Genomic DNA, 54,702 nt, shown 5'->3' on the forward strand with positions numbered 1-54,702 from the left:
CGGTCGCCGCCGCGGCGCTCGCCGCCGCCGGGGCGCAGGAGCAGCAGCAGCAGGGTCAGGTGGACGAGGTGCAGATCACCAAGGACAACGCCCGCCGCTCGGACCAGGATTTCGAGAACGCGATCATCCAGGGCCTGAACGGCGACCAACAGCGCGAGGACCAGCGCAGCGAGGCCCGGCGCGACGATGATGACGACGACGACAACCTCAAGGACATCGGCAAGCTGCTGCTGGCCGGCGCCGCCGGCTTCGCGGTCGGCAAGATGCTGTCGAACGACCGCCAGGTGGCGCTGAACACCGGCGACCGCGTCGTCGTGACCCTGCCCGACGGCAGTCAGCAGGTGATCAAGGACGACAATGCGCTGCTCTACCAGCCCGGCTCGAACGTGCGGACCGAGACCTTCGACGACGGCTCGACCCGGACCACGGTCGTGCGCGAGGACGGCAGCCGCGTCGTCACCATCCGCGATGCGAACATGAACATCCTGCGCCGCACGCTGGTGCGCGCCGACGGCAGCGAGACCCGGCTGATCGACGATACCGCGGCGGAACCGGTGCGGATCTCGACCCTGCCGGCGCCGCCGCCGGTCGAGATCAGCCGCGGCCCGCTGGACGAGGCCGCGCTGCGCGAGGCGCTGCGCCGCGAGGCCAATGTCGACCGCCGCTTCACCCTGGGCCAGATCCGCGACATCCCCGAGGTGCGCGCGCTGGTCGCCCCGGTGAACGTGCCCGAGATCACCTTCGAGACCGGCTCCTCTGCGATCACGCCCGACCAGGCGCAGCAGCTGGCCACCTTGGGCAAGGTGATCCGCGACAGCGTCGACCAGAACCCGGCCGAGATCTACATGATCGAAGGCTATACCGACGCCGTCGGCTCGGACGCCGCCAACCTGGCGTTGTCGGACCGGCGCGCGGAATCGGTGGCGCTGGCGCTGACGGAATATTTCCAGGTGCCGCCCGAGAACATGGTGGTCCAGGGCTATGGCGAGCAGTTCCTGCTGGTGCCCAGCGAAGGCGCCGAGCGCGACAACCGCCGCGTGGCCGTGCGCCGGATCACCGATCTGATGGAGCAGAACTGAGGCTTACGGTCAAAACAGGGCTGAACAGGCGCGGGAAACCGCGCCTGTTTTCTTTGGGTTGCCAAGGCCATGGGTCGACGGCCTCGGTGAACAGCGCAGGACGCAACCGCCCCGTCTTTCGGCCGGGGCTGCTGTGGCGTTGGGCGCAGGCTAGTCGATCAGGTCCAGCCGGCGCTCGATTCACTCGACCCGCTGGGCGAGTCAGGCAGGCTGTCGTCATAGCGCCCCAGCATGGCCGCGCTATGGGCGTTGTGCTCCCGCGTCATAGCCGCGAGATCGTCCAGCCGGGTGCGCGTGAGTTGGGCAGGTTGTCGGGCATCACAGCGCCCCACCAGCCGCCGCACCAGCAGAGTCTGGTGCCAGATGCCGGCCCTCGGCTTCGAGCTTCATGCGCTCGGCGTCCAGCGCTGAGCTTGCGGGACAGTTTCTCCATGGCCTCGACGAGAGCCGAGGCCGGGCGGGCTGCTGGCGAGTTGTCGCAGCCGGCCTTTCAGCTTGGACGGCACGCGCCGCGGTCTCCGGCGTCGGGCCAGGCTCATCTGCGGGCCTCAGGTCAGCTTGGAGCCAAGGCTTGCATTGGACCCCGATCCCGCAGATGTGCGCCGCTGGCGAAACCGGGGGTTGGGAAGGCGTGCCTCACCGCGGCGCAGGACAGGTCCGCGTTTTCACGCCCGCAAATATCCGGGGACCGGCGCGGCGGCCGATCACGCCGCGCCCGGGGTCCTATCCCTCGGCCAGGGCCGCGCGCAGCGAGTACAGATGCGCCGCCGGTGGCTGCGTCGGGCGATACTCCAGCCCGACCGCCGGGCAGCCGGCATCGCGGAACCGGCGCAGGATCTCGGGCGCCGGCTCGGCGCGGGCGGGGACCGAGGCGGCCTGGACATGGCCGATCAGCGGCCTGTGGCGCAGCAGCGCCTTGGCCGCAGCGGGGGCGCCAAGCTCGGTCGCGACGTGGAACCAGTCGAACATCACCCGCAGGCGCGGGCCGATCGCCTCGGCCAGCTCCAGTGCGTCGGCGAGCCGCGACAGGTGATAGCCCGGCATCGCCTGCGGGCAGAGCGGCTCGATCAGGATCAGCCGGTCGGTGGCGTCGATGGCCCGGCGCAGGTTGGCGCGATAGGTCGCGGCATCGGTCGCGCCCTTGCCCGCCAGCACATGGATCGCCGGCGCGCCGACGCATGCGGCGGCGGCATGGGCGGCGGCGAGATCGGCCATGAAGCCGGCCTCTTGCCCCGGCAGCGCGGCGCGGCCGGCCGTCTCGCCCATATGCGCGTTGATCCCGCCCATGCGCAACCCCAGGCGGGCCAGCAGCGCGGCGACGGCGGGCGCGTCCTCGCGCTGCAATTCGTCGTGGAACTCGACCCCGTCGAAGCCGGCGGCGGCGGCGGCCTCGATGCGCTGCGCGAAGGGCAGGTCGGTGAACAGAAAGCCGGTATTGGCGAAGAGCGCCATGCCCCCGCCGCTCCGGTCAGGCACGTCTGCGGACATGTCGCGCTCCTCGGGAAACCTGCCGCGGGCTTACAGGCGCCGCAGCGGGCCGGCAAGGTCAGGCCGCGGCGCTCACGCGGACGAAGGCCGCGGCCTCGCGCACGATGGGATCGGCCTCGGCGCCCTGGTTGATCAGCGCCACGAAGTCCTGGCGCAGCTGCGGCGACCAGTTGTCGTTGATATGGGCGGCGACCGCCTCGGCCGGCGGCCGGCCAGGCTGGCTGCGGAAGAAATCCGCCATCTGCTTGGCCATGTGGATCAGCTTCATCGTGTCGTAGTGCAAGGCTCAGGCTCCGGCAATGCGGTCGGGGTGGGTGTAAAGGTCGAAGCTCGCGCCGCGGGCGCGGGCGATCAGGGTGATGCCGGCGCTTGCGGCCCAGTCCAGTGCCAGCCCGGTCGGGGCCGAGGCGCCGATCAGCACCGGGGCGCCCAGCCGCGCGGCCTTTTGCACCAGATCCACCGACAGGCGCGAGGACATGACGATGGCGCCCTGCCCGGCGTCGGTTCCGGCCCGCGCCAGCGCGCCGGCCAGCTTGTCCAGCGCATTGTGCCGGCCGACGTCCTCGCGCACCAGGGCGGTGCGGCCGTTCCAGAAGGCGGCGCCATGGATCGCCGGCGTGTCGCGGCGCAGGACCTGCCCCGCATCCAGCGCCGCCATGGCGCGGGCCACGTCCTGCGGCGGCATGCGCCAGGCCGAGGCGACCGGCACCATCTTCGGCAGCGCCGCGGCAATGCTGTCGACGCCGCACAGCCCGCAGCCGACCGGCCCGACCATGCTGCGCCGGCGCTCGGCCAGACCCGCCGCCAGGCCGGGGCGCAGCCACAGCCGCGCCTCGCGGGCGGGGAAGCCGCCGGCCTCGACCTCGGCCTCTTCGAAATCCTGCACATCGGCGGGGCTGGCGATCAGCCCCTCGGTCAGCGCGAAGCCCACGGCAAAATCGCGCAGGTCGCGCGGCGTCGCCATCAGCACCGCCTGGCTCATGCCGTCGATGACCAGGGCCACCGGCACCTCTTGCGGCGCGGGCGGCGGGGCGGCGTGGCGCCAGCCCGTGCCGTCCCAGCGCATGACGCCCGTCACGTCGCGCATGTCACTCGGCTGCGGTGGGCAGGATGCGGCGCGACAGTTCGGAATGGGCCTGATACTCCTCTTGCCAATCCGACGGGCCGTTCGAGGGGCTGACCTGCACCGCCGTCACCTTGAACTCGGGGCAGTTGGTGGCCCAGTCGGAATTGTCCGTCGTGACCACGTTCGCCTGGGTCGTCGGGTGGTGGAAGGTGGTATAGACCACCCCCGGCGCCACGCGATCGGTGATATGCGCGCGCAGCGTCGTGTCGCCCGAGCGCGAGGCTACCCGCACCCAGTCGCCCTCGCGCACGCCCCGGTTCTCGGCGTCCGAGGGATGGATCTCCAGGATATCCTCGGGGTGCCAGGCGACGTTGTCGGTGCGCCGGGTCTGGGCGCCGACGTTGTATTGCGACAGGATCCGCCCGGTGGTCAGCAGCAGCGGGAAGCGGGCGCCGGTGCGTTCCTCGGTCGCGACATATTCGGTGTGGATGAACTTGCCCTTGCCGCGCACGAAGCCGTCGATATGCATGACCGGCGTGCCCAGCGGCGCGGCCTCGTTGCAGGGCCATTGCACCGAGCCCTCGCGTTCCAGCAGCTCGAACGAGACGCCGGCGAAGCTGGGCGTGGTCAGGGCGATTTCCGCCATGATCTCGCGCGGGTGGGTATAGGTCCAGTTGCCGCCCATCCGGTTCGCCAGCATCTGGGTGATTTCCCAGTCCTCATAGCCGTTCTTCGGCGTCATCGCCCGGTTCACCAGGTTGATGCGGCGTTCCGCATTGGTGAAGGTGCCGTCCTTTTCCAGGAAGGACGAGCCCGGCAGGAAGACATGGGCATAGTTCGAGGTCTCGTTCAGGAACAGGTCGTGGACGATGACGATGTCCATCGCGGACAGCGCGCTGGTGACATGGCGGGTGTCGGGGTCCGACTGCACAATGTCCTCGCCCTGGCAGTAGAGACCACGGAAGCGGCCGGCCAGCGCCTCGTCGAACATGTTCGGGATGCGCAGGCCCGGTTCCGGCGACAGCTCGACGCCCCAGGCGCGTTCATAGATCGCCCTGGTCTCGGGGTCCGAGACATGGCGGTAGCCCGGGTATTCGTTCGGGAACGAGCCCATGTCGCAGGAGCCCTGCACGTTGTTCTGGCCGCGCAGCGGGTTCACGCCGGTGCCGGGCTTGCCGATATTGCCGCACATCATCGCCAGGTTGGCGATGGCCATGACCGTGGTCGAGCCCTGCGAATGCTCGGTCACGCCCAGGCCGTAATAGATGCTGGCGCGCGGCGCCCTGGCATAGGCGCGGGCGGCCTGGCGGATCAGCTCGGCCGGAACCTTGCTGAGCTTCTCGACCTCTTCCGGGGCGTGCTTGGGGTCCAGCACGAATTCGGCATAGTCCAGGAATTCGTCCCAGTCGCAGCGCTCGCGGATGAAGGCCTCGTCATAAAGCCGCTCGGCCACGATCACATGCGCCAGCGCGGTGACCACGGCGACGTTGGTGCCCGGGCGCAGCGGCAGGTGCAGCCCCTGGCCCATATGCGGGGTCTTCAGCAGGTCGATCTCGCGCGGGTCGATGACGATCAGCGAGGCGCCCTCGCGCAGCCGCTTGCGCATGCGCGAGCCAAAGACCGGATGCGCGTCGGTCGGGTTGCAGCCGATGACCAGCGCCAGGTCGGTTTCATCGACCGAATCGAAGTCATGCGTGCCGGCCGAGGTGCCGAAGGCGGTCTTCAGCCCATAGCCGGTCGGCGAATGGCAGACCCGGGCGCAGGTGTCGGTGTTGTTGTTGCGGAAGACGGCGCGCGCCAGCTTCTGCACCAGATAGGTTTCCTCGTTGGTGCAGCGCGACGAGGTGATGACGCCGATGGAATTGACGCCGTGATCGGCCTGCGCCGCGCGCAGCCGGCCGGTCGCGAAATCCAGCGCCTCGTCCCAGCTCACCACCCGCCAGGGATCGGTGATCTTCTCGCGGATCATCGGCTCCAGCTTGCGTTCCTTATGCGTGGCATAGCCCCAGGCAAAGCGGCCCTTGACGCAGCTGTGGCCGTGGTTCGCCTTGCCCTCCTTGGAGGGCACCATGCGCACCACCTCCTCGCCGCGCATATGCACGTCGAAGGAACAGCCGACGCCGCAATAGGCGCAGGTGGTCTTGACGACATGCTCGGGCGTGCCGATCTCGATCACCTTGTTCTCGATCAGCGTCGCGGTCGGGCAGACCTGCACGCAGGCGCCGCAGCTGACGCAATCCGACGACAGGAAGCTGTCCGAGGCCATCCCGGCCGAGACGCGGCTGTCGAAGCCGCGGCTTTCGATGGTCAGCGCGAAGGTGCCCTGCACTTCCTCGCAGGCGCGGACGCAGCGGTTGCAGACGATGCATTTCGCCGGGTCGAAGGTGAAATAGGGGTTCGACTGGTCCTTGGGCCGCCATTCCGGGTTCGGCCCCTCGGCGTCGCGCCTGGCGAAATGGTTCTGCCCCGGCTCATAGCGCACCTCGCGCAGCCCGACGGCGCCGGCCATGTCCTGCAATTCGCAGTCGCCGTTGGCGGCGCAGGTCAGGCAGTCGAGCGGGTGGTCGGAGATGTAGAGCTCCATCACCCCCTTGCGGATCTGCGCGATCTCGTCGGTCTGGGTATGGACGACCATGCCTTCGCCCACCGGCGTCGTGCAGGAGGCGGGCGTGCCGCGCATGCCGTCGATCTGCACCACGCAGAGCCGGCACGAGCCGAAGGCGGTCAGGTGGTCGGTGGCGCAGAGCTTCGGCACCGAGATCCCCGCCACGGCGGCGGCGCGCATGACGCTGGTGCCGGCGGGAACGCTGACGGGAATGCCGTCGACGGTCAGGTTGACGATGACATCCGACTTGACCGCCGGCGTGCCCATGTCGCGGTCGGGAATGATGAAGTCTTTCATTCTGCGGCCTCCCGGTAGGTGTTGGCGGGTCGGGGTGCGCCCCGTCCGCTGAAATCGTCAGGGAAATGGGTCAGGGCCGACATCACCGGGAAGGGCGCAAAGCCCCCCAGCGCGCAGAGCGAGCCCCATTTCATCGTGTTGCACAGGTCCTTCAGGATCGGAATGCCGTCCTGGTCGCCCTGGGCGATGCGGTCGATGGTTTCGACGCCGCGGATCGAACCGATGCGGCAGGGCGTGCACTTGCCGCAGCTTTCGACGGCGCAGAACTCCATGGCGAAGCGCGCCAGCTTGAGCATGTCGGCGGTATCGTCAAAGACGCTGATGCCGGCATGGCCCAGCAGCGCATCCTTGGCGCCCAGTTCCTCATAGCCGAAGGGCACGTCGAAATTCCAGTGCGGCACATAGGCGCCCAGCGGCCCGCCGACCTGCGCCGCCTTGACCGGCCGGCCCGAGGCGGTGCCGCCGCCGATCTCGTTGATGATATGGCCCAGCGTCATGCCGAAGGCGGCCTCGAACAGCCCGCCGTATTTCACGTTGCCGGCGATCTGGATCGGGATCGTGCCCTTGGACCGCCCGATGCCCAGCTTGGCGTATTCCGCGCCGCCATGCGCCAGGATCCACGGCACCGAGGCCAGCGAGATGACGTTGTTGACCACCGTCGGCCGGCCCAGGAAACCCTCCAGCGCCGGGATCGGCGGCTTGGCCCGCACCACGCCGCGCTTGCCTTCCAGGCTGTTCAGCAGGCTGGTCTCCTCGCCGCAGACATAGGCGCCGGCACCGGTGCGCACTTCCATGTCATAGACGTGGCCCGACCCCAGCACCGACTGGCCCAGGATGCCGGCCTGGCGGGCCTTGCCGATCGCGGCCTCCATGTTGCGGATCGCGTCGGGATATTCGCTGCGGATATAGACATAGCCCTGGACGGCGCCGACGGCGATGCCGGCGATGGCCATGCCCTCGATCAGCACCAGCGGATCGCCCTCCATCAGCATGCGGTCGGCGAAACTGCCCGAGTCGCCCTCGTCCGCGTTGCAGACGATGTATTTGCGCGGCGCCTGCGCGCCGGCCACGGTCTTCCACTTGATGCCGGTCGGGAAACCGGCGCCGCCGCGGCCGCGCAGACCGGATTCGGTCACGTCGGCGACAATGGCCTCGGGCCCGATCTCGACGGCGCGGCGCAGGCCCTCCAGCCCGCCATGCGCCTGATATTCCTCGACCGAGAACGGATCGATGACGCCGACGCGGGCAAAGACCAGTCGCTGCTGCGCCTTCATCCAGGGCAGTTCCTCGACCGGCCCCAGGGCCAGCGGATGCGCGGCGCCGCTGCGCAGCGCCTCGACCAGCCCGGGCACGTCGCCCGCCTCGACCGGGCCATAGCCGTAGCGCACGCCGTCGCGCTCGACCTCGACCAGCGGCTCCAGCCAGATCATGCCCCGGGTGCCGTTGCGGGTGACGGTGAAATCCGCGGCCAGCGCGGCGGCCACCTCATCGGCGCCCAAGGCCTTGGCGGCCGCGTCCAAAGGAACCCAGATCCTCATGCGCCCGCTCCCATTCCCGCTTCGGCAACCAGTCGCTGCACCTTCTCGACCGTGGCCCGGCCCAGCAGCCGCTCGCCCATCTGCGCCGAGGGCCCGCAGGCGCAAAGCCCCAGGCAGAACACCGGCTCCAGCGTCAGCCGGCCGTCCGGCGTGGTCTGGTGAAAGTCGATGCCCAGTGCGGCGCGCACCCGGTCGGCCAACTCGTCCGCGCCCATGGACTGGCAGGCCTCGGCCCGGCACAGCCGCAGCACATGCCGCCCCGAGGGATGATCGCGGAAATCGTGGTAGAAGCTGACGACGCCATAGACCTCGGCCCGGGTCATGCCCAGCGCCCCGGCGATCACCGGCTGCGCCTCTTCGGGCACATAGCCCCATTCCGCCTGGATATCGTGCAGAATGGGCAGCAGGGGCCCCTCGCGGCCGGCATGGGCGGCGATGATGGCGTCAAGGCGCAAAAGGAAGTCAGCGTCACTGGCTGGCGAGGTCATGGCTAGGTCGATCCGGGCTCATACATTTAGCCCAGATTAGGCGTCCACGATAGGCATAACAATCGTGATGTGCCGTTTATTGATTGAAAACTTCAATCGACAGGCAGGATATCCGCCCCGCCCTGCTGGCGCCCGACCAGCCGCAGCAAGGCTTCGACCAAGGGCGGATGCGGTTCGCGCCGGGCAACGACCAGCCCGACCATATGGCCCTGGCCGTCAAGGTCGCGCGCCACCACCCCCTCGGGCAGCGGCAGGCCGCGCGCCAGCGCCCGCGGCAGGATCGCCGCCCAGTCGCCGGTCGCGACATGCGCGAGAATCGCCAGCATCGAGGTCGATTCGACCCGCGGCATGGCATCCGCCCCCGCCTCCAGCAGGTGCCGGGTGACGATGCGACGGTTCTGCATGTCCGGGGTCAGCAGGCACAAGGGCCGGGTCGCGGCCTCGGACCATTCGGCGGGGCCGGCGGCGGTGCTGCGGTCGATCAGGCAATAGGTCTCGCGATACAGGGGTAGGCTCTGCACCCGGCCCAGCGGCTCGCTGTCCAGATAGGTCACGCCCGCGTCCAGCTCCAGCGACTCGATCTGGTCGCGGATCTCGTCCGAGCTGCGCGACAGGATCGAGACCCCGGCGCTGGGATGGCGCTTCAGGAACGGCCCGGTCAACTCGGCGATGCGCGGCATGGCGGTCGGGATCACCCCGATGCGCAGCCGCCCAGAGACGCCCTTGCGGCTGGCCTGCATCTCGGCCTGCATGGCACGGGCATCGCCGACGATGCGCCGCGCCCAGCCCAGCACCCGCTCGCCCTCGGGCGTCAGCCCCTGGAAACGCGAGCCGCGCCGCACCAGCTGCACGCCCAGCTGCTCTTCCAGCGCCCGCATGGCCGAGGACAGCGTCGGCTGGGTGATGCCCAGCGATTCGGCGGCGCGGCCGAAATGCTTCTCGCGCGCCAGCGCCATGAACATGGAAAGCTTGTCGATCACCGAACCGCCCTCCTGTTCTCTTTTGTGGAAAAATATCCCGGGGGTCCGGGGGCAGCGCCCCCGGCGCCGAAGGGATCAGACGATCTCGACCGCGTATTTCTCGATCACGGTATTGGCGAGCAGCCCCTCGCACATGCGCGCGACCTCGGCGCGGGCAGCCTCGGCATCGCCCCCCGAAAGTTCCGGGGCCAGGTCGAGCTCGATCACCTTGCCCTGCCGCACGCCCGAGACGCCGGCAAAGCCCAGGCCGCCCAGCGCGTGCCGGATCGCCTCGCCCTGCGGGTCCAGAACGCCGTCCTTCAGCATGATGGTCACACGGGCTTTCAGCGGGGCGGTCATGGTGGCGGTCCTTCAGTTGATGAGCGTGGGCTTGGTCAGCGAGGTGGTGTTGGCGGGCATCAGGCCCAGCCGGCGCGCCACCTCGGTATAGGCGTCGGTCAGGTTGCCCAGATCGCGGCGGAACACGTCCTTGTCCAGCTTCTGGCCAGTCTTGACGTCCCACAGCCGGCAGCTGTCCGGGCTGATCTCGTCGGCGACGATCAGGCGCATGAAATCGCCGTCCCAGATCCGGCCGATCTCGATCTTGAAGTCGATCAGCTTGATCCCGGCGCCGAAGAACACGCCCGACAGGAAATCGTTCACCCGCAGCGCCAGGCTGACGATGTCGTCCAGGTCCTGCTGGCTGGCCCAGCCGAAGGCGATGATATATTCCTCGGAGACGAAGGGGTCGCCCAGCTCGTCGTTCTTGAAGCTGTATTCGACGATCGGGCGCGGCAGGGGCGTGCCCTCCTCCATGCCCAGGCGCTTGGCGATGGAACCGGCGGCGAAGTTCCGCACGATCACTTCCAGCGGGATGATCTCGACCTGGCGCACCAGCTGCTCGCGCATGTTGATGCGGCGGATGAAGTGGTTCGGCACGCCGATATTGGTCAGCCCGGTCATGAAGAATTCGGACAGGCGATTGTTCAGCACGCCCTTGCCTTCGATGGTCGCCTTCTTCTGGGCGTTGAAGGCGGTGGCGTCATCCTTGAAATACTGGATCAGGGTGCCCGGCTCGGTGCCTTCGTAAAGGATCTTGGCCTTGCCTTCGTAGATTTTCTTGCGCCTTGGTGCCATGCTGCGCTTCTCCCGTCCGCAAGGTGACATTCTTTAATGGCGCTATAGGCCAGAAACGGGGTCAGGGGCAATACGGGCTTGCGATGCGCGGGCTTTAGGGCTCATATCTGGATCAATATTCAACCAGAGGCCGCCATGACCACCTTTGACGACCGCGAACGCGCGCAAGAGGCGAAATTCGCCCGCGACGAGGAACTGAACTTCAAGGCCGAGGCGCGCCGCAACCGCCTGCTCGGCGAATGGGCGGCGGGCCTCCTGGGCAAGACCGGCGACGACGCCCGCGCCTATGCGCTGACCATCGTCAGTTCCGATTTCGACGAGCCGGGCGACGAGGACGTCTATCGCAAGCTCAGCGCCGACCTGGCCGGCAAGGTGGACGAGCAGACCATCCGCAGCCAGATGGTCGCGCTGCGCGCCACCGCGCGCAACCAGATCGTCGACGAGAGCTGATCCGCCGCAAGCCGGACGCGCCATGAAAAACTCCCCGCCACGGCGGGGAGTTTTGCGTTTCAGGCCCGGGATCTCAGGCCACCGACCCGCCATGCGGCGTCACGCCGCCAATCCGCCATGCGGGTCCAGCACGTATTTCCTGGCCACGCCGGCATCGAAGCTTTCATAGCCCGCCACCGCCTGGTCCAGCGGGATGATCGTCGCATTGACGATATCGGCGATGGGCAGGCGGTCGTGCAGGATCGCCTGCATCAGTTGCCGGTTGTATTTCAGCACCGGGGTCTGGCCGGTGTGCAGCGACTGCGCCTTGGCCCAGCCCAGGCCGAAGCGCATCGACAGGCTGCCATGCTTGGCGGCATTGTCGACCGCGCCCGGATCCTCGGTCACGTAAAGCCCGGGGATGCCGATCTGGCCGGCGGCGCGGGTGATCTCCATCATCTGGTTCAGCACGATGGCCGGCTGCTCGCCGCCGGAATGGCCGCGCGCCTCGAACCCCACGGCGTCGATGGCCGAATCGACCTCGGGCGTGCCGGTGATCTCGGCGATCATGTCGCCCAGGCGATCGGATTTCGACAGGTCCACCGGCTCGAAGCCGACCTTGCGGGCGTGCTCCAGCCGCTCCTTGTTGAAGTCGCCGATCATCACCACCGCGGCGCCGAGGATGCGGGCCGAGGCCGCCGCGGCAAGGCCCACGGGACCGGCGCCCGCGACATAGACCACCGAGCCCACGCCGACGCCGGCCTTGACCGCGCCGTGAAAGCCGGTGGGCAGGATGTCCGACAGCATGGTCAGGTCGCGGATCTTCGACATCGCCCGGTCGCGATCCGGGAATTTCAGCAGGTTGAAATCGGCATAGGGCACCATGACATAGCGCGCCTGCCCGCCGATCCAGCCGCCCATGTCGACATAGCCATAGGCACCGCCGGCGCGCGACGGGTTCACCGTCAGGCAGACGCCGGTGTCGCCCTCGCGGCAGCAGCGGCAGCGGCCGCAGGCGACGTTGAACGGCACCGAGACGATGTCGCCGATCTCCAGCATCTCGACATCGGCGCCCTTCTCGATCACCTCGCCGGTGATCTCATGGCCCAGCACCAGGCCGGGCTCGGCGGTGGTGCGGCCGCGCACCATATGCTGGTCCGAGCCGCAGATATTGGTCGAGACCACCTTCAGGATCACGCCATGCTCGATCTTGCGCCCGTCGGGGGATTGCAGTTTCGGGTCGGCGATATCTTGCACCTCGACCTTGCCGGGGCCGATATAGACCACGCCTCTGTTGCTGCTCATGCGATCTCTCCTCCATGATCGTCTGCGGCGCGTGGCCTGCCCGGCCGCGCGCGTCAGCCCCTCGCCGCGCAAAGCGCGGGTCTCCTGCCGATCCTAATCCAGGAAACGGCGCAAAATGCGCCGATTGCGACATGCGGGGCGACGATTAAGACATGCGCGGCCTGCGCCGCCGCCGTCCTAGCCGCCCTGCGGCATCAGGAAATGCCCGGTCGCCTGGGCGAAAAGCTTCTGGCGATGGTCCTGCCAGCCCTCGACATGCACGCTGGCATAGCGCCGTCCGGACCGCACCACCCGCGCCCGGGCATAGGCGTCGCGCGGCAGGCCCGAGCGCAGGTAATCCACGGTGAAGTCGATGGTCTTGGGCAGGCGCGGCAGGCTTTCGGGCACGGCGGCATCGGGGGCGATGCGGCCCTGCTCCATGTCCTCCCAGATCTGGGTCCAGGTCAGCTCGACGATGGCCGCCACCTCCAGGAAGGCGGCCGTCACCCCGCCGTGGATCGCCGGCAGCATCGGGTTGCCGATCAGCTTCTCGTCAAAGGGCAAGACGGCGGTCAGCTCGTCGCCGCGCCGGTCGAAGCTGATGCCCAGCCAGCGGATATAGGGCACGCTGCCCACCAGGGCGTTCAGCGCATTGTTGCGGCGCGACTTGATCGCCGACAGCGGCTCGTTGCGATCCGCCATTTCAGCGCTCCACCGTGAAGGCGCCGGTGGCCGAGGCGACCGGGCGGCTGTCGTCGTCATCCATCGCCACCGCGCGCACGAAGGCGACCGAGCGGGTGATGTGATAGCAGCTCGCCTTGGCGCGGATCGCCTGGCCGGGCACGGCGGGGCGCATGTAGTCGATGCGCAGGTCGATGGTCGCGGTCGAGCGGGCGCCGGTCGGATGCGCCATCACCGCCGCCCCGCAGCAGGTGTCCATCAGCGCCGAGATCACCCCGCCATGGATCACGCCGCTGCGCGGATCGCCGACCAGATCCTCGCGCCAGGGCAGCGAAATCTCGGCCCCCTCATCCGAGAGCATGTCGAAGCGCATCCCCAGCGCACGCGCATGCGGGATCACCTCGATGAACTGGCGCGCGATGCGGCGGCGCTGTTCGGACAGGTCGGACGGGGCTTCCTCGGTCATGCGGCTGGGCTCTCCTGGCTGGTTGGCAGAATGGTAACAGCCCCTGTCCGGCTGGCAAGCCCGCCCGCCAAACCGGCACGACCGACCAAAGGTTGAGTTTGCGTCCGGCCCGCGATAGGCTCGCCCCCGATGCGCGCCCGCGGCGAGGTTCACGCGATGACCGGTAACGAATACATTGGCTTCAAGGAAATGTGTGCGCGTTTCGACGTGACGCCGCGCACGCTGCGGTATTACGAATACATCGAATTGCTCAGCCCCCGAAAAGAGGGCCGCTCGCGCTTCTACGGCCCGCGCGAGATCGCGCGGATGAAGCTGATCCTGCGCGGCCGCCGCTTCGGCTTCTCGCTCGAGGACATCCGGCAATGGCTGCTGATCTATGGCGAAAAGGGCACGCACGAACAGTATCGGGTCTGGATCGAACTGGCCGACCGCCAGCTCGACGTGCTGGCCCAGCAGCGCCAGGAACTGGAAGCCGCCATCGCCGACCTGCGCGACCTGCGCGACGAGACCGAGGCGCTGCTGTCGCGGATGGAGGCCGATCCCCGCGACGCCTGAGGGATGGCCTGACGCCACGTCGGGGCTTACGTGAACGTAAACCTCGCCTATATTCCATCCCGAGAGCAACGGCTGGGGAAAAGGAGGCATCGGCATGGGCGACACGTTGATGACCATCCGGCAGATGTGCGACGCCTTCGAGGTGACGCCGCGCACGCTGCGCTTCTATGAGGCGCGCGAGCTGCTGTTTCCGCAACGCAACGGCCAGCACCGGCTTTACGGCCGCACCGACCGGGCGCGGCTGAAGCTGATCCTGCGCGGCAAGCGCTTCGGCTTCTCGCTGGAACAGATCCGGCAGCTGCTGGAGCTCTATGACCCGGCCGAGCGCAATATCACCCAGACCGAGGCCACCCTGGCCACCGCGCGCGAGCGGCTGGCCGACATGGAACGCCAGCACCAGGAACTGGGCATCGCGCTTTCCGAGCTGCGCGACCAGATCGCCCAGGGCGAGACCTGGCTGCAAAACCTGAAATCCGGCGCCTGACCCGGCGCCAACCCTTTGGGAGGACCGATGACCACCTATGCCGCCCCCATCCGCGACATGCAATTCGTGCTGCACGACGTGCTGCGGATCTCGCAGCAGGACTTGCCCGGTCATGGCGATCTGGACCGCGAATTCACCGAAGCCGTGCTGGACGCCGCCGGCAAGCTGGCCGCCGAGGTGCTGGCGCCGCTGAACGCGGTGGGCGACCGCCAGGGCTGCCGGCTGGAAAACGGCGTAGTGCGCACCCCCGAAGGCTTCAAGGCAGGGTTCGAGCGCATGCGCGAAGGCGGCTGGACCGCGCTGGACTGCGACCCCGAATTCGGCGGCCAGGGCATGCCCTATGTGATCGGCCTGGCGGCGGGCGAGATGTTCTCGGCCGCGAACATGGCCTTCACCATGTATCAGGGCCTGACCCATGGCGCCTATTCCGCCATCCACGCCCATGGCAGCGACGAACAGAAGGCGACCTACCTGCCGAAGATGGTCAGCTGCGAATGGACCGGCACCATGAACCTGACCGAGCCGCATGCCGGCACGGATCTGGGCCTGCTCCGCACCAAGGCCGAACCGCAAGAGGATGGCAGCTACCGCATCACCGGGCAGAAGATCTTCATCTCGGCCGGCGACCACGACATGTCGGAAAATGTCATCCACCTGGTCCTCGCCAAGGCACCCGGCGGCGGCGAGGGCACCAGGGGCATCTCGCTGTTCATCGTGCCGAAATTCCTGGTGAACGAGGACGGGACCTTGGGCGAACGCAACGCCGTCTCGGTCGGGAACCTTGAAGAAAAGATGGGCATCCACGGCAACGCGACCTGCGTGATGAACTACGACGGCGCAAAGGGCTGGCTGCTGGGCGAACTGCACAAGGGCATGCGCGCCATGTTCACCATGATGAACGAGGCCCGCGTCGGCGTCGGGTTGCAAGGCTATGCCGTGGCCGAGGCCGCCTATCAGAACGCCGCTGCCTATGCCCGCGACCGGCTGCAGGGCCGCGCGGTGACCGGCGATGCCAATCCCTCCGGCCCGGCCGATCCGCTGATCGTGCATCCCGACATCCGCCGCAACCTGATGGACCAGAAAAGCTTCCTGGAGGGCGCCCGCGCGCTGGCCTTCTGGGGCGCGCATCTGATCGACCGCGCGCATCTGGCGCAGGACAGGCAGGCGGACGACCTGGTGTCGCTGCTGACGCCGGTCATCAAGGGCTTCCTGACCGACAAGGGCTTCGATTGCGCGGTGCAGGCGCAGCAGGTCTTCGGCGGCCACGGCTACATCGAGGAACAGGGCATGTCGCAATTCGTCCGCGACGCCCGCATCGCCATGATCTACGAGGGCGCGAACGGCGTGCAGGCGCTGGACCTCGTCGGCCGCAAGCTCGCGGCCGAGGGCGGCAAGCCGATCATGGCCTTCTTCGAGATGGTGAAATCCGAGATCAAGGCGCAGGAAACCGACGAGGTGCTGCAGGCCCAGTTCTGCGAGCCGCTGAAGGCGGCCTCGAAGGACCTGCAAGCAGCGGCGATGTTCTTCATGGAGCAGGGCATGAAGAACCCGAACGCAGCCTTGGCCGGGTCCTATGACTTCATGCATCTCTTCGGCCATGTGGCGCTGGGGCTGATGTGGCTGCGCATGGCCGCCGCGTCGCGCAAGGCGCTGGAGGAAGGCACGCAGGACGCCACGTTCCACGAAACCAAGCTGGCGACGGGGCGCTATTACATGGCCCGGCAATTGCCGGCGACCGCGATGCATCTCGCCCGCATCCGCTCGGGTGCCGAGCCGGTGATGGCGCTGGATGCGGCGCGGTTCTAAAGATCGAGATTGTCGCCAGACTGAAATGTCGCATGGGTATTTGTGCAACAAAGAAGCTGACAGGGTTGCGCCCCGGCCACCCCCGCTGTTCAGGCGGGACAGGTTTTCGCCAGATGACCGGGGCGGCTTCTTCGTTGGCGGTCATCGGCTCCCCAGCCTGTACCGCAGATGCGATCCTAACCCTTGGCCGTTAACAACAGGTTAAAGCGTTTCTTCGTTGTAAAAATACCCATTGCGACGACAAAGCCTGGTGCTACCCGGAAGAAAGGATGAACAGCATGACCGCCCAGCTTCATTGTTTCGGAGAATCCGGTCACTCCTACAAGGTGGCGCTGATGATGCAGCTGACCGGCTATCCTTGGCAGCCGGTCTTCGTGGATTTCTTCGGCGGCGCCACGCGCAGCCCGGAATACCAGGCGCTGAACGAGATGGCCGAGGCACCCGTCTTCATCGAGGACGGGCGCAGCCTGACGCAATCCGGCGTCATCCTGTTGCACTTGGCCGAGCAGACCGGCCGCTTCGCGGAGGGGGACAGGGACGAAATCCTGCGCTGGCTGTTCTGGGACAATCACAAGGGCTCGGCGCAATTCGGCGCCTTGCGTTTCCTGATGAACTTCCTGCCGCCCGAGAAACGCCCGGCCGAGGTGATCGGCTGGATGCAGGGACGCTGCAAGGCGGCGCTCAAGACCCTGAACCAGCATCTGCAGGGCCGCGACTGGCTGGTGGGCGACAGGCCCAGCATCGCCGATCTGTCCTGTTGCAGCTACCTGTTTTACCCCGAGCCCTTCGGCTTCGACCGCGCCGACTGGCCGCATATCGACGCCTGGCTCGGCCGCATCCAGGCCCTGCCTGGCTGGAAACACCCCTATGACCTGATGCCCGGCAGCCCCGCCGACCGGGCCGCGAAGGAGGACGCATGACCGACGCCTATATCTACGATGCCGCACGCACGCCGCGCGGCAAGGGCCGCGCCGATGGCAGCCTGCATGAAGTCACCTCGGTCGCGCTCTCGGCCCGGTTGCTCGATGCGGTCAGGGAGCGCAACGGGCTCGAAGGACCTGCGGTCGAGGACGTGATCTGGGGCAATGTCACCCAGGTCAAGGAACAGGGCGGCTGCCTTGCCCGCTCGGCCGTGCTGGAAAGCGGGCTGGACGAGAGCATCCCGGGCCTTTCGGTCAACCGCTTCTGCGCCTCGGGCATGGAGGCGGTGAACCTGGCCGCGAACCAGGTCAAGGCCGGCGCCGGCCAGGCCTATATCGCCGGCGGGGTCGAGATGATGGGCCGCGTGCCGATGGGCAGCGACGGCGCCGCCATCGCCGTCGACCCCAGCCTGACCTTCAAGACCTATTTCGTGCCGCAGGGTATCTCGGCCGATATCATCGCCACCGAATACGGCTTTTCGCGCGACGACGCCGACCGGCTGGCGGTTGAATCGCAGCGCCGCGCCGCCCAGGCCTGGCAGGAAAACCGCTTCGCCAGGTCCATCGTCCCGGTCAAGGACCAGAACGGGCTGGTGATCCTCGATCGCGACGAATACCTGCGCCCCGGCACCACGATGGAGGACCTGGCCAAGCTCCGGCCCGCCTTCAAGGAGATGGGCGAGACGATGCCCGGCTTCGACAAGGTGGCGATGCTGAAATACCCGCATCTGGACCAGATCGACCACATCCACCATGCCGGCAACAGCTCGGGCATCGTCGATGGCGCCGCCGCGGTGCTGATCGGCAATGCCGAATTCGGCAAGGCCCATGGGCTGAAACCCCGCGCCCGCATCCGCGCCACCGCCAAGATCGGCACCGATCCGACCATCATGCTGACCGGCCCGGTGCCGGTGACGGAAAAGATCCTGCGCGAATCCGGCCTTTCCATCGGCGACATCGACCTGTTCGAGGTGAACGAGGCCTTCGCCTCGGTCGTGCTGCGCTTCATGCAGGCCTTCCAGGTCGATCCCGGCCTGGTCAACGTCAACGGCGGCGCCATCGCGCTGGGGCATCCGCTGGGCGCGACCGGCGCCATCATCATCGGCACGCTGCTCGACGAGCTCGAGCGGCAGGACAAGACCATGGGCCTTGCCACGCTTTGCATCGCGTCTGGCATGGGCGCCGCCACCATCATCGAGCGCGTCTGAGGGAGGGCGAGATGACCGATTTCACCATGGATAAAGGCGCCGACGGCGTCGCCATCATCACTTGGAACGTGCCGGGCAAGTCGATGAACGTGCTGTCGCTGGACGGCGCGGCCGAGCTGAACGCGCTGATCGACGACGCGCTGGCCGATACGGCCGTCAAGGGCGTGGTCATCACCTCGGGCAAGGCGGATTTCGCCGCCGGGATGGACCTGAATGTCATCGCCGCGATGAAGGACGGCGGCGCGCAGGCGGTGTTCGACGGCGTGATGACGCTGCACCGCCTGCTGCGCAAGATCGAACTGGCCGGGATGGACCCCAAGACGAAAAAGGGCGGCAAGCCCATCGCAGCCGCCCTGCCCGGCACCGCGCTGGGGATCGGTCTGGAACTGCCGCTGGCCACGCATCGCATCTTTGCCGCCGAGAACCCGAAGGCCAAGATCGGCCTGCCCGAGATCATGGTCGGCATCTTTCCCGGCGCCGGCGGCACCACCCGCCTGGTGCGCAAGCTGGGCGCCATGGGCGCCGCGCCCTTCCTGCTGGAAGGCAAGCTCAGCGACCCGGCCAAGGCCAGATCCGCCGGGCTGATCGACGAGGTGGCGGCCGATCCGCTGGCCGCCGCCCGCGACTGGGTGCTGAAGGCCTCGGATGCCGATCTGGTGAAGCCCTGGGATGCCAAGGGCTACAAGATGCCGGGCGGCGAACCCTACCATCCGGCCGGCTTCATGACCTTCGTCGGCGCCAGCGCCATGGTGCATGGCAAGACGCTGGGCGTCTATCCGGCGGCGAAGGCGCTGCTGAGCGCCGTCTATGAAGGCGCCATGGTGCCCTTCGACACGGCGCTGAAGATCGAGGCGCGCTGGTTCACCAACGTGCTGATGAATCCCTCCTCGACCGCGATGATCCGCAGCCTGTTCATCAACAAGGAGGCGCTGGAGAAGGGCGCGAACCGCCCCGAGGCGCCGGACCAGAGCGTGAAGAAACTGGGCATCCTCGGCGCCGGCATGATGGGCGCCGGCATCGCCTATGTCTCGGCCATGGCGGGAATCGAGGTGGTGCTGATCGACGCCGCCCAGGACGCCGCCGACCGCGGCAAGGCGCATTCGGCCGACCTGCTCGACAAGGCGATTTCGCGGCGCAAGGCGACCGAGGCGAAGAAGGCCCAGGTGCTGGCCCGCATCACCGCGACGACCGATTACGCCGCGCTGGCCGGCTGCGACCTGATCGTGGAAGCCGTGTTCGAGGATCCCAAGGTCAAGGCCGAGGTCACCGCCAGGGCCGAGGCGGTGATCCCCGCTGACGCGATCTTTGCCACCAATACTTCGACCCTGCCGATCAGCGACCTCGCCAATGCCAGCGCCCGGCCGGAACAGTTCATCGGCATCCACTTCTTCTCGCCCGTCGACAAGATGCTGCTGGTCGAGATCATCAAGGGCAAGGAGACCGGCCCGCGCGCCGTCGCCAAGGCGCTGGATTTCGTGCGCCAGATCCGCAAGACGCCGATCGTGGTGAACGACGCGCGCTTCTTCTACGCCAACCGCTGCATCATCCCCTATATCAACGAAGGCATCCGCATGGTGGCCGAAGGCGTCAGCCCGGTGCTGATCGAGAATGCCGCCAAGATGATGGGCATGCCGCTGGGGCCGCTGCAACTGGTGGACGAGACCTCGATCGACCTCGGCGTCAAGATCGCCAAGGCGACGCGGGCGGCGATGGGCGACGCCTATCCCGACGATGCGGTGGATGCGGTGATCTTCAAGCTGGCCGAGCAGGGCCGGCTGGGCCGCAAGGCCAAGGCGGGCTTCTACGACTATGACGAGGGGGCCAAGCGCCAGGGCTTCTGGTCCGGCCTCGCCGCCGAATGGCCCGAAACCCCCGAGCAGCCCGAGCTGACCGAGATCCAGCATCGCCTGATGTTCGCGCAGGCCCTGGAAGCCGTGCGCGCCCTGCAGGACGGCGTGCTGGAGGACATCCGCGAAGGCGACGTGGGCGCCATCCTGGGCTGGGGCTTCGCGCCCTGGTCGGGCGGTCCCTTCGGCTGGCTCGACATGCTGGGCGCGCCGCGCGCGGTCGAAATCGCCGAAAACCTCACCGGGAAGTTCGGCCCGCGTTTCACCCCGCCACAGCTTCTGAAGGACATGGCGGCAAAAGGCGAAAGCTTCTACGGCAAGACCGCCCGCAAGGCGGCCTGACCCGGAACCACCGGACAAGGCCGCCAGCCTCGGCCTTGTCCGAAACGTCGCATGGGTATTTGAACAACAAAGAAGGCGCATGAGACGCGCGCCTCCTCCGCTTCAGGCTTTCTTCGTTGTCCAAATACCCATGCTGCCCGCGCCACGGGCGGCTAGATCAGCCCTTCGCTCCGAAAGGCCGCCAGCAGATCGCTTTCCGGCCGGGCGCCGACATGCGAGATCACCTCGGCCGCCGCGATGCAGCCCATGCGGCCGGCGACCGCCAGCGGCACGCCGCGCGCCAGACCGTGGATCAGCCCGGCGGCGAACTGGTCCCCGGCGCCGGTGGCATCGACCGGCACCACGCGATGCACCGGCGCCGTCACCCGTTCCTCGCCGCGGATCAGGATGGCGTCCTCGCCCGAGCGGGTGCAGATCACCGTGCCGCAATCGGCCTGCGCAAGGGCCAGCGCCTGTTCCAGATCCTCGACCTGATAGAGCGACTGCCATTCGTGGACATTGCCGATGACATAGTCCATCGGCCCGGCGACCAGCCGGCGGAAACCCTCGCGGTGGCGGTCGACGCAGAACGGATCCGACAGAGCGATGCCGCCCTGGCCGCCCGCGGCGTGGCAGGCCTCGGCCGCCTTCAGGAACGCGGCCTTGCCCTCGGGCTTGTCGAAGAGATAGCCTTCGAGGAACAGCCAGTCGCAGCCGCTGAAGGTGGCAGGATTGACGTCCTCGGGGCCGATCTCGCCGGAAATCCCCAGATAGGTGTTCATCGAGCGCTCGCCGTCCGGCGTCACGAAGATGATCGAGCGCGAGGTCGGCGCCACCTGCCCCGCCACCGGCGGATTGACGAAGACCGTGCCGGCCGCCTCGGTCTGCTCGGCATAGCTGAGGCCCAGCGGATCGCCCGCCACCTTGCCGATGAAGGCGGTGCGCAGCCCCATCATCCCCAGTCCCGCCAACGTGTTCGCCACCGAGCCGCCCGGTACCAACCGGGCCTTGCCGGCCTGCGGATCGGCCGATTGCGCCGCCATCAGGAACTCGGACCGCTCGCGGTCGATCAGCTGCATGATGCCGCGCTGCACCCCCAGCCGCGCCAGCGTCGCGTCGCGGGTCGGCGCGATCACGTCCATCACGGCATTGCCGATGCCGATCACATAGGGGGTGGTCATTCGGTCTTCTCCTCATAGGGGCAGAGGTCTTCGATCGGGCAGATCTTGCAGCGCGGGCGGCGCGCCTGGCAGATATAGCGGCCGTGCAGGATCAGCCAGTGATGCGCATTCTGCTGGAAGGGGACGGGGACATTGTCCTCGATGGCGCGCTCGACCGCCTCGACGTCGCGGCCCGGCGCGATGCGGGTGCGGTTGCCGACGCGAAAGATATGGGTGTCGACCGCCTGGGCCGGGAAGTCGAAGACGCTGTTCAGCACCACGTTCGCGGTCTTGCGGCCGACGCCCGGCAGGGTCATCAGCGCGGCGCGCGACTGCGGCACCTCGCCGCCGTAAACCTCGACCAGGATGCGCGACAGCGCGATGACGTTCTTGGCCTTCTGGCGGTAAAGGCCGATGGTCTTGATCTGCTCGGTCAGCGCATCGACGCCCAGCTCCAGCATCTGTTGCGGCGTCGAGATCCGGGCGAACAGCGCCTTGGTCGACTTGTTCACACCCACGTCGGTCGCCTGCGCCGACAGCGCCACCGCGACCAGCAGGGTGAAGGCATTGCTGTATTCCAGCTCGGTCACCGGATTCGGGTTCGCCTCGCGGAAGCGCGAAAAGACCGCCACCTGCGCCGCATAGGGCAAGGCCGGGGGGGTGCGAAGGGATGCGCTGCGTGCCATGGCCTCCAGATGCCCCGCCCCGCCGTGAAGCGCAAGCATTCCGGCATGGATTCCCGGCGCGCCCGCGCTAGTCTGGCCGCACGGACAGAAGCGAGGTTGCCATGAACCGGACGTTGTTTTCTCCTGCCACCCCCGCCGACGGGCTGCGTATCGTCCTAGCCACCCGATCCGCCAGCGATGCCAAGGTGCTGTGCCTGGGCCGGTTCGAGACGCCGCTCGGCACCGTGGTGGCGCTGGGTGCCGGCGGCGCGCTCTGGGGCCTGGGCTTTGCCGGCGAGATGGCGCCCGACGCGGTGCTGGCCGACCTGATGGCGCGCTGGCCCGGTGCCCGTGCGGTCGAGGCGCCCGAGGCGCTGGCCCCCGCCATCACCGCCTTGCTGACCGGCAGCGGCGAGATCACCGTCGCGCTGTCCGGCACCGACTTCCAGCTGGCCGTCTGGCGCGCGCTGGCCGAGGTGCCGGCCGGCCAGGTCATCAGCTATGCCATGCTGGCCGAGCGCATCGGCCGGCCGCGGGCGCTGCGGGCGGTCGGCACGGCGGTGGGGCAGAACCCGGTCAGCTGGGCCATTCCCTGCCACCGCGTTACCCGGACCGACGGCAGCATCGGCGGCTATCACTGGGGCGCCGCGGTCAAGCGCGCCCTGCTGGCCCGCGAAGGCGCGAGCATCGCGCCGCGCGCCATCGCCGCATTGTGACGCCGAACCGCCGGATTTCTTCGCCTTTCTGTAGCCTTGGCCGGGAACTCATGCCATGGTCGCGGTGTTTGGGCTCCCAGAGCCGGAGGCCATGCTCCGGACCAGTCGCAAGGACAGGCGGCGGTGGATCGCCCCGAAAAGAAAGGTAAAAGAATGAAAACCCGTATTCCGCTGCTTCTCGCCTCGGCCGGCGCGATCGCCCTGACGGCCTGCGCGCCGACCGACCAATATGGCAGCACCGGCAGCACCACCGGCCAGGGCATGAATCGTGCCCAGCAAGGCGCCATCGCCGGCGCGGTGGTCGGCGGCATCCTGGGCGCGACCCGCGACAGTGACAAGAACGGCCAGGGCAAGGACGCCATCAAGGGCGCCATCGTCGGCGCGGCGGTCGGCGGCGTCGGCGGCGCGATCCTCGACCAGCAGCAGAAGGCGCTGCAGCAGTCGCTGAACAACCCGAACATCCGCGTGGTGAACAACGGCAATCACCTGTCGGTGATCATGCCGGAATCGACGCTGTTCGCGACCGATTCGGCGGCAGTGGGCGCGCAGGGGCAGAACGACCTCTACACCATCGCGCGCAACCTGAACCAATACCCGAACAGCACGATCCAGGTCGTCGGCCATACCGACAGCACCGGCTCGGCCGCCTACAACCAGGACCTGTCCGAGCGCCGGGCGCGTTCGGTCGCCGGTATCCTGACCGCCGGCGGCGTGGCCTCGAACCGCGTCGCAACCGCGGGCCGCGGCGCGAGCCAGCCCATCGCCTCGAACGACACCGCCGCGGGCCGGGCGCAGAACCGTCGCGTCGAAATCCTGATCTTCCCCTCGCGCTGATCCGCGAGACTGCAGCCGCAGGGCGCGGGCCGGCAGCCATGCTGCCGGCCCTTTGCCTTTGCGCCCTCGATGGGCGGAAAGGCAAAGATCCGGGCATGAAAAAACCCCGCGACGTTGCCGCCGCGGGGTTCAAGATCACTGTCCGGCGGGAACGCTTGGGCGCGTCCCTCGTTCGTTTCAGTTCAGGCGACGCGCCACGTCGTCGATGGCCTTGTCGATGCCGGCCGCGCGCTGTTCGGCGGTGGCCTGCTTGCCCAGAATCTCGGTCGCGGCCGAGATCGCGGTCTGGATCGCCCGGTCGCGCACGGCGCGGACCGCATCGCCCTCGGCGCTGGCGATCTGCTCCTCGGCAGCCTTCAGCCGGCGCTCGATCGACAGTTGCAGCGCCTTCTTGGCCTTCTCGGCCTCCAGCACCGCCTCGCGCTTGGCATTGGCGACGATCTCGTCGGCCTGGGTCTTGACCTCGCGCTGGCGCCGTTCGTAGCTCGCATAGATCTCCTGCGCTTCCTCGCGCAGGCGGCGGGCTTCGGCCAGGTCGTTGCGGATGCCCTCGGCGCGCTTGTCCAGCAGGCCGCCGACGATCTGCGGCACCCGGAAATACACCAGGATGCCGACGAACAGCAGGAAGGCCAGCGTGACGATGAAGTCGGTGTTGCGCAGCGAGAAGAACGGGCCGGTGGCCGCCAGGGCCGGGCTCGCCATCAGAGCAAAGAGAACGCTCAGACGTTTCATTGCAGCGCCCCCTTCAGCCGCTGATCGACCGCCTCGCCGACCAGGTTCTGGTCCGCGGCGCCGCCGAAATTCTCAACCAGAGCGGCCGTCACCTCGCGGGCGACCGAGCGCGCATCCTCGACGGCCGAGGCACGGATCTCGCCGATGCGCTTCTCGGATTCGGCCGAGCGGGCACCGATTTCCGCATCCGCATGCGCGATGGCGGCGTCGAGTTCCTTCTGCATCTCGGCCTTGTTGGCGGCGATGATCTTCTGCGCCTCGGAGCGGGCGTCGGCCAGCGCCTTGTCATAGGCGGCCTCGGCCTCCTTGGCCTTCTGCTTGAATTCCTCGGCCGCCATCAGGTCGCCGGTGATCGCGCCCTGCCGGTCCGAGATGACCCCGCCGATGCGCGGCAGCGCGATGCGCGACAGCACCCAATAGATCACGGCCAAGACGACCAGCAGCCAGAAGATCTGGTTGCCGAAAGTGCTGAAATCCAGTTGCGGCATGCCGGGGGCGCTGGCGGCGTGGCCGGCCGCACCATGGGCAGCATCCGCAGCACCGGCAACGGCATGGGCCGCATCGGCGCCATGGCCCGCCGCTTCGGCGGATTCGGTGATGACCACCGTTTCGGTTTCTTCGACCACGACGGGCGCGGTCTGTTGCAACAGGCTGAACATATCCTACCCCATGCCGGTCGTTTCACAATCGGGTGGGCGCGTCACGCCCCCACCCAACCGCAAGGATGGCAAAGGATCAGACTGCGAACAGCAGCAGCAGCGCGACCAGGAACGAGAAGATCCCCAGGGCTTCGGCGAAGGCCATGCCGATAAACAGCGTGGCGGTCTGCGAAGCGGCGGCCGACGGGTTGCGAAGGGCGCCCGCCAGGTAGTTGCCGGCGACATTGCCCACCCCCATGGCCGCACCAGCCATGCCGACGCAAGCCAAGCCGGCGCCGAGGTACTGTCCCAGTTGACCCAGATTTTCCATATTCATGCTCCTTGAGGCTTTGGAAAGGGTTTTCGATATGGTCCCGACAGCGGCCGCTCAGTGCGACGGATGCAGCGCGTCCTTCAGGTAGACGCAGGTCAGGATGGCGAAGACATAGGCCTGGATCAGCGCGACGAGCACCTCGAGGCCATACATGGCGGTGATGGCGACGACCGAGATCGGCGCGATGGCGGCAATGGCGGCGAAGGCGGCAAAGACCTTGATCACCGCGTGGCCGGCCATGATGTTGCCCGCAAGTCGGATGGAATGGCTGACCGGGCGCACGAAATACGAGATCAGTTCGATCACCGCCAGAATCGGCCGCAGCGCCAGCGGCGCCGAGCTGACCCAGAACAGGCCCAGGAAATGCGCGCCGTTCTTGACGAAGCCCAGGATGGTGACGCCCAGGAAGACCATGACCGCCAGCACCGCCGTCACCGCGATATGCGAGGTCGGCGAGAAGGATTTCGGCAGCAGGGCCAAGAAGTTCGCGAACAGGATGAAGCAGAACAGCGTCATCACATAGGGGAAGTATTTCAGCCCGTCCTTGCCGGCCACGTCCTCGACCATCTTGCGGACCATGCCGTAAAGCAGCTCGGCGATGGATTGCAGGCGGTTCGGCACGATGGCGCGGCCGCGGGTGCCGAAGACCAGAAGCGCGGTGATCGCCAGGGCGGCCAGCGCCATCCACAGCGTCGCGTTGGTGGGCGTGTACCAGTTCAGCTCGCCGCCGAACAACGGCTTGACGACGAATTGATCCATCGGATGGAAGGTCAGGCCACCGGTTTCTTCTGCCATTTGTCACTCACCCTTGTCGTCGCCGGGCTGACCCGGTGTCTTGCCTATCTCATTGGCGGTCCGCATCATGGTCTTGATGCCGGCCGCAAGGCCCAGCAACACGAAGACCACCATGAAGACCGGCCGCAAGCCGGTCACATAGTCCAGCCCGAACCCGATCAGAAAGCCGATCCCCAGACCGGCCACCAGTTCCGTCACCATGCGCCAGGCCATGTTGGCCTGGCTGAAATGCTCTTCCCCGCGCGAAGGCGGCTCTTCCTTCGCCTTCTCACCCAGCCGGGTCTCCAGCGCGCGCAGCCGCTCCGCGTCCCGGGCCCGCGCGGCGTCATGGTCGTGCTCGGCCACGGCTCACACCCCCGTTATCGGTTGCGGCGGTGATAGGGGCTGATGCCCCCCGAGTCAAGCAACGCGGGTCGCGATGCAACCCATTGAAATTGCTTGGTTATGGAAATCGCGCCGGCGCGAAGAATCCCGGGCTTGCGGCGGGTGGCGCTTCCGGACCATATTCAACCGGATAGTTAAGCAAAGCCCGATGTCCGCGCCGCACCCCAGCCTCGACGCCATCTTCTCGGCCCTTGCCGACCCGACGCGGCGGGCGATCCTTGCCATGCTGCTGGAGGACGACATGGCGGTGACCGATGTCGCAGCGCCCTTCCAGGTCAGCCTGGCGGCGATTTCCAAGCATCTGGCGGTGCTCGCGGCGGCGGGGCTGATCCGGCAGGAGCGGCGCGGCCGCATCATCTGGTGCAAGCTGGAGCCCGACGGGCTGCGCAACGCCTCGGTCTGGATGCAGGGTTTCGGCCAGTTCGAGCCGGTGGATCTCGACGATTTCGAGCGTTTCCTGCGTCACGCCCTGCCGCTGGGTGACGAGCCGGAGACCTAATCAACTCGCGCAAAAGTTGCAAGATCGCCACATGCCCACCTTGCCGTGCGGCGACAAATTAACCTTTTATTGATAAATGGCGCATCGGATCCGTATCAAGCCTGACAACCTGTGATTGTTTCCGAGGCTGCCATGGAATACCGTATCGCGATGGCGACGTTCCCGAGCCAGGTTTACAACGACCCCGGCGCGACGGGGTCGGACAAATATCTGCCCTTCCTCTACCGCCGCGAGATCAGCTTTGCCGAGGCCCGGATGGGCGAGATCCGCATCGAGGACGACGACCCACGCTTCGGCTATCTCTCGCGTGGCGGTTCGGGCAGCTTCTACGACGATCCCGGCAGCGACGACGGCCAGGCGCTGCTGGAGCCCGCCAGCTTCGGCCCCGACAGCGCGGCCGAGGCGCTGGCGACAGGCCAGCGGATCTCGTTCCAGGATGCCGCGATCCTGCGGGACGCGGCGGGGAACGAATTCTATGTCTGCTTTCCGACCTATGTGGATTATGATATCTCGGGCTATCCGCTCGAGCTTGGCGGCCGCCACAGCGTCCTGATCCTGCCGAAGATGCGGCTGGATTCGGGTGGTCAACCCACTTGGCCGCAGTTCGATCCCGCGGCGGAATTCACCTATGTCGGCAGCTACAAGATCGGTGTCGGCCAGACCTCGGTCGCCTATGATCCGACGGTGCCGGCGGCGCCCTGCTTCACCCCCGGCACCCTGATCGAGACCCCCACTGGCGCGAGACCCGTCGAGGAGTTGCAGCCCGGAGATGCCGTCCTGACCCGCGATCACGGCATGCAGGCGCTGCGCTGGATCGGCGGGACGGCGCTGGACGGCCGACAACTGGACCTGCAGCCGAACCTGTGTCCCATCCTGATCCCGCGCGACGCGCTTGGCCCGAGCCTGCCGGCGCGCGACCTGCTGGTCTCGCCGCAGCATCGCGTCCTGCTGCGCTCGGCCATCGCGGCGCGGATGTTCGGTGCCGACCAGGTGCTGGTCGCGGCCAAGCACCTGACCGCGCTGCCCGGTGTCCGCGTCCTGCGACCGGCTGCGGGCGTGCGCTACCTGCATCTGCTCTTCGACCGGCACGAGCTGGTGCGCTCGAACGGCATCTGGACGGAATCGCTGCTGACCGGGCCGCAGGCACTGCTCGCGCTTTCGGCCGCCGCGCGGCGCGAGATTCGCGCCCTGCTGCCTACTCTGCCGCAGGACCCGGCGCGGCGCCTGACCACCGGCCGCCAAGGCCGCAAGCTGGTCGAGCGCCACCTGCGCCACGACCGTGCTTTCCTGCCGGCCTGAGCCGGACGCCAGAACGCAAAAAAGCCGGGCAAAAGCCCGGCCCGTTCTCATTTCACGGTGATGCGCCCGTCCAGCTTCGGCGTGAAGCCCGGCCCCTGCCGGGCCAGGTAGTCCGCCAGCACTTCCGCCAGGTCGGGCCCGAAGTCATAGGCATTGATCGCCTTCTCGGCAAAGACCTTGTAGCCGTCGCCGCCGCCGCGCATGTAGTTCTGCGACACCACGCCATAGGTCGCGTTCGGGTCGATCGGCACCCAGTTCGTGCCATCGCGGACCTGCACCTCGCTGATCCGGTGCCCGACCTCGGCCGCCGGATCGACGGTGTATTTCAGCCCCGCGACCTGCGCGAAGCGACCGGCGCCCTGCTCGATCTGGCTCGCACCGTTCTCCAGCGCCGCAACCACGTCCGCGCCTTTCAGCTGGAAGGTCGAGAGTGTGTTCTGGAACGGCAGCACCGACAGCACGTCGCCCATGGCAACCGGCCCAGCCTGGATCGAGGCCCGCAACCCGCCGCCGTTCTGGATCGCGATGGTGATGCCCTGGTCCTTGACCCGCGCCAGCATCGCCTCGGCCACCACGTTGCCCATCTCGCATTCCCTGGCGCGGCAGGTCTCGCGGCTGCCGTCGATGGGCGCGGCGATCTCGGCCACGCGCTTGGCCTTCAGCTCCTCGATGGGCGCCGCCATCTCCTTGACCCGCGCCGCCAGCTTGGGATCCGGCGCGACCGAGGCATCCAGCAGGATCGGCTCGCCCTCGACCTTGACCAGCTTGCCGGCGTCGTCCCAGGTCAGCACCAGATGGCCCAGGTATTTGCCATAGGCATAGGCAGTCGCGACCGGCACCTCGACGCCGTCCGCGCCCTTGACCATGGTGGGATAAGGCCCTTCGGCGCCCTCCATGTCACCCAGCAGCGTATGGCTATGCCCGCCGATCAGGGCGTCAATGCCCCCGACCTCGGCCGCGAACTGCTGGTCGCGCTGATAGCCGGAATGGGTCAGCGCGATGATCTTGGTGACGCCGGCGTCGGTCAGCTCCTGCACCTCGGCCTTCAGGCTGTCCATGTCGTCCTTGAAGATGACCTTGTCGCCCGGCGCCGCGGTCTCGGGTGTGTCCATCGCCAGGGCCGAGACGACGCCGACCTTCTCACCACCCACCTCCAGCGTCAGCGCGGCCCCGACCTTGCCCTTCAACTCGGGCGATTGCGACAGGTCCAGGTTGCCCGAGAGGACGGGGAACTTCACCCCTTCGGCCAGGATCTGCAGCCCGCCCGGGCCGTCGTCGAACTCGTGATTGCCGACCGCCATGGCGTCATAGCCGATGGCGTTCATGAACTCGACCGTGTCCTTGCCCTTGTAGGTCGTATAAAACAGGCTGCCCTGATACTGGTCGCCGGCGTCCAGCACGACGACATTCTGCCCGTCAGCCTTCAGCTGGTCGCGCAGTTCGGTGATCTTGGCGCCCAGCCGAGCGACGCCGCCGAAACATTCGTTCTTGGCCTCGGCCTCGGCATCGCAGGTGTTGTCGTATTTGGTGATCGGCTCGATCCGGCTGTGAAAATCGTTGGTATGCAGAACGTGCAGCGTAAAATCCGCCTGCGCCGCACCCGAGGACAGCACCACTGCCGCCACTGACACCAGGAGCCAACGTTTCATCTTAACCCTCTCGTCACGAAATGTCTGGACATGGGAAAGATTGGTCGAAGCCCTAGCAGGCGTCAACCAACGAAGCCGTATGTCGCCAAAGGTTCACGCTTGACGGCGCAGCACCCGCGACGCATGAACCGGCCATGCTGGCCTACAAGATTTTCCGCGATCCCGAATACCAGGCATTCCTGCGCGATGGCCGCAGCGCCGGCGCACCGGTGGACTTGGCCGATGGCTATATCCACCTGTCGACAGCAGCACAGCTGCCCGGCACGCTTGCCAGGCATTTCGCCGGCGAACTGGGCCTGCACCTGCTCGCCGTCGAGACCGAAGGTCTGGAGCCCCTCCGCTGGGAGCCATCGCGCGGCGGCGACCTCTTCCCGCATCTCTACCGCGACTTGCGGGCCGAGGACGTGCTCTGGTCCCGCGCCCTGCCCCTCGGCCCCGACGGCCACGACATCGGAGACCTGGCATGACCCCCATCGAACGGCTGGGCCTTGCCGCGCTGCACCGGCTGGACCCCGAGCGTGCGCATGACCTTTCGATCCTCGCGCTGCAACGCGGGCTGGTTCCCCTGCCCGGCGCGCCCGTCACCTCGCCGCGCCTGCGGCTTCAGCTGGCCGGCCTCGATCTGCCGAACCCGGTTGGCCTGGCCGCCGGCTACGACAAGAACGCCCGCGCGCTGCCCGCGCTGATGCGTGCAGGCTTCGGCTTCATCGAGATCGGCGCCGCCACCCCGCGCCCGCAGCCAGGCAACCCCAAGCCGCGCCTGTTCCGCCTGACCCAGGACCGCGCCATCATCAACCGCTTCGGCTTCAACAACGAAGGCGCGCAAGCCATCGCCCAACGCTTGGCCCGGCGCCCCGCCGGCATCCCTGTCGGGCTGAACATCGGCGCGAACAAGGACAGCACCGACCGCAGCGCCGATTTCGCCGAAGTCGTGCGCATCGCCGGCGCCCATGCCGATTTCCTGACCGTCAATGTCTCGTCCCCGAACACCGAAAAGCTGCGCGACCTGCAAGGCCCGCAGGCTCTGGCCGCGCTTCTGCAAGGCGTGCTGGCCGCGCGCGATGGCCTGCCGAACCGCCCGCCTGTCTTCATCAAGATCGCCCCGGACCTCGACGACGCAGGGCTGGCCGACATCGCCGCCGTGGCGCTGGCCGCGCCGGTCGATGCGATCATCGCGACCAATACGACGCTGTCGCGCGCCGGCCTCACCGCGCCCCACGCAAGCGAGGCCGGCGGCCTTTCCGGCGCGCCGATCTTCGACCGCGCGACCCGCGTGCTCGCCCGTCTCTACCGCGAAACGCAGGGCCGCGTGCCGCTGATCGGCGTCGGCGGCATCGGCTCGTCCGAGCAGGCCTGGCAAAAGCTCCGCGCCGGTGCCTCGGCTGTGCAGGTCTATTCCGCGCTGATCTACCAAGGGTTTTCGCTGGCCGCAGAAATCGCACGCGACATCGACGCCCGGCTCGCGCGCGAAAAGCTCACGCTGGCCGAACTGACCGGCAGCGGCAACGCCGACTGGCTCTAGAACAGGTCCTCGTGGCCCAGCAGCTGGTTCATGCTGCTGGAAGGCTCGGAACAGCCCGCATCGCCCACGATCCGCGCCGGCACGCCGGCCACGGTCTTGCAGGGCGGCACCTCGCTCAGCACCACCGAGCCGGCGGCGATGCGCGAATGATGCCCGACGCGGATATTGCCCAGCACCTTGGCGCCCGCCCCGATCATCACGCCATTGCCGATCTTGGGATGGCGGTCGCCGTCTTCCTTGCCGGTGCCGCCCAGCGTCACCGAATGCAGCATGGACACGTCGTTGCCGACCACGGCCGTCTCGCCGATGACGATGGAATGGGCATGGTCGATCATCACCCCGGTGCCGATCCGGGCAGCCGGGTGGATATCGACGCCAAAAACCTCGGAACAACGCATCTGCACGAAATAGGCCATGTCGCGCCGGCCCTGCTCCCACAGCCAATGGCCGATGCGATAGGCTTGCAGCGCCTGATAGCCCTTGAAGAACAGGATGGGCTGCATCAGCCGATGCGTGGCCGGGTCGCGCTCATAGACCGCCAGCAGGTCGCCCTGCGCCGCGGCCGACAGCTCCGGCGACCGCGCAAAGGCGTCGTCCGCGATCTCGCGCAGGATCTGCTCGCTCATCTCGCGCGAGGCCAGCTTCAGCGAAAAGCGATAGGCCAGCGCCGCCTCGAAGGTCGCGTGATGCAGCAGCCCGGCATGGATCAGCGCGCCCAGCAGCGGCTCGTCGCGCACGGCGATGCGCGCCTCGCGCTGGATGCGCCCCCAGACCGAATCGCGCGGAGCGTCGCGCATGTCGGAAAGCGGCTCGATCATGTCTTTTTGCAGGTTCATTCGGGGCCCGCCCGTCAGTTTCATCCTTCATTCTTAACTGAAACCGACGGGCGCGAAAAGCCGTCAGTCGGGCAGCCGCAACTCCCACCAATGCAGGACCAGCCGCACCCGGCCGCCGGCGAATTGACCGCCGGTCGCGGTCAGGCGCAGGGCGGCCGGCTGCCAGAATACGACCGGAGGCGACAGAAGCCCGCGCGCCCAAGACCCCTGCGCCTTGCCCAGGCCCTGCCCGAACTGGCGCAAGCTGTCGGCGGTGCCCTCGGTTCCCAGCGTCCACGAAGTCGCGCTGCCGGTGATCGCCTGCTGCACCCGTCCGGTGACGCCGATGACCAGCGCCCCCGCCGGAATCATCATCGAGCTCTCGGACCAGGCGCCCGCGCCCAGCGTCACGTCCTCGGACATCTGCCGTGCGATCATGCCCGAGCCATGCTGGCCCAGCGTCACCGCCCCCGGCACCCAGGCGGCACCGTCATGGATCGCCGCCACCCCCTGATCGGCGATCACCGCGCGCCGGCCATAGCCGGGCTGGACGAAGATCCAGCCGCCATTGGCGCCGATGGCGACCTTGCCGCTCTGCCCTTCCCAGGCGTTGACGGCACCCTGCGGCACGCCCCAGCACAGCCCGTCCACCACCGTTTCGGGCGGCGTGGTGCGGGTCAGGCTCTGCAGCACCAGGTCCAGCTGCCCGTCCAGGCGCATCAGCGCGTCATTCACCGTGACATGCTTCTGCGCCTGGGCCGGCAGCAGCAGCGGCAGGTCGCAATTCGCGGTCGTGTTCTCAGGCATCGATCATCCTCCTAGCAAACGGCCCAGCCCCGAACGTGTCGGAAAGCTGCGCCACCTCGACGGCGAAATCGCCCCCGGCCATGGCCTGCGTCCAGGCGTTCTCCGGAACCGCCCAGCGCGGCTCTGAAACCACCGCCTGCGCCAGCACCTGCCCGTCCCTGACCAGCCGGGCCGAGTAACGCTCCTGCGCCTCGCCCAGCGGCACATCGGGCCCGTCCCAGCCGTCGCCCTGCACCCGGGTGCGCCGGATCCAGGTCACGACCCGGCCGGAAATCTCCAGGTGACAGGGCGACAGCGGCCGCAGCCCCGCGCCGCGGAAGGCGGCGGCGATATGGCGATAGCTCGCGTCGTCCGGGCTGCGCGCCGCCGGCCCGATCCGCCAATGCCGCAGCTGGTTGCGGGCCGAGGGTGGCAGGTCCACCTGCTGCGCCGTCCCGTCCAGCAGCACCACGGTGCTGCCGGCGGGCCAGACCTCGGGCATGAAGGCATCCGTGCCCGCCTGCCCGCGCAGCCGGATCGCGATCTCCCACACCCCGGCCGAGACCAGACGCGCCTCGGCGAATTGCAGCAGCTCCCAACCCTCGGCCGAGCCATCACCGATGGCCATCAGGTTGGCCCCCGACATCAACGCCTCGACGCTCGCTGCTTCCAGGTTGCCGCCCTTGACCCGGACCCGCAGCGCCGGCCCGCGGTCCCAAACCCCCGGCCGCGCCGCAGACAGCGGCCCCATGGTCACGCCCATGACCGAAGGCGCCGCCACCGTCATGTTCAGCCCATAGCCGCCGACCTGCTCGGTCGAAACCCAGACCGCCGCCGCGCCCGGCCAGGGCGTCGCCGTCACCGCCAGATGCGGCGCATGCGGCGCCTCGTCGCCGCGCAGCAGCGGCAGGTCCAGAAACAGCGGCCAGACCGGAATCGGCGGCACGAAGGCCCGTGCCACCGCCTCGCCCTCGACCACCCGGGCCGGGCGATAGACCCCCGGCTCGACCCGCACGGCATCGACGGTGATCGCGCCGGCACGCTCGATGCGGTCGATGCGCCAGCGCCGCGCCCCGGCACGCGGCTCGGCCAGCCGCACCACGTCACCCGGGCCAAGATGGCTCAGCGAAGGCGGCAGCGCGAAACGCACCGCATCCCGCGCCACCAGCGACTCCGACAGCCAGCGCTCGGCCATGGCCTGACCCTCGCCCCGCGTCAGCGCCATCGACAGCTCGCTGTCCGAAACCGCCAGGAACTCCGCCCCCGGCATCAGCGTCTCGGCCGTGCGGGCGGCGTAATCCGCCCCCGCCTCGACATGGGTCAGCCGGATGCGCCCGACCATCTCGGCCTCCGCCGCGCGCGAGACCTCGACCGCTTCGACCTCCTCGGCCAGCGCCATGTCGTCCGGGCCAAGCTCGGCATCGACGCCCGCACCGCGCATGGCAAACACCAGCACGCCGTCGCGCTCGACCGCGTCGAAGCCATGCGCCAGCATCAGGGGCTGCAAGGCTGCACGCCCGCTTTCCGCCCCGGTCAGGGCATAGCCGCGCACCAGCCCGCGCAGGCCCTCGGTGTCGAATGCTCGCACCCCCGCCTCGCGGCAGATCTCGGCCACGACATCGGCCAAGGGCACGGCACCGGCACGACCGTTCAGCCAATGCCCCCGCTCCCACGCCGGGCCGTCCGACCACAGGTCGGTGCGCGCCGGAAATGCCGGATAGGGCCGCGCATCCCAGCACCAGACATGCGCCCGGGCCATGTCAATCATCCGCCCCGCCCCGGTCCGGCCAAAGGCCGCCCGCGGCGGATTGTTCGACGGATCGCCCCAGAACTCGGTCATGGCGCGGACATAGGCCGCCTGCATCGGATCGTCGCGCCGCCCGTCCGAGAAATACGGCAGCATCGATTCCGAGCTCATCGCATCCAGGAACTTGTTGGGCTGGTTGGTGCCCTTGTCCAGCGCCGCGCAACCCATCTCGGTGAACCAGATCGGCTTTGACCGAGGCTGCCACGCCGTCGCCTGCGCCTGCCTGGCGCCGCCGATGCGGTTGCGATGCTCGCTCAACCACCAGTTGCGGATGTCCTTGTAGCGCCAGACCCAATGCTCGCCATGCGCGCCATCGACGATCGGCGTGCGCAACTGCATGGTCCGGTCTAGGTCGCGGGCGTAATACCAGTCGTAACCCTCGCCCCCCGCGACATTGGCGCGCAGATAGTCCGGGTTGTCGATCCGCTTCCAGCCGGCGTCCAGATGGTCCTCACCCTCGCGCCAGTCGGACAGAGGCATGTAATTGTCGATGCCGATGAAGTCGATGTTCTCGTCGGCCCACAGCGGGTCCAGATGGAAATGCACGTCGCCATTGCCGGGATGATGGCCGAAATATTCCGACCAGTCGGCGGCATAGCCGATCTTGACCGCCTCGCCCAGAATGCCGCGCACATCCGCCGCCAGCCGCCGCAACTGCTGCACCGCCGGAAAGCTGTTCCCCGCCGCCATGATCGTGGTCAGCCCGATCATCTCGGAGCCGATCAGAAAGGCGTCGATCCCGCCCGCCGCGGCGCAAAGATGCGCATAATGCAGGATGAAGCGGCGATAGGACCACTCCTCCGGCCCATTGTAGCTGATGATCTCGCCATTGCGCGAGAAATGCCCGACCTCGGCCGCGCCGAAGAAGCGCGCGACCTCGGCCGCAGCCGCCGCCGTGCCGGCCGGACTGCCCTCGCGTCCCGCCGCAATGCTGGTGGTGATGCGCCCGCGCCAAGGCATGACCGGCTGATCACCCGCACCGCTCCACGGATCGGGGCGGCCATTGTTCGCCAGTTGCTCCATCAGGATGAACGGATAGAACACCGCCTTACGCCCGCCCTCGGCGATGGCCCGCAGCGCCTGGATGGCCGAGCCGTCCGCCGGCGTGCCGCCATAGATCGGCCGGTCGTTCACCCGCGCGACCTCGGCCGCGCCGCTGCGCCCGACCCCGCCCGCGCGCCAGGCCATTTCGCGCCCGTCCCGCGACAGGTCCTCGACCTTGGGCCGAACCGTGCATTCACCGACCCGCAGGTCGTCGCCGAACCAGGACACCACCAGCGAGATCGAGCCGACATTGGGCAGTTCGCGCCCCAACACCCGCATCGAGGCCTGGAAATCCGTCGGCGCCAGCGCGGTGTTGTGGTTGATGACCTGGGTCTCGCCCAGGCCCTTGTCATAGCTGACCGCCTGGGTCGCCAACGAATATTCGCCGGTGCCCGGGATCATCGCCACGGCCCGCACCTCGCGCGACAGCCCGCGGCCCTGTTTCGCCGCGCGCGTCACCTCAAAGGACAGCTGCGGCACGCGATTGCCCCATTTCTCCAGCGCCAGATCCTCGAAGACGACATAGGCGATGCCGCGATAGGCCGGCGCCGCGTCACCCTCTTGCGCGGCGATCACCGGGTCGGGCAGCTGCGCCTCGTCGCCCGGATAGACGCGCATGTTCAGATCATCGGCCGCGACCTCCTCGCCATCGGCCCAGACCCGGCCGATGCCCAGGATCGGCCCTTCGCAGATCGCCAGCGCGAAGCTCAGCCGATAGCTGATCGAGGTCACGCTGGGGCCCGTGCCCTTGCCGCCGCCCTGCTTGCGCCGCACCTCGACCAGAGGCCCGGCCCAGATCGCATGGCCCGGCACCCGCATCTGTCCCCACAGCCGCGGGATCGGCGTGCCCTCGCCTGCGGTCTGGATGCGCATGCGGTCCACGCGGCCGGTCTCGACCGCCTTCGAGCCCGAGCCCAGCAGGCGCTGGTCGATGACCCGGCCCAGGGTGGCGCCCACGGCCCGGCCGATGACGGCACCCGAAAGCCCAAGAATCGTGCCGCCGAAGCCGGCCCCCACCGATGCCCCGACCGCCGACAGCAGAATCGTCGCCATTGCGCCCTCACCTTTCCCTTACAGCGGCGGAAACCGGAACCGCCCGGCGATCCGCGCTCGCCACGGCGCCGACAGCGGGCTTTCGACCACGCCATGCCGGTCATAGGCATGGACGAAGCTCGGCGCCGCGCCGGTTTCCGCCAGAATTCCCATATGCTTGGCGACCGCCCCGACCCTCATGCGAAAGATCAGCACATCGCCCGGCTGCTCGTCCGGGGCCGGCCGCAGCAAGCGACCGGCCCCACCCAGCAGCAACTCGCTCCCGCCGGCCTCGCCCCAGTCGGGGGTATAGGCCGGCATCCTCTCGGGTTCGGGGCCATAAAGCTCGCGCCAGACGCCCCGCACCAGCCCCAGGCAATCCGTCCCGACACCCTTGACCGAGCATTGATGCACGTAAGGCGTCCCGATCCAGGCCCGGGCGGCATCGACCACCACGCTCATCGGTTCACCTTGGGCGCGATCAGCCAGTCCTCGGGCGGCAGATGCGGAAAGCCGCGAAAGTTCAGATAGTTCAGGAACTTCATGCGGCAGGTCTCGCCCCGCTTGTCGCAACCCGCGATCAGCTTGACGCGGTCGCCGGCGGCCGGATGGATGCCAAGCCCGGTCCAAAGCTCGACCTCGCGCCGCCCGCCGGCGGCGGCCAGGTCGATCTTGACCATGCCCGACAGCCCCTGCGCCACACCCGACAGCACCAGCAGCCGGCCATGCTCGAACCAGCGGGCATCCAGGCCCGAGACCCCGGACAACACGAAACGCTGCCCGTCCTCGACCGATTGCACCACGCCCTCGGCCGAATAGCCCGCCCGCGTCAGATCGAACCGGCACATGCCATCCCCAAGCTCGGCCGAGCAGCGGGGGTGATAGACCCGCCCCTGGCCCCGGTTCAGCGGCTCGGACAGCCCGCGCAACTCGGCCCGAAAGGCCGCGCCGCTGCGCACCACCTCGCCCAGGTGACCGCGAAAGATCAGCCGTCGGTTGGCGGTATCGGCCCAGTCCACCTCCCACAGCCGCACGTCGGCCGCGTCCCAGCGCCCGGCCATCAGATCGGCCTCGGTGATCGCCGTGTCGGACAGCGCCCCCACCGCCTCGCTGTTGTCCACCGACAGGCCCGAGCTTTGCACCACCGCCCGCGCCGTCAGCCCGCTGTCGGGGCGAAAGGCAATGCCGTCGAAGGCCAGCGCCCGGTCGTGGTCGGTAAAGCCCAGCACCAGCCCGTCGCTGCGGGAAACCGCCCAGGCCCGCGCAATCGTCTCGCTCATATCCGCACCTCGACCACCGGCACCTGCGGCAGGTCCCCCGCCTGGAAGGACGAGACCGAGACCGCGATCCGGTCCGTATCGAAGCGCACCGGCACGTCGAACTCGAACCCGGCCGTCACCACCGCCCCCGCATCGGGCGGCACGGCAAAGCTGATCTCGCCGCTCGCCAGATCGACCGTGAAATCGACCCCTTCGCGCTTCTCGACAGCCCCGACCCCGGCCAATACCGAGCCCTCGACCGGCTTCGCCACCGGCCGCCAATAGCGCGCCGGACCCGAGGCATAGGCCTTGCGCAGCGCAAACACCCGCTGCACCCCGTCGCCCACACCCAGATCCTGGTCCAGATGGCTCGGCGCCACGCTGGGCGCGCAGGATTTGAAATCCGCCCAATCCTTCCAGCGAAAGCCGTGCATCTGCCCGGCCCGCGCCTCGAAGAAGGCGATCAGCGCCGCCACGTCGTCCAGAGAGCGCAGCCCCAGCCCGGCGTCATAGCGCCGGCGCGAATGCGCCCAAGGCGTGCGGCGTTCCTCGTGGCCGTTGGTCAGCGTCACGATCTCGGTGCGCCGTTCCGGCCCGCCGACCGAGCCGAAGGACAGGTTCGCCGGGAACCTGATCTCGTGAAAAGCCATGGATCACCCGTTCCTTTCGCCGCGCGCCAAGAGCCGCCCCAGTTGCGAGGCGATCTGGCTCTGGCTGCGCTGGAACCCCGTCACGTCCGGGGTCGAGACATTGAAGGTCACGTTCACTGCCCGGCCGCCGCCACCAGCCGCCGCAACGCCCAGCCGGCCATCGGCGCCACGCCGCAAGGGCATGATCGCCTCGGCCCCGGCCTCGCCCATCAGCCCGGTCGCGCCGCGCATCGGGAAATAGGTCGGCTGGCTGATCACGCCACCCTTGGCAAAGGGCATCACCCGCCCCTGCGAGAAGGCCCCGCCATTGGCAAAGGGCAGCGCGCCCGACACCATGCCGTTCACCCCCTGCGCGATCGCGCCCGCCAAGGCCTGCTCGATCGGCTTCATCGCCACGGAAAACGCCGTGTCCGCCATGCTGCGCGCGATGCCCTTCAGCGCGTCGCTCAGCTTCAGACCGTCGAAGACCAGGCCCGAGAACGCCCGCCGCAGGCCGCTGCCGATGCCTTGGGTCAGCGTGCCGACCTCGCGCCCGGTATAGACCATCGACTCGCGCAGCCGGGCCAGTTCGGCCTCGAACTCCGCCGTCATGCGGCCGGTCTGGTCCATGCTCTTGCCCAGGTTGACCGGGCCGTCCTCGTCCAGCCGGTCGAATCCGTCCTTGTTCGCCACGACGGCGCCTCCTTCTTCGATGTTTCAGCCTGCTGGCCGGTCGGGATAGCGCGCGACCAGCTCCGCCAGCCTGTCGCGGGTCATCGCCCCGCCCTTGCCCGGCTCGATGCCCAGCATCAGCGCCAGTTCAGCCGGGGTCAGCGCCCAGAACGCGGCCGGCGTCAGCCCCAGCCCACCCAGCCGCGCCGGCCCGATGCCCATGCGCAGCAGGCCGGGCCAGTCCAGCCCGGCGCTCATGTGCCCTCGATGCGGAAGGCCCGCGCCAGCAGCGCCGCCGCGGCATGGGCGGCGCCCACCGGCCCGCCCTTGAACTCGGCCGCCATCAGCGCGTCCAGGTCGCCCGCCCAACCACCGCCGCGCAATCCCGCGACCAGCACGGCCAGAACGTCGCGGCTGGAAAAGCGGCCGCTCTCGAAGCGCTCGACCAGCGCGATCATGCTCTCGGCGCCCAGCTCGGCCTCAAGCCCCGCCAGCGCGCCCAGCGTCAGCCTGGCGACATGCGGCCGGCCGTCCAGCACGATCTCGACCTCTCCCGCCAGCGGATTGACCATCTCAGAACGCGACGAAGCTGATGACGCCCGCGCTGGCCATGGAAATCTCATAACTCGCCTCGCCATTGTAACTGCCCGCATATTCCAGAGAGGTGATCTGGAACGGCCCCTCGACCGCGCCGAAATCCGGGATCACCACCTGAAAGCGCGGCACCTCGCCGTCAAAGAACACCTGCCGCGCCCGCTAGTCCGTGGTCCCGTCCCGGAACACCCCGGATCCCGAGATGCTGGCCGAGCGCACCCCCGCCCCGCCCAGAAGCTCGCGCCAGCGGCCCTCGCTCTCCAGGCTCGTCACATCCACCGTCTCGGCGTTGAATCCCAGCCGGGTCGCGCGCAGGCCCGCGATGGTCTCGAACTGGCCGTCGCCGGTCATGTCCATCTTGATCAGCAGGTCGCGTCCGTTCTGCACCGCCATGTCCGTCTCTCCTCAACCCAGGTCAATGCGCGCGCGAAAGGTCAGGTCGACCCGCCGCCCCGCGCCGTTCTCGGCCCGCCGCGCGCGGGCGCGCAGGAACCACAGCCCCACCAGATGCCCGCGGGCCAGCGCGATCTCGGCCGCCTCCAGCGCGTCCGAAACCGCCACCGCCGCCGCCTTGATCGCGGCAAAACCGCTCGACTCGTCCGACCCCGACAGGACCGAGACCACGAAATCATGGCTCGCGCCCGCCGCCGTCATATCGCCGGCGTCGCGCACCTCCTCGGGACCCAGCGCGACATAGGTGCCGGCCGGCGCCGCGACCGGCATCGCGTCATAGATCGCGTCGCCGACCAGGTCGTGCAGCGGCTGGCTGCCGCGCAACGCCTCATAGACCGCCGCCTGAAGCGCGGCCGTCGCTGCATAGCTCATGCCAGGGACTCCTCTTTCGCGACGCAGACCAGCCAGCAGCCGGCCGCATCCGCCTCGGCCACCGCCTCGATGCGAAAGCGCCGCGCCGCCGCGCCCTCGCCCATGCGGAACCTCTGCTCCGGGCGCGGGCGCCGCGCGTCGCCGGCAGGCGCCGCCCTGACGGTGATCCGCCAGGCGACGACGCTCTGCGCCCCGACCTCGGCGAAACGCTCGGCCCCCGCGCCCGACCGCATCTCGGCCCAAAGCTGCCCGACATCCTGCCAGGCCAGCCGGAACCCGCCCATCCCATCCGGCTCGCGCACCGGTGTCTCGACCACCAGCGGCACCGTCAGCCGCGGCGCGCTCATGCCCGGCCGCGCGACCGGCCGCGCCCTCCCAGCACCCGGACCGAACGCCAGCGTTCGATCAGCGCGCTGACCCCGAAGGGCATCGCGCCCTGGCTGCCCTCGAAGCTGCGATCCTCGTGATAGCGCGCGGCGAGCATCAGCACCGCCTGCGCCAGATCCGCCGGCACCGAATCCCACCAGGGCCCGAACCCCGCCGAAAAGGTCACCGTCACGAAGCCGCCGCGGGGAACGGTCGGCAGCCATGCGCCCACCGGCAGCAGCATCGGCCGCTGCATGTCCTGCACCAGCCGCCAGCCGCCCTCGACCGGCACGACGACGCCGGCCGCATCGGTGATCTCGACCCGCTCGACGCTGCCGACCGGCGCCAGCGGCAGGGGCTGGCCCGCCGGGTCGCGCCATTCCTCCAGCCGCAGCCGGAACTGCCGCGTCAGCAGCACCTTGCCGGTCCGCGCCTCGATGGTGGCAATGGCGGCGCGCAGAAAGCCCGCCAGCGCGGCGGTCTCGGCCGCGTCCACAGCCATGTCAAAGCCGGTTCCCAACCGCAGGTGGTCGCGCAACCCTGCGACGGGCAGCGCCTCGATGGCGGGCGCCGTCAATTCCACAAGCATCATCTTCATCTCTCCCGTGCGCACGGAGGCTGCATCCCAAGGGCGGAAAAAGGGGGCCGCGCATGCCCGCCGTCGCGCGTGCGGACAGTTGCTTGGCCGGTTCGTCGGGCATCGCCCGCGCGGCCCCCGCTTCGGCCGTGGATCAGCCGAAGACCATCAGCTTGATGGCGCGGGCGTCGGTGACGCCACCGCCGACGCGCTTGGTGGCATAGAACAGCACATGCGGCTTGGCCGAGAAGGGATCGCGCAGCACCCGCAGGTCCGGCCGCTCGACGATGGTATAGGCCGAGCGGAAGTCACCGAAGGCGATCGAGAACGAGCCGCGCGCGATGTCGGGCATGTCCTCGCACAGCAGCACCGGATAGCCCAGCAGCTGCGGCGGCTGGCCCATGGCCAGGCTGTCGGCCCACAGGAAGCGGCCGTCGGTGTCGCGCATCTTGCGCACGGCGGCGGCGGTCTTCGAGTTCATCACGAAGCTCGCATTGGCGCGGTATTGCGCGCCCAGCGCATAGACCAGGTCGATCAGCGCATTGGCCGGGTTGGTCGCCGCGAAATCGCCGTCCCCGCCCGAGGCGATGGTGCCGATCTGCACATTGGTCGCGCTGGCATTGGCGGCCTTGGCATGGGTCAGGAAGCCCTTGGGCTTGTTCACGCCGTCGCCGCTGATAAAGGCCGTGGCCTCGGCGCGGGCGAATTTCTCGGCGATGCGGCCGGCAAGCCAGCTTTCCACGTCGAAGGCCGCGTCGTCCAGCAGGCGCTGGCTGGCCTTGGGCATGGCCGACAGCTCATGCACCGGGATCACCACGCGCTGCACGGTCGAGGTGCCGGTCTCGGCCTGGGTGCCGGCCTCGGTCGACCAGCCGCTGGCTATGTCGCCCATGTCGACCAGCATCTCGAAATTGGCCGATTCCACGGTGACGACATTCGCCACCCGGCGCAGCGAGGCGGTGACGTTCAGCGCGTCCTGCACCTGCAAGGCCACCGTCGGCGCCGCCAAGAAGCCGCCGTCCGAGCTCGAGGTCATCGCCTTGCCTTCCAGCGGCAACCCGCGCAGCGCACCGTCGTCGCCATGGCGGATATAGGCGTCGAAGGCCTTCTGATGCGGCGCGCCCTGATCGGCCTCGGCCGACAGAGGGGCGCGGGCGCGGGAAAGGGTCTTGCGGTCCAGCATGGTCATGCGTTGTTCCTGTGCTTCCAGTCGTTTCTGAATATCGGTGCGGAAAACCTTGAGTTCATTGACGAACCCCAGCATCTCGGCCCCCAGGTCGCCGGGCATGTCCGCCCCGGCCGCGGCTTTCACCTCGGTCATCGTCCCCTCCGCTTGGTGAAACTCACTCGGCGCGCAGCGCCTTGGTCGCGGCCCGAAAGGCCGCCGCCAATTCCAATGCACCGTCGGACTTGCGCCCGACCTTGGCCTCGGCCAGCATCGGGAAGGTGACCAGCGACACCTCCCACAGCTCGACCTCGGAAAGCAGCCGCCGGCCCTTGCCGTCGCGCTCGGCGGAAATGGTGCGATAGCCGATCGACAGCCCGTCGATGGCCCCGGCCACGATCAGCGCGGCGGCCTCGCGGGCCTGCGCCACCTCGGGCAGCAGGCGCCCCTTGACCCACAGGCCCTTGTCGTCCTCGCGGATCTCGTCCCAGACGCCGATGGGCCGGGCGGGATCGTGCTGCCACAGCATGCGCACCTTGTCGCCGCGCGCCTGCAGCCGCTTCAGGCTGGCGGCATAGGCGCCCTTGACGACAATGTCGCCGCCCTGGTCGGCCAGGCCGAACAGGCTGGCGTAACCCTCCAGCTGCGTGCCGTCCGACACCAGCGCCGCGCCGGCCGCATATTTCAGCTCCAGCCCGTAATCCTTTGAATGCACGTCAGCCTCCTTTCGGGGTAAAACTCAGGATCGACTGCACGGCCTGGGTCAGGATCACGGCGACGACGCCATAGACCGTCATCCACAGCCGCCGCTCCAGCCCCTCGATCAGCCCCTCGATCCGCTCCAGCCGCCGCTCGACCTGGCCGAATTGCAGCGCCATGATCCGCTCCTGCGTGTCGAAGCGCTGGTCGTGCCAGTCGAAGGGCTCCTTGACGAAGCGCGAGCCCTCCATCTCAGCCCTCCGCCAAGGGCGGCAGGCCCAGGGCGGCGCGCTTCTCGGCCTCGGTCAGGAAGCCCGCCTCGCCGATGCGGCGCCAATGGCTGTCGCGCTCCTCGGCCAGCGCCGGAACCTGGTCCGGATCGGCCCGCAGGTCGATCTCGGCGCCCAGATGCTCGCTGAGCCACCAAGCCACCGCGCTCGCGACCCGTGCCACCAGGGGCAGCACGGTCAGACGGTAAAACGCCCGATGCGCCTCGGCGTAATTGGCATAGGTCTCCTCGCCCGGAATGCCGATCAGCATCGGCGGCACGCCGAAGGCCTGCGCGATCTCCCGCGCCGCCGCCAGCTTGGTCTCGTGAAACTCCATGTCGCTGGGCGAGAACCCCATCGGCTTCCAGTCGAGCCCGCCCTCCAGCAGCATCGGCCGCCCGGCGTTCCGCGCGCCCTGGTGGTGCATCTCCATCTCGGTCACCAGCCGGTCATACTGATCCGGCGACAGCGCGCCCTGCCCGTCCGCGCCCTTGTAGACGATGGCCCCGCTCGGCCGCGCCGCATTGTCCAAAAGCGCCTTCGACCAGCTCGAGGCGCTGTTGTGCACATCCACCGCCACCGCCGCCGCCTGCATCGGCGACAAGCCGTAATGATCGTCCAGCGGATGGAAGCTGCGGATATGGCAGATCGGATCCGGACTGCCCGCCATGTCGAAACGGTACTTGCGCCCGCCCACCGCATATTCATAGGCCGAGGGCCAGCCATCCTCGCCCGGCACCACCGCCATCCGGTCCGAGCGCAGCACATGCAGCTCGGCCGGCAGCCCCTTGGCGCCCTCGCCCACGGCCTCCAGATAGCCGTTGCCGCTCAGCAGGACCTGCCCGAACAGCGCCTCGAACAGCTCGGCCCGGCCCTGTCCGGCATTGGGCCGCCGCAGCAGGTCCAGCACCGGATGCACGTCATAGCGCCGCTCGCGATCCTGGCAGACCAGCGGCACGGCCGCGGCGGCCTCGGCGATCAGCCGCACGGCACGGAACCCGACCGGATTGCCGACAAAGCCGGCATGGGTCAGGCTGACCGTGTCGCGCGGCGACCAGACCACCCGCCCCGAGCCTGCCGCCAGCGCCACCACCTTGCCCGCGGCGCTTGCCTTCTTCTCGACCTCCGCGGGCGCAGCCCCCCGCCCGAACCAGGGAAATGCCATCGGTCCCTCCTGAATCTCCAATGAAAAAGGGCCGCTCACGCGACCCTCCACGACCCCAAAAGGCCCTTCTTTCTTGCGTAAATATCCCGGGGTCCGGGGCAGAGCCCCGGTCCGGCGCTACAGCCCCCGCACCTGCGGTCGGCGCCAGGCCGCACCGGGCTCGATCACCAGCTCATGGATCGCCCAGACCAGCGCATCCAGCCGGTCGGGCGAGCCCTTGCCATCATAACCCGCGACGGTCATCCGGCACATCTGGTCCTCCAGCGCGCCCAGGCCGCGCAGGTGATGCACCCGCCCCTGCTCATAGAGCGCCGCAACCGGCTCGGCCCGCAGCCCCTTGCCGCGCCCGGCCCGCAAGGCCCGGAACGGCACCAGCGGATCGACCTGGCGGATCACGCTTTCGACCAGGTCGCCGCCCTGGTTGACCTCGGCCACCAGCCGTTCGGCGCCATGGCGCTGCATCGCCGCGATGGCGGCCCGCGCCCAGTCCACCGGCCCGCCCCGGACCGAGGCATCCTCCAGCACATAGACCCGCCAGTCGGTGATCGGCCCCTCACTGACCACGCCCGCCACGACGATGCCGCATTCGTCCGAAGCCGCGCCCGAGGTCACCGCCGGATCGACCGCCACCACGACGCGCGACAGCTTCGGGCAAGCCTCGACCCGACACCGCTCGACCATCCCGGTGGTCCACAGCGCCCCCTCGACATCCTCCAGCAGCAAGCCTTCCAGCTCCTGCCGGCCCAGCCGCGTCCCGGCATAGCGCGCCTCGACCTCGGCCAGAAAGCTCTCGGCCAGATAGGCACGGTTCGCCTCGGTCGGCGCATGGGTGGTCACGGTCGAGGCATTGCCCAGAATCCGCTTCAGCACCGCGACATTCTTCGGCGTGGTGGTGACGACCTGCTGCGGATGCGCACCCAGCCGCAACGCGAATTGCAGCATGTCCCAGGTCTCCTCGGCCTTCTTCCACTTCGCCAGCTCGTCGACCCAGGCCGCGTCGAACTGCGGCCCCCGCAGCGCCTCGGGTTCATGCGCCGAATAGACCTGCGCGGTCGCGCCATTCGGCCAGAGCAGCCGGCGCCGCCCGGCCTCCCAGACCGGGCGCCGGTCGGGCGGCGAACAGGCCAGGATGCCCGACTCGCCAAAGACCATCACATCCCGCGCCTGGTCGAAGGTCTCGGACACCAGCGCCACGCGATGCGCCCGCCCGGGCGCATCCGGCGTCGGCCCTTCGACCTGCGCGCGCACCCATTCGGACCCGGCCCGGGTCTTGCCCGCACCGCGCCCGCCCATGATGACCCAGGTCTTCCAGTCGCCCTCGGGCGGCAGCTGATGCGGCAGCGCCCAGAACTCGAACAGCCACGGCAGCGCGGCCAGGGCATTGTCGCTCAACCCCCCCAGGAATTCGTCAACCTCCCCCGGCTCGGCGGAGGCAAGCCAGGCGGCGCCCGATTTCATCTCGTGCCGCGACAAGGTCGAGTGCGCCTGCACCGACCTGTCCGGCAGCATCCTTGCGAAGCTTGTCAACCTTGGTCCTTTCCTCCAGCACCATCTGGGTCGCGTCCCGCAGGGCGCGCACCAGCTTGCCGGATTCCTTCAAATCGTCGGTCTCGCCCGCCGTGATCTTGCGGCGAAGCCGGTCCAGATCCGCCGCATAGGACCGAAACAGCCCGTCCGCGATCTCGACCACGCTGATGTCGGGCGCCCCGCCGGCGCCCAGGCTCATGTCAGGCGCCATGCCGGCGCCGGGCACGAAAGGCCCTTCCGGAGCCTCAGGCCCCGGATCGAAGTTCATCGTCATTCGTGTGTCGCCCTGCCCTCGTGTGCCTGTCCGCACGAGCGAGACATGAAAAAAGCGGCCTCAGGTCGCCCGACCCGGCCGCTTGCCCATTTCTCCCAGCATGGATAAGTTCTACTCTAAGGCGTGCGTTAAGTCAACGCAAAACCGAAGGTTGATCGACCTTCCATTAATCCTTGTTGAAAAACAATGAAGTAACCGGCGCAACACCAGCGCACGACCCGCGCAACAGCGGCCGAAAACCGGGCGGAATCGCCCGGGAATCGCCTCAGTCCGATTTCTTCAGCGCCTCGGCCTTGGCGCGCGCCTCGGCGGCGGCGGCGACGGCGGTGCTGGCCTCGTCCTGCATCTGCTGGGCATAGCTCACCATGGTCGCGGCATAGGCCTCGGACCAGTCGGCGTAATCCTCGGCCTGCATGGATTCGGCCTTGCTGCGCAATTCCTCGGCCTTGGCGCGGGTCTTGGCGACCTGCTCGTCCCAGCCCTCCTGCATCTGGCCCCATTGCGCGCGGACGTTCTCGCTCGCATCGTCCAGATAGCCTTGGATCTGCTTGTTCAGATCCTCCTGCCGGGTCTTGGCATTCTCCTGCCAGCGCCGGGCACTGGCCATCAGACCGTCGCCCTTGGCCTCCATCTCCTCCTGCCATTTCCTGACCCGCGTCTCGAAGCCGCGGGCATTCTCGGCCAGGCCGGACAAAAGATCGGACAGTTTCATCGCTGCATCTCCGTCACTGGAAATGCAGCGATGGTGCCCGGCGGGCGCGCGCTTGTCAAAGGCCGGGTCAGTCGCCCTGGACCGGAGACATCGCCTGGCCGCGCTGCCGCTCGATCTCGCGCCAGCGCTTCACGTTCTGGTTGTGCTCCTCCAGCGTGCGGGCAAAGGCGTGCCCGCCCGAGCCATCGGCCACGAAGAACAGGTAATCCGTCGCCTCGGGATTCAGCGCCGCCTCGATCGAGGCCCTGCCGGGGTTGGCGATGGGCGTCGGCGGCAGGCCCTCGATCTGATAGGTGTTGTAGGGCGTGCGCCGGCGCAGCTCGGACCCGCGGATGCCGCGATCCAGCACGCCCTCGCCCTTGGTGATGCCATAGATCACCGTGGGGTCGGTCTCCAGCCGCATGCCCTGTCGCATCCGGTTGACGAAGACGCTCGCGACCACGCGGCGCTCATCCGGCACCGCCGTCTCCTTCTCGACGATCGAGGCCATGATCAGCGCCTCCTCGGGCGTCTGATAGGGCAGCCCCTCGGCCCGCGTCTCCCAGGCCGCGGCCAGGCTCGCCGCCTGGCGCTTTTCCATCTCGGCGATCAGCGCGGCGCGGTCGGCGCCCTTCTGCACGTCATAGGTATCGGGGGCGAGGCTGCCCTCGGCCGGCAGCTTCGCGACCGTGCCATCCATGAAGCCGGCCTGCTTCAACCCCTCGACCACCTGCCAGCTGGTCACGCCCTCGGCGACGCTGATGCGTAGCCGCGAATCCGCGCGGGCCTCGGCATCGGCCAGCACCTGCGGCGCGGGCTCGGTCGCCGGGTTGTATTTCGCCTGCTCGGCCATCAGCCCGGTCTCGCTGTCGATATCGCGCAGGATCACCGAATTCTCGCGCACGCCGATGCGATAGACCACCTCGGTGCCGCAGGTCGAAGGCCCGCCGGCGGTGATGACCGCCACCACCTGCTCCATGCTGCTCTTCGGCGGCACCAGATAGCTGCCGAACTTCAGATCGCGCGATTTCCCGGCGTAATCCGCCCCGGCCCGAAAGATATAGGCGTTCGAGACCACGCCCTGATCGGCCAGCTGCTCGCTGACTGCGCTCAGGCTAGCGCCCGGCGCCACCCGCACGCAGGCGGCGGTGGCGCTGGGGCCCGGGGCCACGTATTGATGCTTGGCCCAGGCGATGGCCGCCGCGACCGCGATCAGGATCACGATCAGCAGCGTCAGGAAATTCGACGCGATGTGGCGCCAGATCATTCCCGGACCCGCCCCATCACCAGGCTGGCATTGGTGCCGCCGAAGCCGAAGCTGTTCGACAGCACGTAATCGACCTTGCGGCGCACGGCGGCATTGGCGGCCAGATCGACCGGAGTCTCGCGCGCCGGATCGTCCAGGTTGATGGTCGGCGGGCAGATCTGGTCGCGCAGCGCCAGGATGCAGAAGATCGCCTCGACCGCGCCGGCCGCGCCCAGCAGATGCCCGATGCTCGACTTGGTCGAGGACATCACCACATTGCCCGCCGCCTCGCCCAAGAGCCGCTCGACCGCGCCCAGCTCGATCACGTCGGCCATGGTCGAGGTGCCATGCGCATTGATGTAGTCGATATCGGCCGGCGACAGGTTCGCGCGCGCCAAGGCATTGGTCATGCTGCGGAAACCGCCGTCGCCGTCCTCGCTGGGCGCGGTGATGTGATAGGCGTCGCCCGACATGCCATAGCCCAGGATCTCGGCATAGATCTTGGCGCCGCGGGCCTTGGCGTGCTCGTATTCCTCCAGCACGACGACGCCGGCGCCCTCGCCCATGACGAAGCCGTCGCGGTCCTCGTCCCAGGGGCGGCTGGCGGCCTTGGGGTCGGCCTCGCGCTTGGTCGACAGCGCCTTGCAGGCGTTGAAGCCGGCGATGCCGATCTCGCAAATCGGGCTTTCGGTGCCGCCCGCGACCATGACGTCGGCATCGCCCAGCATGATCAGCCGCGCCGCGTCGCCGATGGCATGGGCGCCGGTCGAACAGGCGGTGACCACCGCATGGTTCGGCCCCTTGAAGCCGAAGCGGATCGAGACCTGGCCCGAGACCAGGTTGATCAGCGCCCCCGGAATGAAGAAGGGCGAGACCCGCTTGGCGCCGCGTTCCTTGATCAGCACGGCGGTATCGGCAATCGACGACAGCCCGCCGATGCCCGAGCCGATCAGCACGCCGGTGCGCTCGCAATCGGCCTCGCTCATCGGCTCCCAGCCGGAATCGCGCACCGCCTGGGTCGCGGCGGCCATGCCGTACAGGATGAAATCATCGACCTTGCGCCGGTCCTTGGGCTCCATCCACTCGTCGGGATTGAAGGTGCCGCCGGTGCCGTCGCCGAAGGGAATCTCGCAGGCGTATTTCGTCTGCACGCCCGAGGTGTCGAAGCGGGTGATCGGTCCGGCGCCGGATTCTCCGGCCAGCAGCCGGGTCCAGGTCTCTTCGACTCCGCAGGCCAGCGGCGTGACCATCCCCAGTCCGGTGACGACAACTCTGCGCATGCAAGGGGCTCCTTCCCAAGGCTCAATCGCGCAGGTTCTACACGCGGCCCGCCGGCCACGCAACGCAAAGCCGGCCGCCTGGGCGGCGCTCTGTCGTTGAACTTGCCGCGAATCCGCCTATTCTGCACGCGCAGCACGCCCGCACAGAAAAGGACGAAGCCGGATGACCTCGCAGACGCAGGCCAATGCCCAAGCCGCCTTGGACGAGATCCAGACCGTGACCTCGGTGATCCTGCCCGAGCCCCCGGCCGCCGTGCCGCCGCTGGAACAGGCCGACCCGGCGGTGGCCGCGCAGATCCGTCAGCGCATGGACGAGATCGACATCCGGGACTCGGGCTCGATCGTGCATTTCGGCGCCCGCGCCCAGAACGAGTTGCAGGAAATCAGCCAGGCCATGCTGGCCGACGTCAAGAACAAGGACGTGGGCCCCGCCGGCGAGTCGCTGCGCGAGATCGTCACCACCATCCGCGGCTTTTCGGTCACCGAGCTCGACGTGCGCCGCCAGCGCAGCTGGTGGGAAAAGCTGATGGGCCGCGCCGCGCCCTTCGCGAAATTCGTCGCCAATTACGAACAGGTGCAGTCGCAGATCGACCGCATCACCGTCGAGCTGGACCAGCATCAGCACCGGCTGCTGAAGGACATCAAGTCGCTGGACCTGCTCTATGACCGCACGCTGAACTTCTATGACGAGCTCGCGCTCTATATCGTCGCGGGCGAGCACAAGCTGGCGCAGATCGACCGCGAGGACATTCCCGCCAAACAGGCCGCCGTCGAGGCCGCGCCCGAGCCCGACAAGGTCATGGCCGCGCAGGAGCTGCGCGACCTGCGCGCGGCCCGCGACGACCTGGAACGCCGGGTGCATGACCTGAAGCTGACGCGGCAGGTGACGATGCAGTCGCTGCCCTCGATCCGGTTGGTGCAGGAAAACGACAAGTCCTTGGTAACAAAGATCAATTCGACGCTGGTGAACACGGTGCCGCTGTGGGAAACCCAGCTGGCGCAGGCCGTCACCATCCAGCGCGGCGCCGAGGCCGCCCGCGCGGTCAAGGAGGCGAACGACCTGACCAACGACCTGCTGACCGCCAATGCCAAGAACCTGCGCCAGGCCAATGCCCAGATCCGCACCCAACTGGAGCGCGGCGTCTTCGACATCGAGGCGGTGCGCACCGCCAATGCCGAGCTGATCTCGACCATCGAGGACAGCCTGCGCATCGCCGACGAGGGCCGCGCCCGCCGCGCCGCCGCCGAGGAGGATCTGCGCACCATGGAGAGCGAATTGCGCCAGACCCTCGCCTCGGCCAGCCCCCGCAACCCCAGCCCGACGCAGCCGTCGTGATCCGGCCGGCCCGCCCCTGCCTGGCGCTCGCGCTGCTGCTGGCGCTGGCCGCCTGCTCGGACCGGCCGCCCGAGCCCGAGACCTCGCCGCCCGCGGCCGAGGCGCCGCCGCCGCAACGCCCCGAACAACCCCGCGCCGACCAGGCTGCCCTGCGCCGCGAGCGTGCCGAGACCGCCCGCGCCGCCGCCGCCCGCGCCGATGTCGCCGCCAATACCCCCGCCAGCCGCAACATGCGCGACTATCTGACGGGGATCGAGCAGGCGCTGATCGCGCGCGGCCGGCTGCGCACCGATGACGGCAGCGACATCGCGCTGACGCCCGAGAAGCTGGCCGAGGATTTCGTCGAGGTCGCCCTGCATGACGAATACCTGCGCCAGGGCGGCAAGCTGATCTCGCGCCCGACGCCCGCGCCCTTGCGCCGCTGGCAGCAGCCGGTGGCGATCCGGCTGGAGTTCGGCGATTCGGTCGCGCCGGTGCAGCGGAACCGCGACCGCGCCGAGATCGCCGATGTCGCCGCCCGGCTGCAACGGGTCAGCGGCCATTCGGTCGGGCTGACCGGCGCCGCCGGCAATTTCCAGGTTCTGATCCTCAGCGAGGACGAGCGCCGCGCCATCGGCCCCCGGCTCGCCAGCCTGGTGCCCGGCATCCCCGAGGGCGACATTGCCGCCCTGCGCGACCTGGTGCCGCAGAACTATTGCACCGTCTTCGCCTATTCCAGCGGCAATTCGCCGGTCTATTCGCAAGCCGTGGCGCTGGTCCGGGCCGAGCTGCCGCCGCGCCTGCGCCGCTCCTGCATGCACGAGGAACTGGCGCAAGGCATGGGCCTTGCCAACGACAGCCCGCGCGCCCGGCCCTCGGTCTTCAACGACGACGAGGAATTCGCCTATCTGACCCGGCACGACGAGCTGTTGCTGAAGATCCTCTACGACCCGCGCCTGCGCCCCGGCATGACCGAGGCCGAAGCCCGCCCCATCGTCTTGCAGATCGCCCGCGAATTGCTGGGCACGGAGGTCTAGGGCAACGCCCCGCCGAGCCGTCCTCACGGCCCATGCACGCGAGATCACGCGCCCCACCCCGAGCAGGGCGCGTCGCAAAACCCCAAGGCCCGCGATTTTTTCCGTTTTCCAAATACCCCTGCCGACCGTGCCAGACGCGCGGCCCGCGCGCCGTCGCGCGGGGACCAGGGCATCATGACAGGACTCGGACGGAGACAGCATCCAGCGGGCTCGGCATTGGGGTCAGCTTGCCAAAGCCCTACCACCAACCCCTCAAGAAAAAGTAAACGCCGACCCGCCAAGCAATCCGGCCCCGCTGTGCCAGCTTGACGAAACCCATGCTCTGGGGCCTATCCTCACGCAGATCGAAGCCGCACAAGGAACGCCCCATGTCGCTTTTCAACATCCTCGGCGGCGAGTTCATCGAGATCATCGAATGGACCGACGACAGCCGCGACACCATGGTCTATCGCTTCCCGACCGTCGGCCGCGCCATCAAATACGGCGCCAAGCTGACCGTGCGCGAGGGCCAGGCCGCCGTCTTCATCCACGAAGGCCAGCTTGCCGACGTGTTCCAGCCCGGCCTCTACATGCTGGAAACCAACAACCTGCCGATCCTGACCCGGCTGCAGCACTGGGATCACGGCTTCCGCAGCCCCTTCAAGTCCGAGATCTATTTCGTCAACACCACCCGCTTCAACGACCTGAAATGGGGCACCAAGAACCCGGTCATCGCCCGCGATTCCGAATTCGGCCCGGTGCGCATCCGCGCCTTCGGCACCTATTCCATGCGCGTGACCGACCCCGGCCGCTTCATGACCGAGATCGTCGGCACCGACGGCGAATTCACCAAGGACGAGATCACCTTCCAGCTGCGCAACATCATCGTGCAGGAATTCTCGCGCATGATCGCGGGCTCGGGCATCCCGGTGCTGGACATGGCGGCGAACACGGCGCAATTCGGCCAGTTGGTCGCCAAGGCGATCAGCCCCACGGTCGCCGAATACGGCCTGACCATCCCGGAATTCTATGTCGAGAACATCAGCCTGCCCGACGAGGTGGAAAAGATGCTCGACAAACGCACCTCGATGGGCATCGTCGGCGACCTGAACCGCTTCGGCCAATACGCCGCCTCCGAGGCGATGCTGAACGCCTCGCAACAAGCCGGCGGCATGGGCGCGGGCATCGGGGCGGGCCTCGGCGCTGGCCTCGGCGCGGCGATGGCCGGGCGCGGTCCCTGGGGCGCGATCCCCGGCCAGCAGGCCCCGCAAACCCCGCCGCCGCTGCATCCCGAAACCGTCTGGCACATCGCCGTCGATGGCGCCGCGCAAGGCCCCTATGGCCGCGCCCATCTGGGCCGGCTGGCCCAGCAGGGCGGCTTCACCCGCGAAACCCTGGTCTGGACCCCTGGCCAGGACGGCTGGAAACCGGCCGAGGACGTGGCCGAACTGGCCCAGCTCTTCACCATCGCCCCGCCCCCGCCGCCGCCCCCGGTGCCCAAGGGCTGACGCATGCCGACACCGCCTTCGGAATACCGCTACCCGTGCGAGAATTGCGGCGCGAGCCTGGAATTCTCGCCCGGGCAGCAAAGCCTAGTCTGCCCCTATTGCGGGCATGAGCAGCATATCGGCCCCGGCCCCGCCCGCGCGCCCGCCCGGCAGGCGGCGCAGGGGCCCTGGGGCGACCGGGTCATCCTGAACGCCCCCTCGACCGGCCGCGCGCTGCAATGGGACAGCGGCCACAAGTCCGACCTGCGCGAGATCC

General features: G+C 68.5%; 59 protein-coding genes and 1 pseudogene (2 of these 60 cut by a window edge). 18 read left to right on the forward strand and 42 right to left on the reverse strand.

Annotation, left to right across the window (positions count from 1 at the left end; genetic code table 11):
- A protein-coding gene (locus ASV56_RS05610; RefSeq protein ID WP_062562246.1) for an OmpA family protein crosses the window boundary here: on the forward strand, nt 1-1,079 show its final stretch. 1,087 nt of this gene lie to the left of the window's left edge; the window shows 1,079 of its 2,166 coding nt (coding positions 1,088-2,166); its start codon lies beyond the left edge, outside the window; its stop codon occupies nt 1,077-1,079.
- Between the two features lie 723 nt (nt 1,080-1,802).
- Here the strand turns inward: ASV56_RS05610 and ASV56_RS05615 are convergent.
- The 9 genes from ASV56_RS05615 to purC form a co-directional block, all read right to left on the reverse strand.
- Nucleotides 1,803-2,567, reverse strand: coding sequence for a TIM barrel protein (locus tag ASV56_RS05615; protein ID WP_253879880.1), 765 nt, complete (start codon nt 2,565-2,567; stop codon nt 1,803-1,805).
- A gap of 58 nt (nt 2,568-2,625) precedes the next feature.
- On the reverse strand, nt 2,626-2,850 hold the full coding sequence (locus ASV56_RS05620) for a formate dehydrogenase subunit delta (RefSeq protein ID WP_253879882.1): 225 nt from the start codon (nt 2,848-2,850) through the stop codon (nt 2,626-2,628).
- A gap of 3 nt (nt 2,851-2,853) precedes the next feature.
- Nucleotides 2,854-3,654, reverse strand: a complete 801-nt coding sequence (gene fdhD, locus ASV56_RS05625; protein ID WP_062561137.1) for a formate dehydrogenase accessory sulfurtransferase FdhD — start codon at nt 3,652-3,654, stop codon at nt 2,854-2,856.
- 1 nt (nt 3,655) lies between these two features.
- Complete coding sequence (gene fdhF, locus ASV56_RS05630) at nt 3,656-6,535, reverse strand: formate dehydrogenase subunit alpha (protein WP_062561138.1); 2,880 nt, start codon at nt 6,533-6,535, stop codon at nt 3,656-3,658.
- Nucleotides 6,532-8,073, reverse strand: a complete 1,542-nt coding sequence (locus ASV56_RS05635; protein ID WP_062561139.1) for a formate dehydrogenase beta subunit — start codon at nt 8,071-8,073, stop codon at nt 6,532-6,534. The genes fdhF and ASV56_RS05635 overlap by 4 nt, the downstream gene beginning before the upstream one ends.
- Nucleotides 8,070-8,561 carry a formate dehydrogenase subunit gamma gene (locus ASV56_RS05640; RefSeq protein WP_062561140.1) on the reverse strand — a complete coding sequence of 164 codons (492 nt, stop codon included), beginning with the start codon at nt 8,559-8,561 and terminating at the stop codon, nt 8,070-8,072. The genes ASV56_RS05635 and ASV56_RS05640 overlap by 4 nt, the downstream gene beginning before the upstream one ends.
- A 92-nt stretch (nt 8,562-8,653) precedes the next feature.
- Nucleotides 8,654-9,541, reverse strand: coding sequence for a LysR family transcriptional regulator (locus ASV56_RS05645; RefSeq protein ID WP_062561141.1), 888 nt, complete (start codon nt 9,539-9,541; stop codon nt 8,654-8,656).
- A gap of 75 nt (nt 9,542-9,616) precedes the next feature.
- Nucleotides 9,617-9,868: a phosphoribosylformylglycinamidine synthase subunit PurS gene (gene purS / locus ASV56_RS05650; RefSeq protein ID WP_062562247.1), complete on the reverse strand. Its 252-nt coding sequence runs from the start codon at nt 9,866-9,868 to the stop codon at nt 9,617-9,619.
- A gap of 24 nt (nt 9,869-9,892) precedes the next feature.
- Nucleotides 9,893-10,657: a phosphoribosylaminoimidazolesuccinocarboxamide synthase gene (purC, locus tag ASV56_RS05655; RefSeq protein ID WP_017999789.1), complete on the reverse strand. Its 765-nt coding sequence runs from the start codon at nt 10,655-10,657 to the stop codon at nt 9,893-9,895.
- Between the two features lie 135 nt (nt 10,658-10,792).
- Here purC and ASV56_RS05660 point away from each other — a divergent pair, with 135 nt between their 5' ends.
- Nucleotides 10,793-11,107, forward strand: a complete 315-nt coding sequence (locus ASV56_RS05660; protein ID WP_017999788.1) for a DUF1476 domain-containing protein — start codon at nt 10,793-10,795, stop codon at nt 11,105-11,107.
- Nucleotides 11,108-11,206: 99 nt separating this feature from the next.
- On the opposite strand, the gene fdhA is transcribed toward ASV56_RS05660, so the two are convergent.
- The 3 genes from fdhA to ASV56_RS05675 all read right to left on the reverse strand — a co-directional run bounded on the left by fdhA (nt 11,207) and on the right by ASV56_RS05675 (nt 13,517).
- The gene (gene fdhA / locus ASV56_RS05665) at nt 11,207-12,391 is read right to left on the reverse strand and encodes a formaldehyde dehydrogenase, glutathione-independent (RefSeq protein ID WP_062561142.1); all 1,185 of its coding nucleotides are present in this window, start codon (nt 12,389-12,391) and stop codon (nt 11,207-11,209) included.
- Nucleotides 12,392-12,568: 177 nt separating this feature from the next.
- Entirely contained in the window at nt 12,569-13,072 is a 504-nt protein-coding gene (locus tag ASV56_RS05670) for a PaaI family thioesterase (protein ID WP_062561143.1), read from the reverse strand.
- Nucleotide 13,073: 1 nt separating this feature from the next.
- Complete coding sequence (locus ASV56_RS05675; protein WP_062561144.1) at nt 13,074-13,517, reverse strand: PaaI family thioesterase; 444 nt, start codon at nt 13,515-13,517, stop codon at nt 13,074-13,076.
- Nucleotides 13,518-13,673: 156 nt separating this feature from the next.
- Between ASV56_RS05675 and ASV56_RS05680 the strand changes: the two genes are divergently transcribed.
- The 6 genes from ASV56_RS05680 to ASV56_RS05705 all read left to right on the forward strand — a co-directional run bounded on the left by ASV56_RS05680 (nt 13,674) and on the right by ASV56_RS05705 (nt 20,679).
- Nucleotides 13,674-14,072, forward strand: a complete 399-nt coding sequence (locus tag ASV56_RS05680; RefSeq protein WP_062561145.1) for a MerR family transcriptional regulator — start codon at nt 13,674-13,676, stop codon at nt 14,070-14,072.
- Nucleotides 14,073-14,166: 94 nt separating this feature from the next.
- Entirely contained in the window at nt 14,167-14,556 is a 390-nt protein-coding gene (locus ASV56_RS05685) for a MerR family transcriptional regulator (protein WP_062561146.1), read from the forward strand.
- Between the two features lie 27 nt (nt 14,557-14,583).
- The gene (locus tag ASV56_RS05690; RefSeq protein ID WP_062561147.1) at nt 14,584-16,362 is read left to right on the forward strand and encodes an acyl-CoA dehydrogenase C-terminal domain-containing protein; all 1,779 of its coding nucleotides are present in this window, start codon (nt 14,584-14,586) and stop codon (nt 16,360-16,362) included.
- Nucleotides 16,363-16,640: 278 nt separating this feature from the next.
- Complete coding sequence (locus ASV56_RS05695; RefSeq protein ID WP_062561148.1) at nt 16,641-17,282, forward strand: glutathione S-transferase family protein; 642 nt, start codon at nt 16,641-16,643, stop codon at nt 17,280-17,282.
- Entirely contained in the window at nt 17,279-18,490 is a 1,212-nt protein-coding gene (locus tag ASV56_RS05700) for an acetyl-CoA C-acetyltransferase (RefSeq protein WP_062561149.1), read from the forward strand. Before ASV56_RS05695 ends, ASV56_RS05700 begins: the two co-directional genes overlap by 4 nt.
- An 11-nt stretch (nt 18,491-18,501) precedes the next feature.
- Nucleotides 18,502-20,679: a 3-hydroxyacyl-CoA dehydrogenase NAD-binding domain-containing protein gene (locus ASV56_RS05705; RefSeq protein WP_062561150.1), complete on the forward strand. Its 2,178-nt coding sequence runs from the start codon at nt 18,502-18,504 to the stop codon at nt 20,677-20,679.
- Between the two features lie 152 nt (nt 20,680-20,831).
- On the opposite strand, the gene ASV56_RS05710 is transcribed toward ASV56_RS05705, so the two are convergent.
- Both ASV56_RS05710 and nth read right to left on the reverse strand, forming a co-directional pair.
- On the reverse strand, nt 20,832-21,839 hold the full coding sequence (locus ASV56_RS05710) for an adenosine kinase (protein ID WP_062561151.1): 1,008 nt from the start codon (nt 21,837-21,839) through the stop codon (nt 20,832-20,834).
- Nucleotides 21,836-22,504: an endonuclease III gene (gene nth / locus ASV56_RS05715; RefSeq protein WP_062562248.1), complete on the reverse strand. Its 669-nt coding sequence runs from the start codon at nt 22,502-22,504 to the stop codon at nt 21,836-21,838. The genes ASV56_RS05710 and nth overlap by 4 nt, the downstream gene beginning before the upstream one ends.
- A gap of 101 nt (nt 22,505-22,605) precedes the next feature.
- Between nth and ASV56_RS05720 the strand changes: the two genes are divergently transcribed.
- Together ASV56_RS05720 and ASV56_RS05725 are read left to right on the forward strand one after the other, a co-directional pair.
- Nucleotides 22,606-23,199, forward strand: coding sequence for a methylated-DNA--[protein]-cysteine S-methyltransferase (locus tag ASV56_RS05720; RefSeq protein ID WP_062561152.1), 594 nt, complete (start codon nt 22,606-22,608; stop codon nt 23,197-23,199).
- A 153-nt stretch (nt 23,200-23,352) separates the two neighbouring features.
- A complete protein-coding gene (locus ASV56_RS05725) occupies nt 23,353-24,033 on the forward strand; it encodes a YiaD family glycine zipper/OmpA-like lipoprotein (protein WP_062561153.1) in 681 nt (226 codons plus the stop codon).
- Nucleotides 24,034-24,210: 177 nt separating this feature from the next.
- Here the strand turns inward: ASV56_RS05725 and ASV56_RS05730 are convergent, their stop codons facing one another.
- From ASV56_RS05730 to ASV56_RS05750, 5 genes are all read right to left on the reverse strand, one after another.
- Entirely contained in the window at nt 24,211-24,765 is a 555-nt protein-coding gene (locus ASV56_RS05730) for a F0F1 ATP synthase subunit B (RefSeq protein ID WP_017999774.1), read from the reverse strand.
- The gene (locus tag ASV56_RS05735) at nt 24,762-25,424 is read right to left on the reverse strand and encodes a F0F1 ATP synthase subunit B' (protein WP_082724742.1); all 663 of its coding nucleotides are present in this window, start codon (nt 25,422-25,424) and stop codon (nt 24,762-24,764) included. The genes ASV56_RS05730 and ASV56_RS05735 overlap by 4 nt, the downstream gene beginning before the upstream one ends.
- 76 nt (nt 25,425-25,500) lie before the next feature.
- Nucleotides 25,501-25,734: a F0F1 ATP synthase subunit C gene (locus tag ASV56_RS05740; protein ID WP_010394077.1), complete on the reverse strand. Its 234-nt coding sequence runs from the start codon at nt 25,732-25,734 to the stop codon at nt 25,501-25,503.
- Nucleotides 25,735-25,791: 57 nt separating this feature from the next.
- A complete protein-coding gene (locus ASV56_RS05745; protein WP_062561154.1) occupies nt 25,792-26,532 on the reverse strand; it encodes a F0F1 ATP synthase subunit A in 741 nt (246 codons plus the stop codon).
- 3 nt (nt 26,533-26,535) lie between these two features.
- Entirely contained in the window at nt 26,536-26,877 is a 342-nt protein-coding gene (locus tag ASV56_RS05750) for an AtpZ/AtpI family protein (protein ID WP_062561155.1), read from the reverse strand.
- A 187-nt stretch (nt 26,878-27,064) separates the two neighbouring features.
- Here ASV56_RS05750 and ASV56_RS05755 point away from each other — a divergent pair, with 187 nt between their 5' ends.
- Together ASV56_RS05755 and ASV56_RS05760 are read left to right on the forward strand one after the other, a co-directional pair.
- Complete coding sequence (locus ASV56_RS05755) at nt 27,065-27,415, forward strand: ArsR/SmtB family transcription factor (RefSeq protein WP_062561156.1); 351 nt, start codon at nt 27,065-27,067, stop codon at nt 27,413-27,415.
- A 132-nt stretch (nt 27,416-27,547) separates the two neighbouring features.
- Complete coding sequence (locus ASV56_RS05760) at nt 27,548-28,714, forward strand: Hint domain-containing protein (RefSeq protein WP_253879885.1); 1,167 nt, start codon at nt 27,548-27,550, stop codon at nt 28,712-28,714.
- 47 nt (nt 28,715-28,761) lie between these two features.
- Here the strand turns inward: ASV56_RS05760 and ASV56_RS05765 are convergent, their stop codons facing one another.
- A complete protein-coding gene (locus ASV56_RS05765) occupies nt 28,762-30,363 on the reverse strand; it encodes a bifunctional metallophosphatase/5'-nucleotidase (RefSeq protein ID WP_062561157.1) in 1,602 nt (533 codons plus the stop codon).
- Between the two features lie 134 nt (nt 30,364-30,497).
- Here ASV56_RS05765 and ASV56_RS05770 point away from each other — a divergent pair, with 134 nt between their 5' ends.
- Together ASV56_RS05770 and ASV56_RS05775 are read left to right on the forward strand one after the other, a co-directional pair.
- The gene (locus ASV56_RS05770; RefSeq protein ID WP_062561158.1) at nt 30,498-30,830 is read left to right on the forward strand and encodes a DUF952 domain-containing protein; all 333 of its coding nucleotides are present in this window, start codon (nt 30,498-30,500) and stop codon (nt 30,828-30,830) included.
- Complete coding sequence (locus ASV56_RS05775) at nt 30,827-31,885, forward strand: quinone-dependent dihydroorotate dehydrogenase (protein ID WP_062561159.1); 1,059 nt, start codon at nt 30,827-30,829, stop codon at nt 31,883-31,885. Before ASV56_RS05770 ends, ASV56_RS05775 begins: the two co-directional genes overlap by 4 nt.
- On the opposite strand, the gene cysE is transcribed toward ASV56_RS05775, so the two are convergent.
- The 22 genes and pseudogenes from cysE to fabF all read right to left on the reverse strand — a co-directional run bounded on the left by cysE (nt 31,882) and on the right by fabF (nt 50,607).
- The gene (cysE, locus tag ASV56_RS05780) at nt 31,882-32,721 is read right to left on the reverse strand and encodes a serine O-acetyltransferase (protein ID WP_062561160.1); all 840 of its coding nucleotides are present in this window, start codon (nt 32,719-32,721) and stop codon (nt 31,882-31,884) included. The genes ASV56_RS05775 and cysE overlap by 4 nt on opposite strands.
- 63 nt (nt 32,722-32,784) lie before the next feature.
- Nucleotides 32,785-33,507 (reverse strand): DUF2793 domain-containing protein, encoded by a 723-nt coding sequence (locus tag ASV56_RS05785; protein ID WP_062561161.1) that lies wholly within the window; start codon nt 33,505-33,507, stop codon nt 32,785-32,787.
- Nucleotides 33,500-37,390 (reverse strand): baseplate multidomain protein megatron, encoded by a 3,891-nt coding sequence (locus ASV56_RS05790; protein WP_062561162.1) that lies wholly within the window; start codon nt 37,388-37,390, stop codon nt 33,500-33,502. The genes ASV56_RS05785 and ASV56_RS05790 overlap by 8 nt, the downstream gene beginning before the upstream one ends.
- Before the next feature lie 18 nt (nt 37,391-37,408).
- Nucleotides 37,409-37,831: an NlpC/P60 family protein gene (locus ASV56_RS05795; RefSeq protein WP_062561163.1), complete on the reverse strand. Its 423-nt coding sequence runs from the start codon at nt 37,829-37,831 to the stop codon at nt 37,409-37,411.
- Nucleotides 37,828-38,649, reverse strand: a complete 822-nt coding sequence (locus ASV56_RS05800; RefSeq protein WP_062561164.1) for a DUF2163 domain-containing protein — start codon at nt 38,647-38,649, stop codon at nt 37,828-37,830. Before ASV56_RS05800 ends, ASV56_RS05795 begins: the two co-directional genes overlap by 4 nt.
- Nucleotides 38,646-39,278, reverse strand: a complete 633-nt coding sequence (locus tag ASV56_RS05805; protein ID WP_062561165.1) for a DUF2460 domain-containing protein — start codon at nt 39,276-39,278, stop codon at nt 38,646-38,648. The genes ASV56_RS05800 and ASV56_RS05805 overlap by 4 nt, the downstream gene beginning before the upstream one ends.
- 3 nt (nt 39,279-39,281) lie before the next feature.
- Nucleotides 39,282-39,950, reverse strand: coding sequence for a phage tail tape measure protein (locus ASV56_RS05810; protein ID WP_062561166.1), 669 nt, complete (start codon nt 39,948-39,950; stop codon nt 39,282-39,284).
- A gap of 24 nt (nt 39,951-39,974) precedes the next feature.
- The gene (locus tag ASV56_RS05815; protein WP_062561167.1) at nt 39,975-40,187 is read right to left on the reverse strand and encodes a phage tail assembly chaperone; all 213 of its coding nucleotides are present in this window, start codon (nt 40,185-40,187) and stop codon (nt 39,975-39,977) included.
- Nucleotides 40,184-40,501, reverse strand: a complete 318-nt coding sequence (locus tag ASV56_RS05820; RefSeq protein WP_062561168.1) for a gene transfer agent family protein — start codon at nt 40,499-40,501, stop codon at nt 40,184-40,186. Before ASV56_RS05820 ends, ASV56_RS05815 begins: the two co-directional genes overlap by 4 nt.
- Before the next feature lies 1 nt (nt 40,502).
- Nucleotides 40,503-40,916: pseudogene (locus ASV56_RS05825) on the reverse strand (phage major tail protein, TP901-1 family).
- A 12-nt stretch (nt 40,917-40,928) separates the two neighbouring features.
- Nucleotides 40,929-41,348 (reverse strand): DUF3168 domain-containing protein, encoded by a 420-nt coding sequence (locus tag ASV56_RS05830; RefSeq protein WP_062561169.1) that lies wholly within the window; start codon nt 41,346-41,348, stop codon nt 40,929-40,931.
- Complete coding sequence (locus ASV56_RS05835; protein WP_062561170.1) at nt 41,345-41,695, reverse strand: head-tail adaptor protein; 351 nt, start codon at nt 41,693-41,695, stop codon at nt 41,345-41,347. Before ASV56_RS05835 ends, ASV56_RS05830 begins: the two co-directional genes overlap by 4 nt.
- Nucleotides 41,692-42,306: a head-tail connector protein gene (locus ASV56_RS05840; protein WP_062562251.1), complete on the reverse strand. Its 615-nt coding sequence runs from the start codon at nt 42,304-42,306 to the stop codon at nt 41,692-41,694. Before ASV56_RS05840 ends, ASV56_RS05835 begins: the two co-directional genes overlap by 4 nt.
- A 139-nt stretch (nt 42,307-42,445) precedes the next feature.
- On the reverse strand, nt 42,446-43,612 hold the full coding sequence (locus ASV56_RS05845) for a phage major capsid protein (RefSeq protein WP_062561171.1): 1,167 nt from the start codon (nt 43,610-43,612) through the stop codon (nt 42,446-42,448).
- Between the two features lie 22 nt (nt 43,613-43,634).
- Nucleotides 43,635-44,171, reverse strand: coding sequence for an HK97 family phage prohead protease (locus ASV56_RS05850; RefSeq protein ID WP_062561172.1), 537 nt, complete (start codon nt 44,169-44,171; stop codon nt 43,635-43,637).
- A gap of 1 nt (nt 44,172) precedes the next feature.
- Nucleotides 44,173-44,406 (reverse strand): GTA head formation protein, RCAP_rcc01685 family, encoded by a 234-nt coding sequence (locus tag ASV56_RS05855; RefSeq protein WP_062561173.1) that lies wholly within the window; start codon nt 44,404-44,406, stop codon nt 44,173-44,175.
- A gap of 1 nt (nt 44,407) precedes the next feature.
- Complete coding sequence (locus tag ASV56_RS05860; protein WP_062561174.1) at nt 44,408-45,589, reverse strand: phage portal protein; 1,182 nt, start codon at nt 45,587-45,589, stop codon at nt 44,408-44,410.
- Between the two features lie 117 nt (nt 45,590-45,706).
- Nucleotides 45,707-47,047, reverse strand: a complete 1,341-nt coding sequence (locus ASV56_RS05865) for a DNA-packaging protein (protein ID WP_062561175.1) — start codon at nt 47,045-47,047, stop codon at nt 45,707-45,709.
- On the reverse strand, nt 46,998-47,384 hold the full coding sequence (locus tag ASV56_RS05870) for a permease (RefSeq protein ID WP_253879887.1): 387 nt from the start codon (nt 47,382-47,384) through the stop codon (nt 46,998-47,000). The genes ASV56_RS05865 and ASV56_RS05870 overlap by 50 nt, the downstream gene beginning before the upstream one ends.
- A 271-nt stretch (nt 47,385-47,655) precedes the next feature.
- The gene (locus ASV56_RS05875; protein ID WP_062561177.1) at nt 47,656-48,102 is read right to left on the reverse strand and encodes a hypothetical protein; all 447 of its coding nucleotides are present in this window, start codon (nt 48,100-48,102) and stop codon (nt 47,656-47,658) included.
- 67 nt (nt 48,103-48,169) lie between these two features.
- The gene (gene mltG, locus ASV56_RS05880; RefSeq protein ID WP_062561178.1) at nt 48,170-49,348 is read right to left on the reverse strand and encodes an endolytic transglycosylase MltG; all 1,179 of its coding nucleotides are present in this window, start codon (nt 49,346-49,348) and stop codon (nt 48,170-48,172) included.
- Nucleotides 49,345-50,607 (reverse strand): beta-ketoacyl-ACP synthase II, encoded by a 1,263-nt coding sequence (gene fabF, locus ASV56_RS05885; protein WP_062561179.1) that lies wholly within the window; start codon nt 50,605-50,607, stop codon nt 49,345-49,347. Before fabF ends, mltG begins: the two co-directional genes overlap by 4 nt.
- 163 nt (nt 50,608-50,770) lie before the next feature.
- On the opposite strand from fabF, the gene ASV56_RS05890 reads away from it, so the two are divergent.
- The 4 genes from ASV56_RS05890 to ASV56_RS05905 all read left to right on the forward strand — a co-directional run.
- The gene (locus tag ASV56_RS05890) at nt 50,771-51,943 is read left to right on the forward strand and encodes a toxic anion resistance protein (protein WP_062561180.1); all 1,173 of its coding nucleotides are present in this window, start codon (nt 50,771-50,773) and stop codon (nt 51,941-51,943) included.
- The gene (locus ASV56_RS05895; protein WP_062561181.1) at nt 51,940-52,959 is read left to right on the forward strand and encodes a DUF2927 domain-containing protein; all 1,020 of its coding nucleotides are present in this window, start codon (nt 51,940-51,942) and stop codon (nt 52,957-52,959) included. The genes ASV56_RS05890 and ASV56_RS05895 overlap by 4 nt, the downstream gene beginning before the upstream one ends.
- A gap of 368 nt (nt 52,960-53,327) precedes the next feature.
- Nucleotides 53,328-54,446, forward strand: a complete 1,119-nt coding sequence (locus ASV56_RS05900; RefSeq protein WP_062561182.1) for an SPFH domain-containing protein — start codon at nt 53,328-53,330, stop codon at nt 54,444-54,446.
- A gap of 3 nt (nt 54,447-54,449) precedes the next feature.
- On the forward strand, nt 54,450-54,702 hold the start of the coding sequence (locus ASV56_RS05905) for a TFIIB-type zinc ribbon-containing protein (RefSeq protein ID WP_062561183.1). The gene runs 1,031 nt beyond the window's last position; 253 of the gene's 1,284 nt are visible here — the first part of the coding sequence; its start codon is at nt 54,450-54,452; the stop codon falls past the right edge of the window.

The sequence above is a fragment of the Paracoccus aminovorans genome, from assembly GCF_001546115.1.
GTDB classification, from domain to species: Bacteria; Pseudomonadota; Alphaproteobacteria; order Rhodobacterales; family Rhodobacteraceae; genus Paracoccus; species Paracoccus aminovorans_B.

Excerpts from the sequence above, each read along its gene's own strand:
- ASV56_RS05730 (WP_017999774.1), bottom strand. The coding sequence starts at position 24,765 with ATGAAACGTCTGAGCGTTCTCTTTGCTCTGATGGCGAGCCCGGCCCTG.
- ASV56_RS05695 (WP_062561148.1), top strand. The coding sequence starts at position 16,641 with ATGACCGCCCAGCTTCATTGTTTCGGAGAATCCGGTCACTCCTACAAG.
- ASV56_RS05785 (WP_062561161.1), bottom strand. The coding sequence starts at position 33,507 with ATGCCTGAGAACACGACCGCGAATTGCGACCTGCCGCTGCTGCTGCCG.
- ASV56_RS05700 (WP_062561149.1), top strand. The coding sequence starts at position 17,279 with ATGACCGACGCCTATATCTACGATGCCGCACGCACGCCGCGCGGCAAG.
- ASV56_RS05680 (WP_062561145.1), top strand. The coding sequence starts at position 13,674 with ATGACCGGTAACGAATACATTGGCTTCAAGGAAATGTGTGCGCGTTTC.
- ASV56_RS05745 (WP_062561154.1), bottom strand. The coding sequence starts at position 26,532 with ATGGCAGAAGAAACCGGTGGCCTGACCTTCCATCCGATGGATCAATTC.
- ASV56_RS05845 (WP_062561171.1), bottom strand. The coding sequence starts at position 43,612 with ATGACCGAGGTGAAAGCCGCGGCCGGGGCGGACATGCCCGGCGACCTG.
- ASV56_RS05900 (WP_062561182.1), top strand. The coding sequence starts at position 53,328 with ATGTCGCTTTTCAACATCCTCGGCGGCGAGTTCATCGAGATCATCGAA.
- ASV56_RS05710 (WP_062561151.1), bottom strand. The coding sequence starts at position 21,839 with ATGACCACCCCCTATGTGATCGGCATCGGCAATGCCGTGATGGACGTG.
- fabF (WP_062561179.1), bottom strand. The coding sequence starts at position 50,607 with ATGCGCAGAGTTGTCGTCACCGGACTGGGGATGGTCACGCCGCTGGCC.
- ASV56_RS05815 (WP_062561167.1), bottom strand. The coding sequence starts at position 40,187 with ATGAGCGCCGGGCTGGACTGGCCCGGCCTGCTGCGCATGGGCATCGGG.
- ASV56_RS05760 (WP_253879885.1), top strand. The coding sequence starts at position 27,548 with ATGGAATACCGTATCGCGATGGCGACGTTCCCGAGCCAGGTTTACAAC.
- nth (WP_062562248.1), bottom strand. The coding sequence starts at position 22,504 with ATGGCACGCAGCGCATCCCTTCGCACCCCCCCGGCCTTGCCCTATGCG.
- ASV56_RS05830 (WP_062561169.1), bottom strand. The coding sequence starts at position 41,348 with ATGAGCTATGCAGCGACGGCCGCGCTTCAGGCGGCGGTCTATGAGGCG.
- ASV56_RS05615 (WP_253879880.1), bottom strand. The coding sequence starts at position 2,567 with ATGTCCGCAGACGTGCCTGACCGGAGCGGCGGGGGCATGGCGCTCTTC.
- ASV56_RS05855 (WP_062561173.1), bottom strand. The coding sequence starts at position 44,406 with ATGGAGGGCTCGCGCTTCGTCAAGGAGCCCTTCGACTGGCACGACCAG.
- ASV56_RS05725 (WP_062561153.1), top strand. The coding sequence starts at position 23,353 with ATGAAAACCCGTATTCCGCTGCTTCTCGCCTCGGCCGGCGCGATCGCC.
- ASV56_RS05875 (WP_062561177.1), bottom strand. The coding sequence starts at position 48,102 with ATGAAACTGTCCGATCTTTTGTCCGGCCTGGCCGAGAATGCCCGCGGC.
- ASV56_RS05800 (WP_062561164.1), bottom strand. The coding sequence starts at position 38,649 with ATGAGCGAGACGATTGCGCGGGCCTGGGCGGTTTCCCGCAGCGACGGG.
- ASV56_RS05890 (WP_062561180.1), top strand. The coding sequence starts at position 50,771 with ATGACCTCGCAGACGCAGGCCAATGCCCAAGCCGCCTTGGACGAGATC.
- ASV56_RS05755 (WP_062561156.1), top strand. The coding sequence starts at position 27,065 with ATGTCCGCGCCGCACCCCAGCCTCGACGCCATCTTCTCGGCCCTTGCC.
- ASV56_RS05775 (WP_062561159.1), top strand. The coding sequence starts at position 30,827 with ATGACCCCCATCGAACGGCTGGGCCTTGCCGCGCTGCACCGGCTGGAC.
- ASV56_RS05860 (WP_062561174.1), bottom strand. The coding sequence starts at position 45,589 with ATGGCATTTCCCTGGTTCGGGCGGGGGGCTGCGCCCGCGGAGGTCGAG.
- purC (WP_017999789.1), bottom strand. The coding sequence starts at position 10,657 with ATGGCACCAAGGCGCAAGAAAATCTACGAAGGCAAGGCCAAGATCCTT.
- ASV56_RS05765 (WP_062561157.1), bottom strand. The coding sequence starts at position 30,363 with ATGAAACGTTGGCTCCTGGTGTCAGTGGCGGCAGTGGTGCTGTCCTCG.
- ASV56_RS05675 (WP_062561144.1), bottom strand. The coding sequence starts at position 13,517 with ATGACCGAGGAAGCCCCGTCCGACCTGTCCGAACAGCGCCGCCGCATC.
- ASV56_RS05770 (WP_062561158.1), top strand. The coding sequence starts at position 30,498 with ATGCTGGCCTACAAGATTTTCCGCGATCCCGAATACCAGGCATTCCTG.
- ASV56_RS05670 (WP_062561143.1), bottom strand. The coding sequence starts at position 13,072 with ATGGCGGATCGCAACGAGCCGCTGTCGGCGATCAAGTCGCGCCGCAAC.
- ASV56_RS05795 (WP_062561163.1), bottom strand. The coding sequence starts at position 37,831 with ATGAGCGTGGTGGTCGATGCCGCCCGGGCCTGGATCGGGACGCCTTAC.
- ASV56_RS05720 (WP_062561152.1), top strand. The coding sequence starts at position 22,606 with ATGAACCGGACGTTGTTTTCTCCTGCCACCCCCGCCGACGGGCTGCGT.
- cysE (WP_062561160.1), bottom strand. The coding sequence starts at position 32,721 with ATGAACCTGCAAAAAGACATGATCGAGCCGCTTTCCGACATGCGCGAC.
- ASV56_RS05660 (WP_017999788.1), top strand. The coding sequence starts at position 10,793 with ATGACCACCTTTGACGACCGCGAACGCGCGCAAGAGGCGAAATTCGCC.
- fdhF (WP_062561138.1), bottom strand. The coding sequence starts at position 6,535 with ATGAAAGACTTCATCATTCCCGACCGCGACATGGGCACGCCGGCGGTC.
- ASV56_RS05735 (WP_082724742.1), bottom strand. The coding sequence starts at position 25,424 with ATGTTCAGCCTGTTGCAACAGACCGCGCCCGTCGTGGTCGAAGAAACC.
- ASV56_RS05685 (WP_062561146.1), top strand. The coding sequence starts at position 14,167 with ATGGGCGACACGTTGATGACCATCCGGCAGATGTGCGACGCCTTCGAG.
- ASV56_RS05805 (WP_062561165.1), bottom strand. The coding sequence starts at position 39,278 with ATGGCTTTTCACGAGATCAGGTTCCCGGCGAACCTGTCCTTCGGCTCG.
- ASV56_RS05820 (WP_062561168.1), bottom strand. The coding sequence starts at position 40,501 with ATGGTCAATCCGCTGGCGGGAGAGGTCGAGATCGTGCTGGACGGCCGG.
- ASV56_RS05790 (WP_062561162.1), bottom strand. The coding sequence starts at position 37,390 with ATGGCGACGATTCTGCTGTCGGCGGTCGGGGCATCGGTGGGGGCCGGC.
- ASV56_RS05690 (WP_062561147.1), top strand. The coding sequence starts at position 14,584 with ATGACCACCTATGCCGCCCCCATCCGCGACATGCAATTCGTGCTGCAC.
- ASV56_RS05635 (WP_062561139.1), bottom strand. The coding sequence starts at position 8,073 with ATGAGGATCTGGGTTCCTTTGGACGCGGCCGCCAAGGCCTTGGGCGCC.
- ASV56_RS05740 (WP_010394077.1), bottom strand. The coding sequence starts at position 25,734 with ATGGAAAATCTGGGTCAACTGGGACAGTACCTCGGCGCCGGCTTGGCT.
- fdhD (WP_062561137.1), bottom strand. The coding sequence starts at position 3,654 with ATGCGCGACGTGACGGGCGTCATGCGCTGGGACGGCACGGGCTGGCGC.
- fdhA (WP_062561142.1), bottom strand. The coding sequence starts at position 12,391 with ATGAGCAGCAACAGAGGCGTGGTCTATATCGGCCCCGGCAAGGTCGAG.
- mltG (WP_062561178.1), bottom strand. The coding sequence starts at position 49,348 with ATGATCTGGCGCCACATCGCGTCGAATTTCCTGACGCTGCTGATCGTG.
- ASV56_RS05835 (WP_062561170.1), bottom strand. The coding sequence starts at position 41,695 with ATGAGCGCGCCGCGGCTGACGGTGCCGCTGGTGGTCGAGACACCGGTG.
- ASV56_RS05840 (WP_062562251.1), bottom strand. The coding sequence starts at position 42,306 with ATGATGCTTGTGGAATTGACGGCGCCCGCCATCGAGGCGCTGCCCGTC.
- ASV56_RS05870 (WP_253879887.1), bottom strand. The coding sequence starts at position 47,384 with ATGAACTTCGATCCGGGGCCTGAGGCTCCGGAAGGGCCTTTCGTGCCC.
- ASV56_RS05865 (WP_062561175.1), bottom strand. The coding sequence starts at position 47,047 with ATGAAATCGGGCGCCGCCTGGCTTGCCTCCGCCGAGCCGGGGGAGGTT.
- ASV56_RS05705 (WP_062561150.1), top strand. The coding sequence starts at position 18,502 with ATGACCGATTTCACCATGGATAAAGGCGCCGACGGCGTCGCCATCATC.
- ASV56_RS05640 (WP_062561140.1), bottom strand. The coding sequence starts at position 8,561 with ATGACCTCGCCAGCCAGTGACGCTGACTTCCTTTTGCGCCTTGACGCC.